Below are 57,671 nucleotides of genomic sequence, written 5' to 3' on the forward strand. Positions count from 1 at the left end.
GCCTTCAAGCTACCATAAATAAGGCGTTTCTTCCATCGCGTTTGGCTCTATCTATGCCTTCGGCTAGACTGAAATATCACTTCTTGTTTGCTAAAAATCGTCTACCGCAGGTCAAGAACGCCCAATTAAGTAGTGAGCAACGCTGCCACCCACCTAAACCATTGTGCCGTAAACACTTAAACCGATTCAAACCGAAAGTGCCAAGCGTTGCGAATCTGCTTGAATTGCTTGTTATGTCACGAAACTATATTGGTCACATAGCCATCCATATACCCGCGCCCTCTGCAAATAGTTCAACCGTACCTGCCGGACCGGAACACCTAAATTTATGAACACGACCATGATCATTTTTATAGTTAACATAAACGATTGAATCGTTACTTCCGGTGTACTTCAGCCTATTTCTATCGTAAAGAGTGATACTGTGAATTTTATCGATACAAGAACCCGAAGAGACAACACCTTTCGGAATAGTTGTCTTTGACACGCTCGATTCAGAGTTACTTTCTTTATTGGCCAATAAAAAAAGCAACACGATGAATGCACCAGCCCATATAAGCTTGCTTTGTGCTTTTGGGGTTCCCTTACTCTCGTTACTAAGATTTTTATTTGACAACTTTTACTCCTCCGTAAGTGACATAACATTTTATTAGTGCGCATGCGCGTTTACCTCGTTGGACCAGTGAAAACGCGCACAGTTAACTATCTGTATGTAATGAACTTATCAGCATTCTGCCGCTTTTCATATAAGTAATCCATCAGGAAAAACGCGCATGCGCGTTTCCCAAACCTATTATCTAACCAATAGGTTTTATAATCACATGATTTTAATCATATTTATTTATATTGGAATGTGGAAACGCGCACGAAGTTGGGATAAAAATCGTCATGATTTCAATATGACTGTATGCCTGTCCAGCTTTTAAGCATTGCAACATTTGAGTGAAATGGATGAAAATTTCTAGGCGAGAAAGTCTGCTTGTAACTACTCCGCAAACTAGGTGCTAACTCACTTTGGGGCAAAACTGAGTTAGCTTTCTACTCGCCACTCACACCAAATGCAGTCAAATCGAAGAGAGAAAATAACCTAGTGTAGATGCAGCTGCGGACGTTGATGGCAGGGATGCCATCGTCGAGCCTCCAAGGATGGATTCACGGCGTGGAGCAGAAGTATCTACACATAAGCCTGCTGCAAGCAATTAACTACTTTGAAGATAAGATTTCAAACACACTTTCCAAAAAGATTTAGCCGAACGCTACTATCGCTAATCCCAAAAATGCCAAGCCTTCATTCCAAGGCCAGCACACTTTGGGGCAAAAACACGTTAGCTTTTAACTCTGAATTCACACCAAATGAAGCTAAATCGAAGAGGCGTTAGAGGTCGGTGTAAGCGCGGTTTTGGCCCTTGGCGGCATGGCCAAAAATGTTCCTTACATTTTTTGGCATTCCCTCCATCCATGGAGGTCAGATGCCGCCGTGGAGCGTATAGGGATGGCGCACAACGATATCCCTATCTAAAAGCCAGTTCGGCAATCCCTGTCTCTCGTTCATGAGCACGAAGCTATGCTTCACTCACCGAGCCAAAAGAGCGCTTACACATAAAGCCTGCGGCAGGCAATTAACAACCATGAAGGTGACCTTCAAACACACCTCACCAATACTCACTCAGCCCAACGCTAAAACCCCAAACCTAGTGTAGACCTGCGACATAAATTAGCAGTCTACTCGGCGTCATGATCCCAAATATTGGGAATTACCTTGCTGGTATACCCAGAAATAAATGGCTTTTTCTGCCCAGTATGAAGGTCATACACATGGCGTTTTAGCGCACCGATGTTGGCGCCGTAGACGTGAATGCTGATCGACACACTATCCTTAAGGGCATTAGAAACCTTGTGAATATCGCCAATGCGCGGTGATACGAGATCAACGCCGCCCGTGGGCAAGTGATGTGAACCAATTGCACGCAAGCGAGCGGTTGCAGGGTCTAGTTCAAACTCCTCACAGCGCTCGGCGCCGCGCATAACCCCAACCATGCCCCATACGGTATGATCATGCACTGGGGTCGTCTGCCCCGGCGCCCATACAAAACTCACCACAGAAAAACGCTCCCGCGGATCGCAATAAAGTAAATACTGTTGATACCTGTCCACACTCGGCTGGGCAAACGCTTCGGGCAACCAATCATCATGACGGATAAGTGCTGACAGTAGGTTTTTTCCATCAGCCAAAATACGCACCTCATCATTGCCGGCGTGTTCGATTAAATGGCTAAATGACTGAATAAAATCCCGTAATCTGGCATTGCTTTCCATTACGCCCCCCCTAATAAACATGCTCATCAATTAAGCTATCTGGCTGTTCATTGTTGAACTATAACGCTTAAAAACAATAGATAACTCTATATAACTATGGATATGGCCATAGCCGGGTCAGCTAAATGAAAAAGGAACCCGAGAGTTCCTTTTGTACTAAATCTATATTTAGTCGATCAATGCTGAAATTAAAAATGTACTACACCGGCTTTTTTTCATCTTTATTTGGGTCGATAAGCACTTGAGTAAAGCTAGTGGTTACCCACCTAGCGTCCTTATATACCTGCACATACGTCGTTAACACATTTTCACGCTTTTGAGTGATAGTACGACTACCGCCCTCTTGGGCAACGTCCGGCACTTGATTAATGTTCTTGGTGCGTATTGCGCAATTAGTAGAAGTTAACTCCAGAGTAAGTGCTTGGTTTACATCAAAATCAGGGTCAATCTGTAGAATGCTGTCGGTTTGCAAGGTTAATGCATCATCATAGGTTACTTTAAAGACAGTCTTACACTGAGTGCTAGTGTTCGCAAATACTGACGAACTGACTAGCAGAGTGAGCAGCGCAGCGATATATTTTTTGTTCATTTACAGTCCTTTGCTTGTTGCATTTATGATTCAACATGGTTACATAATCGTTTTTTTACAAAATAAATCAACCATACAGATTACGATCCTTAATAAAATCAGCTATAAGAACTAGCGCTGAATGGTTGAAGTTATCTGCTTTAGTCGCAAATAAAGCTCCATTCATCCTAATGGATACTCTTCTATAGAGGGCTTTCCATACGTAAACAGGCGCTCCTCATCGCTACCGACTCGCCCAACCAACTGAGTGAAGGACTGAATGAAGCCGCGTAATCTGGCACTGTTTGTCATCACCAATATCCTCCTGCGGGCACGTAAACCGGTGTTGCCCTTGTCAAGCTTAATGGTAAAAATGTATCACCATGTATCATTTCTCCAATTAATCACTGGAGTTGATTCACTCAGTTACATAGAATCGACACCTCCAGTAAAAATACAGTAATTGACAGAATGAAGTATCAACACATTTTATTGGCGTTAAGTGCGCTCGTACTCACCCAGTGCACCTCACTCGATAGCAAACAGTGTCAGCACGCCGATTGGTTTTCTCTTGGACATCAAGACGGTAACAATGGAGGCTATGCCAATAAAATCAATGACTATGCCGAGGATTGTGCCGAATTTGGCATCAGGGTCGATCACGCACAGTGGCGTGAAGGCTACCTCACAGGCCTACAAAATTACTGTCAGCCCGAAAATGGCTACCTCGTTGGCTTAGCCGGAGAAGGCTATGCGGGTGTCTGCTCCAGCAACGCTTTTGTTGAACAATACAATGCCGGTTACCAGCAGCACCAGCTCAACCAACGAGCCGATAATATCCGCATGCGCTTACAGCATATCGATTATGAGATCCGCGATTTGGATCAGAAGTTGACAGCCAGTATCGATAAAGCCGCGACTCTAGAAAAGAAAAAACAACTGCTGAATGAAAAAGACCGGTTAGTCAACGAGCTTAGATACCTTCACAATGGGCATGATGTCATTTTCAAATGGCAACTCTAACAATCACTCCTTTTGTTAAATAACCCATTTCCATTCGCAGCTACTTGGGCTTTCAATTCTGAGCGCATTGGCTTACTAGGTAGCTCACTGTTAAGTTAAGTCAATGCAACAACAAAGACGGGCCTGAAGGCGCTCGATCCGCGCAGTATAGTGCCGTCATATATCACAACACCGCCCACCGTAACCCACCATGCGTCGATAAAGTTGCTGTGTCGGCTATCACATCGGTGGCTTTATGCCGGGTGAGTGACAGGCTTTTACAATGAAGCTGTAACCATAAGGCATACTATTATCTAAAGCAATTTCAACCACTTCATAATCATTAAGCTCTACGACTTTACTGTTTTCAGATTTTTCACAACGTGAGTAACTATTGGCTTCAAAGTTATAGGCAAAAAGGGCAATCAAACGCTTGCTGCGCTCGAAGTAGCCTTTGGTATCGATAAAAGAAAACACGGCATTAGCAATTTCGGTATCGCCTTCATCCCCACCATCCCCCCTAACCGATGGCTGTCCATCGAGTGCTTTAGGCTCTGTATGCTGCTCTATCTGCTCGGATAATTGCTCAATGACTTGCTCTTGTTGTTCTTTAGGCTTGACCGATAATGGCTGGCTTTGCGAAAAGCTGCTCGAAATATCATCGACAATGTCGGTCGCCGCCTTACCGTCCACAAACGCAAAAATATTGATCATCACGACACTGGAAAGCACAAAGCGTAATAAGGCCGTTAACAAGGGAGAATAACTTTGCGTAATGAACTTGATGCGGTCAGATCCAAAAGGCTTAATCAACAATAGAAAGATAATATACAAAGGCAAAAATAATTGCAGGGCCAGCAAGGTGACAAGGGTGATTCCGAGCGCCCATGGCGGTAAATAAATTAAGGTGGCAAAGTTATGGGTATAATTTAATTGGTTTGCCGAAACCATGGTGACTTCATTGACAATGCCGCTGGCGCTGGCAAGTACAAAATTGGCGACGGTTGCGTAGAAGATTAATATCAGTGCTTTACCAGCAAGTGAATGCCAAAGTTGATTAAACTTAGGCCAAAATTCGACGGTTAAGGCAACGATGGTTAACGCCGTACAGAGCCAGCCCGATTGCAGCACAAGCAGACTGGTTAAGGCTAATAAATACAGCTTCTGTGCCGTACTTAAATTAAACCAAATAGCCTGACCTCGTTTAACAATGCCTCTAATACGCTCTTGCCAGCTCATTTGTTGTTGCTTGAGCTGTCTATTGGCACGCCATTTGGCTATTTTTATGTACCTTTGCACATGCATCCTTACGCATTAAGCCGCTTTCAATTAATTAATGGGAGTCATCATGCCAATAGGTAAAGCGCATATTTGGCAATCTCTTCATCTGTATCGAGATCAATCGCATCGACCATTACAAAACAATAACATAAAAGGCTTTGTGTTTGCGTTCAAGCGACAAGAGGGAGTTTACCCCTAAAAAATCCCCATCCTTTCATTCAAACGCCACTCGACTACATTCAACTATCTGTTGATAGAGCCAACGCAAAGCGGGATCATTCATACTCTGACGCTGCCAAACCAGACTGTAGGCGACCTTGCCATAATCGAATGGTAGCGCTTTAGTGACTAACCCTTTGGCCTGTAAAGCGGTATTGGCCCAATGGCGCGAGCAGGTAAACAGCAGTTCACTGTGATGACACATTAACGCCGCACTGCCAAAGTCGGGCACCACTACAGGAGTCGCCCGCTGGCGTGACTGCTGAGCTAACTGCATCTCAAAGAAGGGAATGTTTAAGTCGGCATCGCTTATTCCCACATGACTAAAATCTAAGTAATCGGCCATGGTAATGGTCTCTTGATGAGCCAATGGATGCGCCGGACTCATTAAACATACCATCTGATCATCAATTAAGGTTTCCCACACCAAGTCCTGCTGGGTGATAGGCGGCTGGCTGCGATCATGGGGCAAGATGATGAAATCCAATGTTCCCTGCACTAAACCGTCGAAGCCTATTCCCTCCTTGGCACAGATGGTTAAGCGAATGTTGGGCGCCATCTTCAGCACCTGGGCAGTTAACTTTGCCGCTAACAGTTCAAAGGTGCTTTCACGCATGGCCAATGAGAAACTGCCCTCATACAGGGCAGGATTAAACGCCTCTTGGCTGACCATCTGGTTCATATCATTAATGATTTGATGCACACTCGGCCCAAGTCGACGGGCAACAGGCGTGGCAACCAACTTATTACCATTACGGTAAAACAACTCGTCATCTAAGCTATTGCGCAGTTGGCTTAGGGTCTTACTCACCGTTGACGGGCTAAGGCACAGCCGCCGAGCGCTGTCAGTCACACTCAAGGTGTCCAGCATCACGTGCAACGTGATTAAGTGTTTCATGCTAATACGTGAAAGTTTAGCCAGCTCCATATCTATCTCATCAATTAATAACCGCCTAAGGCAATATAACCCTAAATGCCGACCATGTTGATGGCGATGACGAGATTCACGATCCCACTCACAGTGACGTTTTCCACCATCGACTTTTACCGTATAATCGCCGCTCATCAATCCAAAGGTAGGCCTGCATGTTCCATATCGCCCTTTATGAACCCGAAATCGCCCCTAACACAGGCAACATCATTCGCTTATGTGCTAATAATGGCTGCCAACTGCACTTAATTGAGCCACTTGGATTTGATTTAGAAGAGAAAAAGCTGCGCCGCGCGGGTTTAGACTACAGCGACTTAACCCGGGTGACTCGCCACAAAGACTTTGCCCATTTTCTCGAGGCGATGGCAGGTAAGCGCATAATGGCGTGCACCACAAAAGGCAGCCGCCCACACAGCGAACTGAGTTTTGAGAAAGATGACGTGTTGTTATTTGGCCCTGAGACCCGCGGCTTACCGATGGAGATCATCGAATCCATACCGACCACACAACGCCTAAAAATCCCCATGACAGGTAGCAGTCGCAGCTTAAATCTGTCTAATGCGGTAGCGATCATCAGCTATGAAGCCTGGCGTCAAATTGGCTACGAAGGCGCGCTTTAACTCTTGAGCGCCTATAAGCAGCGCTAATCGCCAATCATAAAAAAGCCCCTGTAATTTAAGGTTACTGGGGCTGGTTATTTAACAGCAAGGTCTGCACTGCTAGGATGTAGACTTACTGGGCAAATCCAACGGCATCAATTTCAACCTGCTTAACCTCGCCATATTGCGCCGCAACATCGGCAATCTTGCTGGCATTACCAATTAACACATATTGCAGCTTATCCTGCGGAAAGTAACGACTGATTAAGCGCTGGCTTTCGGCAATGGTCAGGCCATCGACCTTGGCTTGAAACTCGTTGATATAACTGTCGTCGAAACCGTACAAATACATGTCGGACAACAGAGCAGCCAATTGACCACTGGTCTCAAATTTAGGCGGAAACTGCCCTTTAACATAGGCTTTGGCCGAGTCTAAGGTGGCCTGATCTATCCCTTTCTGCCACAATCTCGCGTAGGTCTTTAAGGCCAAATCGATGGCATCTTTGGTGGTTTCACTCTTGGTAAAGGTGCTAATTTTAAACACCCCGCCCTGAGAATAAGCGGTAAAACCTGAGCGAGCACCATAGGTTAGGCCGGCATTAACCCTTAATTCATCATTTAACCATGAGGTAAAGCGACCGCCCAATATGGTATTCACCACTTGTAAGCCAACCAAATCAGGATTATCCCGCGTGACCCCTTTGCCACCTATCAAGAAGGTAGTTTCAATGGCATCGCCCTTATTCACCAGCAAGACGTTACTCTGGTCTAACGCCGGCTGTCCTTGGGCTAAAACGGGCATTTGAATCGCTTCACCATTTTGCCAATCGCTAAACAAGCTGGCTAGCTTGGCTTTCATAACTGCTGGGGAAAAGTCTCCCACCACAGTGATGGCGGCGTTGCGTGGTTGGTAATAGCTTTTATGAAACGCTCGGAGCTGAGAGATAGTAAGCTGCTCCAGCGAGGTACGCGTCCCAGAAGTGGGATTACCATAAGGGTGCTGGCCAAATATTAACTTATCGAAATAGCGACCAATCACATTGCGAGGGCTCTCTTTCGCTTGCGCTAACGCAGCCATTTCACGCTGACGCAACTTATCAAACTCCTCGGCAGAAAAATCAGGCATCACCAATAGGTCTCGCACCAATGGCAACATCTTATCGCTATCTTTCGCCATAAAGTCGGCGCCAATATAGGTGCCCTCTTTGCCTGCGCTGGCCCCAATTGACGCCCCGAGGAAATCGACCATCTGTTCGATGTCGGCTTTTGACTGACCATTAGCGCCAAGCAGTAAAGACTGCGCCGTCATCAGCGCCACACCAGAAGTTGTATCGTTAACTGCGCCTGCACGCACCACGGCATTAACGGTAATTAAGGGAACCTCCGTCTGCGGCATTAAATAAACAGTTAAGCCATTATCGAGTTGATAACGCTCATAAGCGGGCATCTTAAAGCTGGCACTGTCAGACACAGGCGCTTGAGTCGTCGCACAACCAGACAAGCCTAGCGTGGTCGCCAGCAGCGCAGTCAGCGCTAAGGTCGACAACTTGGCTGGCATTTGGCTCATAAATTGCTTCATTGGTCACTCTCCTCTGTGGCCGCCAATACGGCAACGGTGCGGTTGGCACGACGTAAATAGGTTTGCGCTACACGTTGAATATCATCAGGGGTGACCTTGTTGTAGGACTCGGGCGCGTTAAATAACTGAGCATAATTGCCAAAATAAAGCTCATAGGTACCTAAGGTATTGGCTTTACCATTGATGGTTTCCATCGAGCGATAGAAGTCCATCAATTTGATATTTTTAACCTTGTCTAATTCGTGCTGGCTGACGCCTTCACGCGCAACGCGGTTAATTTCGCTTATCATGCTTTTTTCTAGTTCGGTAGCGGTGATCCCTGGATTTGCCACCCCCATGACGTAAAACAAGTTAGGGTCAAAACTCATCGGCATATAGGTTTCGACTTCTATCGCCACCTGCTGCTCAACCAAGCCTTGATAGAGGCGCGAGCTATTGCCTGAGGTCAAAATAGAGGACAAGAGATCCAGCGCATAGTAATCGGCGTGGGTCGTGGCGGGCACATGATACCCCAGCATCACGTTAGGCGTACTGACCGAGGCCTTGTGCACATAGACGCGGCGCTCACCTTTTTGCAGCGGCTCCACGGTTTTCACTTCGCGCGGCGGCGCTTGGGCTGGAATTGGCGCAAAGTACTTATTGGCTAAGGCTTTCACTTCATTGAGCTTCACATCACCCGCAATCACCACCACCGCATTATTAGGTGCATAGTAGGTCTTATGGTATTGCACTAAATCGTCTAGGGTCCAGGCGGCGATATCCGATTCATGGCCTATCACAGACCAACTGTAAGGGTGGGCTCTAAACGCGACGCCCTTAAGCTCTTCTTGTATGGTGCGCCAGTTGGAGTTTTCTAGCCCTGTGGTGCGCTCGGAGGTCACCACGCCGCGCTCACTTTCTACCATTTCGGCATTAATATCCAGATGCGCAATGCGATCGGCTTCGAGGTCAAAAATGGTCTCTAGCGCGCTGGCAGGAAACCAGTCGGTATACACAGTGACGTTTTCTGTGGTGTAAGCATTATTGGCTCCCCCCGCGGCTTCCATGGTTCTATCAAACATCTTAGGACCATATTTTTTTGAGCCGTTAAACATCATATGTTCGAAAAAGTGAGAAATTCCGGTAATGCCGGGGACTTCATTACGCGAGCCGACTTTCCAAAATAGGTACATGTTGGCATTGGGGATAGAAGCATCTTCCAACACCATGATCTTCATGCCGTTATCGAGTGTAAAGCTTTGTATATCATCGACTTGTGTCGCCTGTGCGGCCGCAGCAGTACATAACACTGCTATCGACACCCCCAGCGCGATAATTGTTCGCATCATCAGTGGTTCCCTCGTTGCGCAACTAAAACATCCAAATTTTACCAATCCCTCAATAGACTAAGGTATCGGCACCGAACTGACTATTAGCGGTGAAACGCCGATTAAGATCAAGTGCATAGGGAATAAACTGCACAACTTAATTGTAACTTATTGCTTTTTTGCTACTCTAATTAGCCAGAACTACTGCTTTTACCGCACGTAACATGGAGTTTAATCGTGTCACCTACCGCAGATGTTAACTTTGCCTACCTCAATCGCCTGAGCTGTAACACTGAGGTGCAGTTGCAACTATTAACACCGATACAACAGATAAGATTGCGCACTCGCTTGATTGGTATCGATCCCCATAATGGAGTGATCTTAGCGCTTGGGTATGACAAACAGTGGCAAGCGGCGAAGTTACTCATCACCCAAGGACAAAATGTGGTGGTGCGTATTATCAACAGCGAAGACCCTGAGGCCAATATTTTGGCCTTTAGAAGCCAAATAAAGGCAGTGCTAAGCAGCTCAGGACGATGGTTAGTGGTTAAATACCCAAATCAATTGCAAAGCGTTACCTTGCGCCAACATGCTCGCATTCCCATCTTTGTGGAAGCATCGCTACATAATCCAAGTCAAGATAGCTACGATGCTCTCCCCATTTCTAGCGGTTTTTTACAGGATATTTCAGTTAAAGGCGGTGGCTATATTGGTATAGGAGTCAATTCCTTAACTTTAGAACAGCGCTGTTACCTGCAAGTAAAGACCAAGCAAGAACAGCCGTTACAGGCTGTACCTATTATCATTAAAAATATTCAAACTCCTAGCGATGACAGTGCCGAATATCAATATGGTTTTACCATCGAGGATAACGATGCAAAGGTGAAATCATTTTTACAACAAGTCATATTAAGCCACCTTTTTCAAGAGCCTAGCTCTTAGCTAGTACCATTTTGGTAAAAAAAACCACATCGTTGTCAATCACCTCTAACTGCCACTGCAACTGCCGAGCAATCCACTCAAAGGTGGCAATGCTGTAAAAACGGATATGGGTCAAATCGTTCTTATAGTGCCAGCGGGCAAACTCCTCGGCGCCCAAGACTCGTTTAGTCATGATAGCCAGTACCCCATTAGGTTTGAGTAAGGCGTCTAATTGCTGCAGCAATGCCGCACTGTCGGCGACATGCTCAATCACCTCGGTCATGGTAATAAAGTCATATTGGCGCGCTAACAGCTCAGGATGATTAAAGTAATACAGGTCATAATTTGCCATAGTGATACCTGCATCGTCAGCCATCACACTGATGGTTGGCCCTGGGCCACAACCAAAATCCAACCCTTGCATTGTAGGTGTCAGCCGCGGCAATAGCGGGCTCCAAGTACGGCTTAAAAAACGGCGATAGCCCAAATCGTCACTATTATTTTGATGATTATCGTAAAACGCTTTCTCGTCGGCGGCGCTGAGCAGGTACTGGTCTGGCACAGTGACCAGCTGGCACACAGCGCAGATAACATAGGCGCGTTGCTTATCTTGATGAAATTCAGTTAAAGATGGGCTCTTACATAAAGGACAACAACTCACGGTATTTCCTATTTCAATGATCCACGTTAAGGGCCGCATACTCGGTATGCTCATTCGCCCTAAGGTTGCGGGATTTTACGCGTTTTTGCCGCCGCTTCGGCCGCTTCACGTAAATATTTTTGTTCGCGGGTTTCGCGCTGATTAAATTCGGCTTGCGCCTTAGCCCTTTGTTCTGCTTGCCATTCGCCTGCTTCTTGACGCTGCAATACTTCTTGCTGGCGCTGCTCTGTCTCGCTCGCCGCTTGGCGCGCCTTGGCTAACTGCTCTTGCTCAGTCTGCCGCGATAGCGCCTCGGCCGTTGCGGTTTTGTCACTCAAGCTAAGATCCTCCTTGGCCATTACGGCGCCGCTGCACAGCAAACAACAGCTGATCAATATCGATGTCATGCGATGTTGTGTACGAAGCATCATTTTTCCTCAAATCCTATGTGTGATAAACGATGAATATCAATGCGATAAATTGCCAAGCGCAGCCTAAAAACGATAGTCACTCGCTTAATATCAGCTCCCTTGTAGCCAAGAATAAACCGCTGACTTAACGTGTCGATATTACATGCTGCTTGCCCGGGATGGTAGCGGCTTATTATTGGAATAGAGTCTGTTACCCGCTGGCGCCCTTAACGCGAGCCATGGCAACTTGTCGGTTTTATTGATCGGATTGCTCAAACCCAGTAAGCGCTCAACGCCGCCACTCGTTTGGTAAAGGTCGTTAGATAAATAAGCCTAGGGGAAAATTAAGAGAGGGGAGGAAAATAAGCCTAGAGCGCAAGATAATGGTAAGTCATATGGTGCTGAAAACCCGGTTTGGGCTTGTCACGTCGCCAGAAACCGGTAGCCGAGTCAGTCACTGCCTCCCTGCATGGACAGTGACTGACACAGCGACCAAACCACTTGCACACAAGTGATGGCATCATTAAACAGCAGTTCCAGCCCGATTATCGTGACCCAGTACTAAATTGTTAGTGCGGCCACGGCGATAGATCACACATTTTTAGGTCAATTAGTCATTTTGACCATAACGTGCCCTAACTGCCACAGGCATGGCATTGAGGCGTTGCTCAACTAATGCCGCCAAGGCATCATTAAGAGGTGATACATCGGCATTAGGCGACACCGCCTTTATAGCCAGTGCAGCCGCCTCTAAGGTCGACAAGCTGTCGTCACGCTTAGCTTTTCTAATCGTGTAATGGGAAGGGGCATCAAGCTCCAGATGCAGCGCTGGGTATTGCTGTAACCAAGGGTTGAGCTGCAATAGTTTATACGCCTTACGCCAGGTACCATCGAGCAGTAACAGCACCGCATCGGATGCCACTCTCTGCTGAGTAATGCTTTGGCTATGCTCTGAGGGATAGAGTAAATATATCGGTTTATCCACACTGTCGAGATAGGCCTTGAGCGATGCAAAATCACTTGGTGTTTCTCCCACCTCGACACGCAGCGAATCCAACACGGCTTTCATTAACTTGACGCTATTTTTAGCATGTTTAACTTCGCCGGGATCTTGCAGCACAATGAGTTCAAGCGACGTCGACATGGGCCTAATATGGGCGCACAGGCAGGCATTTAACGGGTATTGGCATTGTTCACACAGGACTCGACTCACAACAGGCTCTATTTCGATAATCACACTGACGTTAAGTTTACCAAACCACGCCCCTCAGCGCGCCTATATTGAACCGTTAGTGGATACCCCTTGGGAGAATATTGATAAAAAAAAGCCTGCGCTTAAGGTCACTCCACGCAGGCAAAAGGGTTAGGTTGTCATTATCCGCGAGGGGCTATCTGCCAGCGGCAGCCTTTGGCATCAAAGGCATAGACATAAATAAATTAATGAGCATGTTGCTCTTGGTGGCAGTTGTCGAACCGGCTCATCGTCATCATGGTCAACAATACGATAGCCAATCCTCCCGTCACCACTATCACAGCATAGGGCGCCGTTAAATCAGTTTGCTGAATGAGACCGGCAATGAGCGAGGCACCACTCATCTGAATAAACCCCAGCATCGCCGCGGCAGTACCGGCACGCTCACCAAAAGCCGACAGCGCCATACTCGTCGCAGGGCCAAGCAATAAAGCAAAACCAATACACAAGATCATCATGGGCAACATAAAGCCAAACGCCGCAGGCAAGCCCGTCTGTGGTCCCCATAACTGCATCGCCAACTCCAACACTGCAGCTGCCAATAAAGCCAGTAACGCTAGGATAACGGTGGGGCGATTACCTAAACGGCTAATCACCATTGGAGCGGCAAAACAGGCAATAATATTGACCACGGCATTGAGAGCAAACAAACCACTAAAAGTCAGCTCTGACACACCCAAACGCTCGATAAGCCATACCGGAGAGTATGATACATAACACAAAATAGCGGCCATACCAGCCATACAGGCGACGGCATAAAATAGGAAGTGAGGCTCACGCAATATCGGCTTGTAGCGAGCCCAGCGATACAGTGGCCCAGTGGTTACCGTACTGGCCGGGCGAGTTTCAGGCAGGCGATAACCCACAATCACCATCATCAACAAACCATACAAGGCCATAAAGATAAAGGTTGAACGCCAGCCAAACTGCAATGCCAGTAATCCGCCTAGGGTCGGAGCTAAGGCAGGGATCACGCAAATAACACCATTGATATAGCTATAATAACGCGCCCCTTCTTTAGGGGTAAAACTATCGCGGATCGCACTAAAGACCACAATAGAGGTTGAACAGGCGGCTAAGCCTTGCAGCACACGAGCCAGTTGCAACCAATGGAACTCCATCGCCACCACAGCCATAAAGCTACTGACGATATAGAGCAAAATACCGCCCATAGCAACTGGGCGACGGCCGTAACGGTCTGCTAATGGACCTATCAGGATCTGCCCGACCCCCATGGCAAATAAAAACAGCACTAAGGTCGATTGCACCTGACTAGCCGATACGGCAAATTCTGCCGCCATGGTTGGCATCGAAGGCAGATAGATGTCGATGGCCAGTGGGCTGAGCACCACCATCATCATTAAAATAGGTAACAAATTACGACGCATGAGGTTTCTTTAATCTCTGTAAGTTAATCGGAAGTGTGCTAGACGGGCATTTTAAATCAGTGCTGTTATGAATAGAAATGGTATAATTTCAAAAGCTAATTTCCTTTAAGGAATATCTAATGAATCTCGACAATTTGGCTCGTATCGATCTTAACTTACTGGTGATACTGCAAGTCTTACTCGAAGAACGCAGCGTGACTCGCGCTGCCATTCGGTTACACGTCAGCCAATCGGCATTGAGTAAGAGCTTAAACCGCCTGCGAGACACCTTGGACGATCCGCTATTTATTCGTACCGCACACGGCTTAAGACCCACCGCCCATGCCATGCACCTTGGGCAACAACTGCCCACCATGTTGCAGGGGCTTTATCAGTTGACTCAGCCGCCCAATTTCGAGCCTGCTAGCAGTAACCGCCAATTTTCTTTTGCCATGGTGGAAAGCGCCTACGAAACCCTGATCCCCTACTTTATTGGTCCGTTACTTTATAATGCACCTAACTTGCGCCTAGACTCTTACCTCTGGCTAGAAAAGTCACTGCCTGCATTACAGCAAGGACAGATAGACTTTGGCATCACTGGCCGCGACCTCAGCCCGCAATCGGATCTGATTATCGAGCGCCTACCCGAAGGCATTGCCCACCAAACCCTATTTAAGGATCATCAGGTCTGCCTCGTACGGCATGGGCACCCGATCCTCGCACTCGTCAACAGTGATGCATGGAGCCTAGCCGTCTACTTAGAGATGTCTCATGTACAGGTGCGTTGCGAGGGCAATGAGTGGTGGGCACTCGACTATTTTTTGGCTAATCTGGGCCACCGCCGTCACTTAAGCACAACGGTGCCAGACTTTTATGGTGCCGCCAGTGTTTGCGCCCATAGCGATCTTATTTTTACCCTGCCCTCTAGCTTTGCTAGCCACGCACAGAAACTCTACCCCTTAGTGGAATTACCCTTGCCTCTGGAATTTTCGCCTTTAGCCTACGTCTTACTCTGGCATGAACGTAATAATGAGGATCCTGGACACAAATGGATACGAGAAACCATTTGCAAAAGCGTAGCGCAGGCCTTTAATCAAGCCGATGCAAATGATTCAGCACACATTAAGCCTAATGAGCTTATCATCTGATATTGCAGAGTCTGCCGAGACACTCGCTGCCAGCTCGCACTAAGATTAAGCTAATTTAACGTGATCTCTGCCGCCTAAATAGGCAGAATCAAGCCTAAGCAAATTCAGGAGAAACTATGATTTATCATCAATTTCAGCAAAATCCTTTGCAACATAGGTTCACTGGCACCAAAGGGTGGTTGGCATTTGCTATCGGTTTAGTTGTGATGACATTGGTCTTGCTAGCGCTGCCCTTTATCATCTTAACCGCGGCGGTGAGTTTGGTTGTGTTAAGCGTTTTTGGGCGTTTATTTTTAAAGCGCCAACTGGCTAAGTTTCGCCAATATTCGCCAGCGCAAGATGAGATGCCTCATCAAGCTCAGCGCCGCCATACCCAAGCGGAATACTTTGAACAACAGGCGCCGTTTTCCGCTAAGCGCGCCCCTCGCCAAGGCCGAACCTTCGACCATGATCCTAATGAGTAAGTCTGTACTAGCTGAGGCCATTGGCCTCAGCTAGATGGCATAGATGCACTCAATCAGTATTTAATAGCACCAAAACTTACCTGCAAACTCACCTCTAAGCTCAAGCTATCCAAGCCAATTTATGCCCCAGCAGCCCATTAGCCTAAACGTGTTAAATCGGCTCAGATAATAGCTCTTTAGCCCGCTCTAGCGCCGAGACCTCGGCCTGATTATCAGTGACCGCCAGCACATTGTCGATTTGCGCCACCAATGAGCGCCATAACGGTGCGATAACCGCCAGCTCTTGTTCATTTGCACGGGCGCGCGCCATGTTAAGCAGTGCCGCCGAGCCGACCACATCAATACGCCCCAAAATGCCATCGGCTAAGGCGATACTCAGTTCAATCATCGCCGGAACACTGTGGCCATATTTAACCACTTGACGCAGATAACGTTCGGCCACGCTATAGTCATCACCGAGGGCATTGTCGCTATTAAGCATCTGCTGGGCTCGATTCAACATGGCGTCGAGCTGGCCTTGCTCTGCCGCTTCGGCCATCCAATGCTGACTGGCTAATGCGTCGGGCTCACACCCCTCACCTCGGGCTAACATTAAGGCTAAATGATACTGCGCATGGGGAAACCCAGCGTTAGCAGCTGTCGAAATGTAATGATAGGCTTGGCTATAGTCGCCTTGCTGATAATAGAGCACCCCAAGATTGGCCATCGCTTCAGAATGCTCTAATGCCGCAGCCGCCTGCAGATAGTGCAAGGCATCACTATGGCTGACCTCAATATGCTCGCCTCCCACCAAATAGAAATACCCCAATAAGGCCATGGCATTGGCGACACCCGCTTTAGCTGCACCGATGATCGCAGTTTCACCAGCGCTGACATCTGGCTCGCCGTTATAACCGTGCAACAGGCTAACCCCATATTCATATAAGGCGTCAATATGATGAGGCGCTGCCTGTGCAAACCAATAGGCTGCTTGCTTAAAGCTGTCTGCGCTGCGCAGGTGCTGCGCCTTAGGCTCGTCATCTTGCTCTTCTAGGGCTTGCTCTTGCTCACGCTGCATCAGGGCACGGGTTTTTAACGACATCCCCACCAAGTACTGAGCCTGATGGTCGTTTTCCATGATCGCCCGATAACATAAGTCGCGACCGGCAATCGAATCGAACGGTTCAAACTGATACTCAGGTGCTGGCCGTTGGTGTATCAAGGGAAACAGCTCAACCACTAACCTGAGTAAGCGTTCAATTGCCCGCTGCGCCAACTCTTGCAGCGCCTCGGCGGTTAAATGGTATTTTTCCGGATGAGCCCCTCGATTACCATCACCGCGCAGCCGATGCAGGCTTCGAGTGATACGCACATTGATCACTCGATGGCGATTCAGGGTCTCAATATGATCGTAAAGGTTAGGGCTATCAAAAATAATCTGCTGCGACTGGGCTAACTGATCCGTCAATTTATGAGTAAAACTGCGGATATGCAGCAAGGCTTGGGTAGGCACATCACGTACGTAACTCTTGGCGATACGATAATCTTCGCCAAGCACTTGAGAAAATTCGCTCACGAGTTCGATATCGGTCAGCACGGCATACACTCCGTAAAACTTACAAAAAAGGGCCTATTAGGCCCTTATATAAACATTCGCTACACCTGCTCATCGATGCTAGGGCGCGACACCATGTATAAGCGAAACAGCGCAACGTTAACAAATAACCCAAAAAACGCCACGCTTACCTCGACAATCAGCATCAGCGGAAAGCCAACAGCTGAGGCGAGTTGCGACAAGGTGCCACCCAGCAGAGATAATGGAATATAAAGCATTAATACCAGTAACGTTTTAAAGGCGATAGCAGAGCTAAACTTGAAACTGCCTTTAATCGCTTCGAGCGGTGTTAATCGCTCGACCACCACCATGAAGTTAACATAGGCGAGTCGAGCAAACACATAGATGCTCAGGGTCAAGCCTATCAGCCACAAGGGGCCAAAGGCGGCAAACAACATCACTGGAGCTAAAATCAGTAACCCAGACATCACACCCGCCAGCAATAACCCAGGCACAAAATTTAAACTGGTTTTTAAAATCAAGGCATTAGATGGTTCATGGCCATTGGATCTCACTTCCATAAACAGGGTTAACGATGCAATCAACACCGAAAAGACCAATAGCAACACCATCATAGCGACCATATGAGATGCACCAAACTGAGGGTTCTCTAAATCGGCACTGTTGATCTCCATTCCCAGCCATAATTGAATACTCACCTGAATAAACAAAATGGGGACGGTTAAAATAGCTAACTGACTAATATGATTGCGAAAGAAGTTATATGCTTCGGTCAAAATCGCTGATAATGACATAGGTCGTTCCAATAGATAATGATAAACCAACTAATAAGTCGCACAGGATACCGAAATTTCCTATCTAATGCACAGCAGATGTCTAAAAATAACGACGAAATCTTGCCCGACTTAAGCTAATATTAGCGCCACATTAAATTGATTCACCATAGGATGGTAAGTGATGAAGTCACTCAAGATGGTTCCACTACTGCTCAGTACTCTCGCTTTCAACGGCGCAGCTCACGCGGGCTGGCTCGATAATTTAAGTAACAAGACTGAACCCCAAGTAACGGCGCCGCAGACCCAAAATAACGATCTGGTTAGCACTGTCATGTCACAGCTCGGGCTCAACCAAAACCAAGCAGAAGGCGGACTCGGCAGCCTACTCTCCTTGGCACAATCTACTCTAGGTGACGAGAGTTTTGCACCGATTGCAGCGGCGATTCCGGGAGCGGATATGTTACTTGGCGCCGCGCCTCAAGCCGATAACGGCTCGGGCATGTCGGGCTTATTATCACAGGCTGGCGATCTGGGAGCATCGTTGCAGGGTGGCGCACAGGTTTATGATGCCTTTGAAAAGTTAGGCATTTCTAAACAGCTGGCCATGCCGATGGTGGATATTGTTAAAAGTTATTTAGACACCAATGCCGGTGCAGGTACCAGCGATCTGCTGCTGCAAGGGCTCGGTGCAATCCTGTAGTCACAGCTTCCACGCCCAAGCCTAGCTTTGTTATTATGGTGAACTCTTCACTATTATCGGGTTCTAACCGATATCGAGGCAGTAAAAGAGAATCATGATGATAGCAAAGCTAAAACAGTTGCTCGCTTCTGAGCGCCAAGCGATATCACCACAAGAAAAAGCCAAGCATCTTAACCTTGCAGCGGTCAGTTTACTGCTGGAGGTGGTTTATGCCGACGAAACCCTGAGTGATGAAGAGCTGCATCTGTTACCCAGCCTGCTCACCACCACGCTGTCGTTAGCGCCAGGCGAGGTTGATGAGCTGATTGCAACGGCGCAGGCAAATCATAAAGATGCCACCTCATTGTATGAATTCACCACAGAGATTAACCAGCAGTTCAGCTTAGCGGAAAAGCAGCAGCTGATCTTAGCCATGTGGAAGCTGGCCTATGCCGATGGTCACCTGTGCCGTTATGAAGATCAGATAGTGCGCCGCACTGCAGACTTGCTACATCTTAAACACAGTGAGCTTATCCAGATGCGCAATGCGGCAATAAACCAACTGCCATAACGCACAGGCACCAATGGCAGCGCGGGCAATCATTGTCCTTTGCTTGGCATAGGTGCCTTAGGCTCAACGTAAATGAGTCAACATAAATAGTGGCGTTTCGACTGCCCTGCGTCGTTAACAAGCGTATTTTTATGGCACTATGACTTATTTAAGCTGAGGGCTAACTTGCGTGCCTGATGGCTTTTTTGCCACCACAATAAAGGCGCCACCAACAATACTAAGCCTGTGGCATACCACATGTTATTGCCTAGCGCCTGCATCATCAGCAAACAAAACAATATCCCCATCAGAGCCAGTGGCAGGTAACGTTTACTCAGCAGTTTGACCGCCGCCATCATAGAAACCAGATAAATAATCACAAATACGCCGTTGGTCCAGGCAATCAGGTGTTCCAGCTCTTGCCCCGAAAGATAGGTCAGTACAATCACTAGCGCCATGGTCAACAATACCGCTATCAGTGCGCGCACTGGCACTCTGTGGCTATTTAACTGCATAAAATAACGTGGTAACACCCCTTCACAGCTAAAGCTCCAGATCAACCTAGACACACTGGCGGTATACACATTAACGGTCGATAACCCACCGGCAATACCTAGTATACCAATCACTTGTGCGCCATAGCCTCCCAGTAATTGATCAAATGCTGCCACCATAGCTAGGCCATCAGTGGGCGGCGCAAACAGTAACAACGCCGTACACGCCACATAGACCAAGCCAACCAAGACGGTACCGATAATCATCGCCGCCATCATATCTTGCTTAGGATCTTTAAAGTCATTGGCGAGATGCGTCATGGCTTCGATACCCAAAAAACTCCAAAACGCGATACCGGCGGCCGCCATCACCAGGCTCATATCGCCGCCCGCTTGATGGGCCGCCAACTCAAATTCGCCAAGGTGGCTGCCACCGGCGCCAAACATCACCACCACCACGGTCACAATGGCCAGCGTTAGTGCAAACTGCAACTTAGCCGAGACCTGGATCCCCCTAAGGTTCAAGACCAAAAGCAACAAGAGTAACCCCAGCTCAGTGAACACTTGCTGCCAGCCAGACAGGGCCACCAACTCATTAACAAACTGAAATGTCATTAACACCGCCGCCGGTGCCCCTAAAGGGATCACCAACAAAAAAATCAAACCTATGGTGCGCCCTGCAGTGCGGCCAAAGGCCTTTTCAATAAAGTAAGCCGGCCCCGCCGCATGAGGAAAGATGCCGGCTAATCGGCCAAAGACCAGTGATACCGGAATAATGGCTAAGGTCAGTAATATCCACGCAAGTATGGCGCCCGTGCCCGCGGTATCAATCGTCATCTGCGGTAAAATAAATACCCCGGTACCCAGCAAAGTGGTGGCCATTAAACCTGCTCCCTGCCAACGCCCTATGCTGCCTTGAATATGAGTCATCTTGTTATCTGTAAAGGTGGTTAATGCCCATTAGTATAGACTTGTGTGACGCAACAAACTGTCATAGCATTGCGTCGATGTTCCTATGGCGACCGCCATTTTGACGTCATTTTACCTTTTTACCGACAAATCGTCGCCGCCGCATGAGAGACACTCGATGGATAAATTTGATAAAGCAATCATCAGCGCATTACGCCAAGATGCACGCCAGAGCGTGTCACATATTGCCGACAAAGTCAGCCTGTCGCGCAGTGCCGTATCTGAACGTATCAAAAAGCTGGAGCAAAGCGGTATTATTCGCGGTTATCAAGTCTTACTCAGTGAGTCGCAAAAAGAGGGGGTATCGGCTTATTTTGAGATCCAGCATCAATGCCGTAAGAGTGCCGATGTGGTGCATGTGTTTCAGTCGATACCCGAAGTAGTCACATGCCGTGGGATCACTGGCGACATGGATCTGCTAGTGTATGTGCAGGCCAGTTCGATGAAACGCTTACATGAAATTCGCGAACATATCGATGCCCAAAGCAACATCATTAAAATTAAAACTCACGTGGTGATGAGTGAATGGATAGACAACCGCGCCCAGTAACTATATCGAGTCGTCCCACTAGCCAATAGCCCTGTGGCGTGTGACTAATGGGACTGACAAGCCTTATCAGTGATGGCAGCGCATACAACTGTCTGTCACTGGCGTGGAGGCGTGCACCTTATGGCAATCACTGCACATCATCAAATAGGAATGTGACTGATGATAAGGGCCATCAAGGGTATCGACACTGCCGTGACACTCAATACAAGCGCGGTTTTCAACCTCATTGTTAATCGATGGTTCGCCATTTTCATGGCACGTTTCACAATCGCCATTGAGCATATGAGTATCGACCACCGATTGCGCCTGCACCATTAAAGTGAGGCACAGCAGTAGCGCTCCTAATCCCAATTTGTACATCGCAACCTCCGACGGCTAAGCCACCGTCATCTGGCCGGTGTAAAGAATGAAGTTGCGCAACAACAATACGCCCGTCAAACTACACATGGCCGTGACCGCCACATAAGAAAACTTACGCTTAGCCGAGGCTTTCATGAAGAGGTTAAAGGCCAGCGGCAGACTCAAGCCTACAAACACAATACCGCCCCAGAATACCCAGCCCCAGAAGCCTTCACCTATCGCCCTAAAGGCGGCTATCTTGCTGGCACCACCACTCAATATCAATCCGACAAAGAAGGTAAAAATTAACACCATTTCCACCAAAATAATCGGGATCTCAATATTGTGGATAAAGTGCACTTCTTTGCCATCTGGACTGCCCTTCATCAGCACGCCACCAAGCAGGGTGCCTGCCGCACCAGAGGAGAGGCCAGAGAACAGAAACAGTAAGGGCAATACCGGATTATTAAGCATGGGATAGGTGGTTAACGCCGACAGCAAGAAGCCGGTATAGGCACCCAAGGCCACCGCCGAAATCGCCAAGATACCAGTAATACTAGCTTCGGCACTCACCAGCCACTTTAATAAGCGTTGCACACGTGGCCAGCGCTGCTCACAAAACGCGAGCAACGGCTTTTTAAACACACATGCTAACCAGGCAAATAACATCGCTTGGTAAAACATCAACACCGCCACCCCAACCGACATCACAGAGGTAGGGTTGTAAAACACCAATATCTTCCAAAAATCAAACGGTTTGGTAAGATCGATCACCAAAATGCCCAAGCCGGCAAACACACTCAATGGCGCGATAATACATGCCGCTTGCACGAAAGGAGATCGATAAGCATCATCGCCTAAGCGGAACTGTTTTAGCAAAATCGCAAAAAACACCGCGCCGGCAGACACTCCAGCTAAAAACAGGTAGATCGCAATCGGCCAATGCCACACAAGGCCGTCAAAATGGAATGGACTCATAACCTTACCTCGCCGTCTTGTGAGCCAATACGAAATAACTTAGGACGTGTCCCAAGCTCGGTCTTAGTGCGATAGTTGGGCGTATGCTTTAGCACCTGCACTACTTGTGAATCGGGATCTTGCAGATCGCCAAAAGTCAGCGCTTGGGTTGGACAGGCACTGACACAAGCCGGTAACTTGCCCTCTTTTAAGCGCGTCTCCTTACAAAAATCACACTTGTCGGCCGCCTTAGTAACTGGGTTGATAAAACGCACTTGATAGGGGCAAGCTGCGATACAGTATTGGCAGCCAACACATTTCCACGCATCGACACTGACAATGCCCGTCGCCTCATCTTTGTACGCGGCACCTGTGGGGCAAACCTTAACGCAAGGGGTATCTTCACAGTGCTGGCAAGAGTGGCGGGTAAATCTAAAATATTGCTCCGGGTACTCACCATAGGGGCCTTTACGCTCAATGCGCAGCCGGGTTACCCCTTCGGGCACATTGTTAACCTCGCGGCATGCCACGCTGCAAGCATCGCAGCCGATGCATTTGGTTTCGTCATGGATCAGGGCATATTTTTTAGTAGTTTGTTGCGCCTCCCCTAACGGGCCCTGCGCCACAGTGTAACCAGAAGCCCCCACCACTAAGGCGCAAGCGGATTTCAAAAACAAACGTCTAGAGTTTTTCATCATCACTCTCCTTAGGGGTAATACCATGACACTTGCCACATAAGGCGCTGCGCTCCTCAGTCGCCAAGGTCATCATAGGATCCGAATCGCTGTGCAACTGATGGCAGTTGGCACATCCCACCTTGTTTGAATGCACGGCATGGGTCCAATCGGCTTGATAAAGAACATCGTGCTCATGGCACTGCGAGCAACTGTCCACCTGAGCGGTCACTTTTGTGTTCGAATCGGCACTAAAACCGACGATCAATGATGGCTGGCGAGGATGCTTACCCTTTTCGCCATGACAACTTTGGCAGGTTAACGCTAACGCATCATTACCGTGCACTCCTGCCATTAAACCGTTACGTTTATGGCACTTAACACATTTATCTTGATTGATTTGCAAACGATTCACTTCGGCTTTCACAGGCATAATATTCAGCAACAAGAGAGCTGATATCGACACCGCGCAAAACGCTATTTTGCTGAATAGGGACATAATGAGTCCTCACGAGATGAGAGTGATAATTGAATTAACAACTGAAAAATAGGTGCTGAAGCCGTCGCCCCAGCACGCTAGACACTATGCCGCCATCGATAATGAGCGGGTTAAGAGAGCTTCATCACAAGGCACATCGGTATCTAGATGAAGCACTTTAATGCCCACTTGGGCTAGCGAGTGTTCAATAAACGCATTTTTCTCAGGAGAGTTATGCTCAGGATCGGTAATAACCAACTTCACCGCTGACGATTCTGGATCCACTAATACATAATCTAAATGACAGGCTCTTAAATATTCATGCGCCTGCTCATCCTTATTATTATCAATATCCAAAATACTGTCTAAACAGGTACCATAAAGCACACTGTATTTACTTTTAAATGCGCTACTCAATTTAGATAAAAAGACTTGAGCCTTGGCACTCACGGTACTTCCTTTAAACTTAAATACTTTCCCCTCGGATTTCTCATCAGATTTAAAAAATTTAATACAGGTCATTGCAAATGTCACGATTACAAATGGAACAACCACAAATAAAACAAAGTAAATAAAGGCATAACTAAAAACTACTGAAGCATTCATAATTACCTCCAACATTCTAACAATTATTATTTTTTAACGCATGGCCATTATTTATAAACAAGAAAATCTAAACCTTGATTTAGATCACACAAGAAAAACTAACAATACTTATTTCAAGCAATTACAATCACCATCATAAAATCCTATTTTAAAATATAGAAACAAGAAAATCAGAAAATATATAAGCTAAATATAAGATATAGATAACCGGATAATGCAACATGCATAAAACTGATGTGAAATAGTATAAAAAGATTAATGAATACCTAAGATATAAATAAAAACAATTAAAAATACCAAGAAATTAAATATAAGAATAACTTAGTTTCATAATATGCATAACCCATTAAGTGACATAACAATCATTTAGCAAAAATAGTTAATAGATTTAGACAAATGACAAATAAACTTCCTTATGATGTTGGAAGGAACACTTACGTTTAAGGGGTATATCAAATGAGAGATATAATATTCAGCGACCTGGATCTACTGTGTCTAAATATTTTTGTACACCTATATGAAAATCAATCAGCGACCTTTGTATCTCAAAAGCTCAACATACCAGCCCCAAAAATAAGTCGCAGTTTAAAGCATGCACGCGAAATATTTGGCAATGAGCTTTTTATTAGAAAAAGATATGGATTAATCCCAAACGAATACGCCAGCAAAATCTATCCTGTCGCAAAAGAAATTGTAGAGTGCTCCAAAGCCTTACAGTCGTTTAAAAATGAAAGTGTAGAATGCAATAACTTACATTTTAATATTGCCATTCCTACACCGCTATACCGTAACTTATCTAAAGGGATCCTAAATAATATTAGAGATGCTGGTAAGCAAATATCGGTTTCATCGAAATCTTGGACCCCAAAAACACTGGATGAGATTAGCAAAGGCAAAGTAGATATCGGCTTGTGTTACAGCAAAAATAACACTGAACTCCATGCTGTAAGTAATATCTGTACCATAGCTTTATCGCCATTAAATAGACTGTTGCTTATCGCTAACGAGCATCATGATATTTACCATCAAGAGATCACCTTGGAAACGATTGCCAAGCACCCTTTTGCCAACCCAAATATCGGTGGAATCAAAAATGCGGTTTCGCCTTTTCAAGAATATTGCAATATTACCGGACTAACACTGCACAGCGACGTTGAAGCCAAAAATATCAACTTTTTGTTCGATTACCTCAGAAATAGCCAAGCGTTAACACTGTTACCATTTAACGAGAAATCAGAGATCACTGAAAATATTGATGGCTTACATTCATGCGAATTATCTCAATTTGAAACCAACCGAATTTATAGCCGGATAGCGCCACCTATGCTGACACTGGTTTACAACAGCTGCGACAATGGTCAACCACTACAATGGATGATCAACAGCATTATCGACAGCTACCATCAATCCAGTAGCCAAGCACTGCCTTCGATAGCCGAGCTTAGCCTTGCTCAGTCTCCAGCAGCTGTTGGTGGCAGTTCTGATGGAGTTTAGTCACTTTATCTTGCAAATTGGCCAACAGATGAGAAGTGAATAACTTATCGTTGCCATGATGAAATTGCAGGTAATAGTGGTAAGGCACAAACCGATTTGAATCACGACATTCACGATTAAAAAATTCAGACACATCAATCATGGCAAGCTCAGGACGCTGGCGAACAAACTGCGGCGCAAGCGCCGAGGCAATCCAACAAATATCATCGCAATGAACCACATGATCCAGTGCCACATTAAGACTCGATGTTTTTAAGCTAACCGCCAGATTAACTCCTAACTTTTGTGCAAGATCCTCGAGCCAATGGCGTTTACCGCCAATCAATGAATAATTGATAAACACAAAGCGGTGGCTAAATAACATAGGAAGCGACAAGGTTTCACTAAAAATAGGATGATGCTTTTTGGCAATAATATAGCGATATTTGACCTCGCCTAAATCGACACTTTCAATCGATTGATGCAGATCCACATTAATCCCCACGCCATAATCAATTTTGCCTTGGGCGATAAGACTAGGCGTATTGTCGCTCCACTGTTGCATATTAATCGTGACATTACGCCCTAATAACTGACACACCTCTTGCACCGCTTCGGTTAATAAGCCAGCTTGATGCTCTTGCGCAGCGATAGTCAATTCACTCTGTTGGGGTTGCCTGTGATGTATGACAATACTCATCTCATCATAGGCTGCTACTATCGCCTTAGCTAAGGGATAAAGCTTTTCGGCCATGGCATTAGGCTGTAAACCATATTGTTGGCGTACAAATAGTTCATCCTTTACCCATTCGCGCAGACAACTCAAGGCACGACTCACCTTAGGTTGAGTGGTATTGAGTTGCTCTGCGACCACAGAGCCATTTTGATATTCAAATAAACCGATTAATACCCTCAGCGTAAAATAGTCTAGTTTAGAAAGTTCCTTTTTATTCACTATGTTAACCCTAGCCATCATTTCCGTATTGAGCCAGATTAGCATAGTAATACCTAGCGAACTTTTGACCATATCAAACATTGCAGGATTAACAGTATGAAAACACGATTGTGGGGGGCAGCTCATAAAACAAGCGCACAACTGATGATTAAATCACCAGTAACGCTGCAAAAAAGACACATGCAAAACAATTTAATCTCAATACCAACAAAATGTATCAATAAAAATGTCACCCTCATGACCATAATAAACTAAGCCAACCTTGCTCAAAATGTGATATCGCGAGCTAAGCCTTACTCCTAATCCTTAAATCGCGTTACACTAACCTCAATCGAAACCTTAAAAACTTCATCGTGATCAATGGATAAAACAGCCGAGCTCAACTTATTGTGGGGATCGATACTCCTCGAAGAATTAGCACGCCTAGGTGTGCAACATGTTTGCATGGCGCCGGGGTCTCGCTCTACGCCGCTCACCTTAGCTGCGGCAAAGCAGACTAAACTGAAGCAGCATCTGCATTTCGATGAACGCGGGTTAGCCTTTATGGCGCTGGGGTTAGCCAAGGCTAGTCGCGCTCCTGTGGCCATCATTACCACTTCGGGCACGGCTGTGGCTAATCTTTATCCCGCCATCGTTGAGGCCTGGCTCACCCATGTGCCACTCATCGTATTATCGGGCGATAGACCACCCGAATTACTTGACTGCGGCGCGAACCAAGCCATTGTTCAACCCGCTATTTTTGGTCATTACGCTCAGCAGGTAAACCTGCCCACGCCAGATCTACAGATCCGCCCTGAGGCGCTGCTAACCACTATTGATAACGCCATTGCCAACCAGACTCAACCGGTACATATCAATTGCATGTACCGCGAGCCACTTTACCCTGGCACCATGAGCGCCGATTTTACTCACTATCTGAGTACGCTGGGTAATTGGCAACATACTTCGCAGCCCTTTAGCCAATACGCTAAGGCGCAGCTGCACAGCACGCCCAGTAGCGATGCCTTAGCGCGCTTTGTCCATGGTAAAGGCGTCATTGTGGTGGGCACCTTAGCGCCCCATGAGCAGCCCGAATTAATTATCGAGCTGGCGCACAAGTTGGGCTGGCCGATCCTCACCGATGCCCAATCTCAACTGAGACAACATGGCGCAGCCATAGGCAATATCGACCAACTGCTGCTGCAACCTAAGGCTAAATCGCTGTTACAACAGGCTGAAAAAGTACTGATGTTTGGCGGGCGCCTACTGTCAAAACGCTTAATTAACTACTTGGCCGAACAGAAATGGAAGAGCTATTGGCAAGTACTGCCCCATCAGCAGCGGTTAGATCCCAGCCATACGCCAAAACAGATTTGGCTCTGCCCAGTTAACGTCTTTAGCCAATTGGCTTGGCCACGCTCGTCACAGGCCAACTGGGCGGTGCAATTAATCGAATTAAATCAACGCTTGGATAGCCTATTCGCGCAGCAGATAGATCAAGGGGAATTTGGCGAAGCTCAGGTGGTACGCGCCATTGCGATGCAAACCGATAAGCAACTGTTTATTGGTAATAGTTTGCCGGTGCGCTTGTACGATATGTTTGCCCCTACCACGGCCACCATGGCAAGTATTTACACTAACCGCGGCGCATCGGGTATCGACGGTTTATTAGCGACCGCCTGCGGCATTGCGGCCCATAAAAAACAACCGACCACCTTAATTATTGGCGACTTATCGCAACTGCACGATTTAAATTCATTCGCCATTGCCGCTAATCATAACGGCCCACTGGTGATCGTGATCCTCAATAATGATGGCGGCAATATCTTTAATTTATTGCCAGTGCCCGACGAAAAGCTGCGCAGCGAATATTACCGCCTGGCCCATGGCTTAGAGTTTGGTTACGCCGCGGCCATGTTTGGCTTAGCCTACAACCAAGTTGACGACATCAACGCCTTTAATGAGGTCTATCAAGAGGCGATTAACCATCAGGGCACTTCGGTGATTGAGGTCAACGTGGCTCAAGATCAAGCCAGCTCACAGATAGCGCAGATCGCTGCATGGATAAAGCAAAGCTAATGCTCGCCTCGCGCTGTTATGGCCAGCCCACGAATCCCTGTTTGGTATTACTGCATGGGCTGTTGGGCGATAAACAGGACTGGCAAGACTTGATGCCGCGTCTGAGCCAGCATTTTTACTGTGTCTGTATCGATCTGCCTAGCCATGGCGATAGCCCGAGCCTAGCGCTGCCTTCGCCGGGCTTTATGCAGGTTGCCAGCCTGATCCGCCGTACACTCACAGCGCTCAATATCGAGACCTTTCACTTGCTAGGTTACTCCCTTGGTGGGCGCATCGCCCTGCATCTGGCGCAGCTCATGGCGCAGCAGATCTTAAGTGTCAACTTGGAGTCGTGCCACCCCGGGCTGACCAGCCAGGCGCTACGCGAGCAGCGCTTGCACTGTGATAAACAGTGGCATGAGCGCATGCTACAGATGTCGCTAAGCGAGTTTCTTAACTTGTGGTACCGCCAAGCCGTCTTTAGCGATCTTAGTGATAGCGAGCGCGCGCAGCTCATCCAACGTCGCAGCCGCAATAAGTTGGCCGCGCTGCAACAGATTTACCTGCCGACCTCACTCGGCTTACAGCAAGATCTGTCCTGCTTACCCCATCAACTTGGCGTGCCTTGGCATTATTATGTCGGTGGCCAAGATGATAAATTTTCGGCATTAGCCACTGCATGGCAACAACGCGCACCCCTGTACCTACATCGCTTTGAGCATGGCGGCCACAATATTCACCTAAGTTGCTGTGAGGCCTTTTGCACCACCTTAATTGAGCAACTCACCACGCCAGATACCTAGGCAGCCCAGTGAGATGGCACCGCACTTGAAATCGGGCCAATAGCACAATAAGCTGAGCACGCATTTATTTGCCAATAAAGCGCCTTTGCCCCCAAAAGGATCGTACATGAGACTGTTAACCCTTAACCTGTATCGCTACCATATTCCACTCGAAACCCTATTACCTGTGGGTAATCAACGTATCGATAGCCGCGAAGGCCTAGTGTTACAGGCCAGCACAGCGCTGGGCTGCGAGGCTATTGAAATTGCGCCGCTGTCGGGTGTCGATATCGACGGCCAACCCTTAACGGGCTTTAGCCAAGAGCGACTCGAGCAGGTGATTGACGCGCTCGTTGCCGCCATGCCATCGCTACCGGGGCAACCGCTTGATGCCCTGCTTGACCTTGCCGAGCACACGACCATGGCCTCACTCGCCTATGGCTTAAGCCTGTTACATGCCAAGTTGTCGGGGCAACTCCCTAGCCTGTTGGCGCAACGAGCTTTGCCTCGCACAGTGCCGCTTATCTACCGTCATCAAGATGAGCCCATAGCCGAGGTTGGCCAGCGAGTCGCGCAACTCGACCGTCAGGTGTATGCGGTCAAGGTGAAGGTGGGGCAAACCTCAATGATGGAGGAGATCCAATTAATTCATCAAATTTTGGCGATCAGGCCTGATCTCAAGCTGCGTCTCGATGCTAATCGCTGCTTTGAACTGCAAGATGCCATCGACTTTTTAGCTTGCCTACCCTTAGAAGCGATTGAATATATTGAAGAGCCATGCCGCGATCCCAACCACAATCCACTGTTATTCAATGCATTAGGGATCCTCTATGCCCTCGATGAGAGCCTTAACGATCCGCGTTATCAATTCACCATGCAGGCGGGCCTTAGCGCCTTAGTGATTAAGCCTATGTTGCTGGGCACCCTAAGCCGCTTACAGACGATCATCGACACCGCCCACCAGCACGGCGTGCGAGTGATCATCAGTTCGAGCTTAGAGGCGAGCTTAGGCATCAATGCACTGCGCTGCATTAGCCAAGCATGCACTCCAGATGAAGTGCCCGGGCTAGACACCTTGCGTGCCTTTAGCTGCGATTTACTCGAGCCCAGTGATAAGGCGCGCTGCCTCAATCTCGACGACTTAACCTTGCTTTACAGCGTATAGGAGCTCAGATGCCCCAAGTTCATTCGCCACTGCATCTTGCCGCCAAACACTATCCACAGCAGGCGGCACTCTATTATTGGGCGCAAAACCAGTATCACAGCATCAATTATCAGGCTCTCAGTCAGGCGGTTTGCGCCTGCGCACAGCAACTCACCCAACAAGGAGTAAGGCTTGGCGATCGCCTCGGCTGTATCGATAATAACTCGCTAGAACTGGTTATCTTATATTGGGCTTGTGTTGACACTGGCGTGATATTTTGCCCCTTATCACCTCGTTTCCCTGCACAGCAAATCGCCAGTTTGAGCATGCAATATGGCCTGCGCCATAGTTGGGCTCAAGCTGCCTATCAGCATCTACTGCCAAGCGCGGGATTAGTCGTGAACTTTAGCGCCCGCGCAGCCACGGCTCCTCAGCCTATCGACCATCTGCGGCCCTGCAACGTTATTCTCACCTCAGGCAGCAGTGGCCAGCCTAAGGCGGCGGTGCATTGTTTGGCCAATCATATTGCCAGCGCACAGGGCGCTCGCGAGGTGATCCCTATCGCTCAGGGTGATAACTGGTTACTCTCTTTGCCGCTATTTCATATCGGTGGACTCGCCATCGTCAATCGCTGCGCCTTGGCTGGTGCCGCCATCACGCTGCCGACAGCCGAGCTCAGCTTGGCTGAACAATTACAGCAACAGCCCCTGACTCACCTGTCACTGGTCGCCACCCAACTGGTGCGGCTGCTACAGCAAGATAAACAGGCACTACGCCACGTCAAAGCCCTGCTACTGGGAGGCGGCGCTATCGCCCCCTCGTTACTGCAACAACTGGCACCGCTAGCCATTAACGCCTACACCAGCTATGGCATGACCGAGATGGCATCGCAAATTACCACCGGGCTCGCCACCAGCAAAGGCAGTAGCGGTAAGTTATTAAATGGGCGCGAGTTAACTATTATTGATCACAAGATCTTGGTTAAGGGAGACACCCTGTTTTTAGGCTATCTAACCCATGATGGCGGTAACAATTTATGGCGCCCGCTCGATGATCAAGGCTGGTTCGATACCCAAGATTTGGGCCATTGGGATAAGGATGGCGATCTGGTGATCAGCGGCCGCGCCGACAACATGTTTGTCTGTGGCGGTGAAAATGTGCAACCCGAAGAGATTGAAGCCGCCCTTAAGCGCCACCCTGACATCATTGACGCGATTGTATTTCCGCTGCCTGACAGTGAATTTGGCTTCCTGCCAGCGGCCATTATCAAGGGCAGCATTAGCGATGTCGCCCCGCTGGATGATTTTGTGCGCCAGTATATTGCCAGCTTTAAACGCCCGCGCCGTTATTACCCTTGGCCTGATATCGCCAGCACCAGTTTAAAGGTGCCACGTAAGCAGCTTATTGAGGCGGCGCTGGCTCGGCAGGCTCGGCTTTAACGGCCCGACATTTCCGGCTCAGGCGTTTACCGTTTAGCCAGCCACCTGTACCACATTGATGTCACACTCTGCCTAAAATCTGCTTAAGCACTGCCCACCAAGGCTTGTTGCCCCACAATGCTAGGCGCATAATACGCACTATGTGATAAGGCGAATCTCGGTGGGGAGTGACTCACGATAAACGCTATTAAATTTAGCCATAAGCGGTGACACTTCCTGTGGCTTAACTGGCACCTAACTATTCACTTAACCATGCCACTTAGCGACGACACTAAAGAGACACTAAACTGACTACACTATGACACTACTACGCTCTATTGGTCAGCAGTGGACTAAGTCTACCTTGGCCCATCGCCTCAGTTTAAGTTTGCTGCAATCGATTAACGTGCAGCAACTGTTTGGTGGCGCCACCTCATTAAAAACGGTCACCCATACTCTGGCCGCATTGGTTTTTACCCAAGGCCAACCTGTGTGGTTGCCGCCGATGGAAGATGCCACAGAGCACCCCTTGCCGCCTGAGTTAGCCCTGCACTGTTTATTCGAAGCCAGCCGCTTGCTGTTTGTCAAAGAGTTAGAGCAGGGTCAACTGAGCCAAGCCGAACATCTGATCCTCGCCATCGCCAATCAGTGGAGTGTCGAGCTGCAAAAAAGTCCTGCCGAACAGGCCCACAAGCCTAGCGAGCCACGCGATGAGCCCGTTGAGCATCACCTATTAGGCGCAAGTGAGCTCAGCGATAATGGCAAGCAGCTATGCCACTTATTGCAAACTATTCACACTCAGTTAGAGCAGGCGCGCAGCCAACAGCGTCAGGTGAGCCGCAATATGGGCCGCAACCCCAGCTAAATAATAAGCCCGCTCTCTTATCGAGAGCGGGCTTATTTGTCTGACCTTATATCACGCTCGACGACGAGCGCGTTAACTCACTCGTGAGCCAAGGCGGGCGTTTTCACAGGCTTTATCGCCACAGATGCTTAACGATACCCATGCTTAACGATATAAGCGGGTCTCTTTCGGCAGTAGTTGAAAATCTTGTTGTAACTGCCCCAAGAAGTCGCTGCCAAGCAAGGCTAAGCCACGATAAAAATCTGTGGTGGCGTACTCATAAGCGAGAGCGAAACAACGCGGCGCCCACGGCAACAGGTGTTGCTGCAGTAACACTTGGGTAAAACGCACCAGTGCATCATTTTCAGGCTCTTGGCTTAGGCGACCAAAGGTTTGATCCAGCACCGCAAAAAACAGACCGATATGATCTAAAGGCTGTGGAAAATCCACCTTAACCTCTACCCCATGCGCACGATAAAACGCCATTAGCGCCATGGTCGATTTGTCGTTGAGCAACTGCTCCTCGCCCAAATAGACCGACCCTTGCGGCACGGCATTAGGCTCACCCGGACCAAAAAATAGCTGGCCATAATCCAGTTTAAGGTCAACCAGTTGTACTTCGTCACTCGGGTCTGACTGCCCAGCCACCCAGCGCTGTAAATACTCTCCGAGCAAGGCTCGCCCTTGGGTATTTTGCTGGCGCTGCGCAAATACCGGCCAGCTAGCAGCAACATCACACTCTGCTAATCCTTGCACCAATTCGGCATCGGGATAGCGAATTAAACAATGATGCAAGATGCGCGCTAACCCTTGATATGCCTCTAAATCGATTGCGGCTAAAGGCGCTTTACTGACAGACTCTACTTTTGAAGACATGATTTACCTTACAAGCTAAGCGGGCTTAAATTGCCCGCCGCTTAAATACCACTTAAAGACTAAAATGTAACACTTAAACCTCTGATGGATTTAAGATGCTACCTTCACCGCTGCCTGCTGGACGACCGTTAACATTGGCCTTGATGATCAGGTTAGGTGATGTAATTGAGGGTGATGGCAGTGGCGCAATATGCCCGTCACCTTCACCATATTTAGCGCGTAAATTCTCCATAGTATCAAAGTCTAACGCACGCAGCGGGCAAGACTCAACACACACGGGCTTACGGCCTTCGGCAATGCGCTCAAAGCAGCCATCACACTTAGTCATCACTTTACGCTCACGGTCGATCTGCGGCGCATCATATGGACAAGCCCGAGCACAGCTTTCACAACCGATACAGATATCTTGTGCAACGTGAACCAAACCGTCTTCACGGCGCTTATGCATGGCACCGGTTGGGCACGCCTTAACGCATACTGGCTCAGAGCAATGGTTACAGCCGATCGACATGTAGTAAGCAAAGACATTTTGCTCGAAACAGCCGTTGTTGCCGACAGTCCAATCGCCGCCGCCGTATTCATAAACACGACGCCAAGTGACGCCATTTAACGCAGGTAAGCTATTGTCTTGTGGATTACTGTTATTACGAATGTTATTGCTTTGACGGTCTTTGCAAGAGACGTGACAGGCTTTACAGCCAGTACATTTAGTGCTGTCTACATAAAAACCGTATTGAGTTGATTCAGTCATAATTCACTACTCTCTTAAATCTTTTTAATGGCAACACGGATGGTGTGCTGTGGGTTACCTTTAGCAACAGGGCTTGGCTGATAGCGAGTCAGCGAGTTAATTGCGCCGCCTTCGTCTAGCGTATGGCCTGTGCTACCGACAGTGTTACCTGGGCTATACCAAGCGCCTTGACCCAGAGCAAATACCCCTGGTGCCACACGTGGAGTCACGCGCACCTTCACGGCAATCGAACCACGCTGGTTGTACATCTCAATCTTGTCGCCCGAGCTTAAGCCGTGCAGAGCAGCGTCCATGGGGTTAACCCATACCGCATCCTCTACCGCTTCGCGCAGCCAAGGCACGTTGTGATAGCTTGAGTGTGTCCGCCCCTTAGTATGGTAACCCGCTAACTGGATTGGATAATCCACCTTAGTGTCTTCATCTTCATAACCATCCCAGGTTACTGTGTACTGCGGGATAGGCGTGATGGTGTCACCTTTGATGCCACTCGGATTTTGCGCACTGTTCTCTTGAGTCCAGTTAGCCGCGCGCCATGCCAGCTCGGCAGAGTAGATCTCAATTTTGCCACTTGGCGTAGTTAGCGCTTGACCATCCTTAATGTAACTTTGCATAGCCACGTGGTTGTCGTTCATGTTTTTACGGAAGAAGCCAATCGCTTGGGCCTCTTTGTAAGTGGCTGGAAATGCTGGAACCACACCTAAGTTTCTGCTGCTATCTTTGGTTTTTTGATACAGCTCTTCAAGCCACTGGGCTTCCGTTTTACCCTCGGTAAACTCGGCTTCACAGCCCATATACTTGGCAATTAACGCTGCCGCTTCATACATAGACTTACAATCCCACATAGGATCGATAGCCGACTTCATGGCGGTGATATAACCCAAGGCACCTGATGCATAAGAGTCGTTCACCAGATCGTTTGACTCTAACCAGCTGGTATCAGGCAGGATGATGTCGGCAAATTTAGCGCCCGGCGTCATCCAACAATCACAGCTAACAATCAGCTCAACCCCGTTTTCTTCATCACGTAAGATGTCGGCGGTATTATTGATCTCGGCGTGCTGGTTCAGTAGCGAGCTGTCTGAAGCAGAGATGATCACCTTGATGTTAGTGCCAAGCGGAGTATCCAAGTCGTCGGTACCACGAATACCGTGGGTCCGCGCCGTCATGGTTTTGCCGTTGTGAATCGCCTCGCTCCACGTAAAGAAGGAGATGCTTTCTTTCACAGGATTTGAGCCCGCAGGAATGCCCGCGCGGTACATACCGCTCATGTATGGCAACTCACCGTTAGAGGCCCCCAAGTTACCCAATTTGCCGGTTAATACCGATAGCATGTAAAGCGCGCGCATGCTCTGCTCACCGTTAGCTTGACGGTTAACCCCAGCGCCAACCACGATATAGGGGCGCTGCGATGCCATTAAGTCATCGGCAATTTGCTTGATTTGCGCTTCGGGAATACCGGTGATCTTTTCTGCCCACTCAGGCGTTTTCAACGGTTCGCCAGCATAAATGCCTGCACTTAAGATGTAGTCACGGTAGTTGTCGTCAGGGTTCATCACCTGAGCGTACTCTTGCTCTTTTTTATCGCTACTGGCGGCAAATATCGCTTGTTGCGCCGCAATCGAAGCGGCGTCATAACCGACGGTAAACTGATTGATAAAGTCGAGTGAATTCGCATCGACCCAACCTGTGCTTATCATCTGGTATGCAATCGCTTCGGCCAGTGCAGCATCGGTACCGGGGCGAATGGGTAACCACTTCGACTCTTTGCCTAGCATGGAGTCGGTATAACGCGGGTCAATCATCACCACTTTTAGGCCGTTCGATTTTTGCAGGGCTTTTAAGTAATCGTAACCCTCGCCCGAACCAGACTGACGGATTTCGCTTGGGTTGTAGGCGATACCTAATAGGAAGTCACTGTTTGACAAGGTCACAGTGGAAGACCCACTGGTGCTGCCGGTACCAAAAGTGTGCTTCGCAGCTTCCATCTGCTGCGCCCAAGAGTAGTTACCATAGGCATTTAGGCAGCCACCGTTTAAGTTGAATAAACGGTTAAAACAGGCATTGGAGGCAAAACCATAGTAAGCCCCCGAACCGTAACTACGGAAAATGGCTTTGTTACCATGCTCGGCAATCACCGAGGTTAATTTGGTACCAATCGTCTTGGCAGCTTCATCCCAGGTGATAGGCACAAATTTACCTTCACCACGCTTGCCCACACGCTTCATTGGGGTTTTTAAACGGTCAACCGCATAGGTACGTTGACGCAGTGAACGGCCACGTGCACAGGCGCGTACTTGATAGATGTCGTCACCATCAGTAATGTCATGATCGGTTTCAACGCGGGTGATCACACCATCGCGACTGAAAACTTTAACAGGGCAGTTTGAACCACAGTTAACCAAGCATGAAGACCAAGTGATTTGCTCATCACCTACAGGTGGCGTTGGTGGGACCACATTGGCATCATCAGAGCTGGAATTACAGCCAGTAACGGTTGCTGCGCAGCCCAGTGCAGCGCTCATTTTTAAGAAACTTCTACGTTCCATAATCTTGTTTTCCTCAAACTTATTTAATAACTGAATCAACTCACTTCAACTTGTAGCTGAAGGTCAACATCAGTTGATGGGCGTTATAGTTGTGGTTCAGGTCACCCAAGGTGATTAAACCTGCAATGCTATCGGGGGTGACCGAAGCGCTGTCGGTATCGAAATAACGTTCGTACTGGTAAGCCAGCTTTAATGCCATTTGTGGCGATAACAGGTATTGCCCATATAAGCTCACACTGTGGTTATAGGAGTAATACGCACCATAGTTGTCGCTGCTATAGCCATTGACGCCTGTGTTGCTGTCAGAGTTAGCAAATAGGTAATCGACACCTAAGGTTAATCTGTCTTGCATCAAACCTGAGTAGGTCGCACCTAGACCCAAGTTGATGAATTCATCCTGAATTTCGGCTTGCCAGACAGAGGCTTGATCGCCACTTTGGTCTGAATCAATCCACTGCTGGCCAGCAAAGGCGTACACGGCGAGCGGTTGAGTGACTTGAGCATGCACATTAACGTCATAACCATAATCTTGTGCTTGAGTCAGGCCGATGTCGGTCGCGTTGTAATCATCATTGGCATAGTAAGTACTTGCATCGAAGGTGAGCCAGGTGAGCGGTGTGTAACTGGCTCTGGCGTTGACTTCACTGCGCTGACGGTCGGCAAGATGATACTTGCGCATCAGCGACTCACTCTCTTCGCTGGTCAATTCATTGGCTTGATAATCGCTGCCGCCGCGATCGCTATAGCTCACACCAAAATCAAGGATCAGCTTGTCGATAGCGCGAATGTTTAACTTGCTCCACAACTCGTTATCACGGGTCTCTTCGCGTTCTCCGTAGCTGCGCTCAACCTGTTTATAGTTGTAACCCGCTTGCAGGCGATAGCCGCTAGCAATGCGATAACTGGCATCGGTTTTCAGCGTTTGGCGATCGATATCCATAGGGGTATTTTGCTTAAACGCCCCCGATACTGGGTTGTATTCATACTGGGCAAAATCAAATACCGATGAACGATTATCACGCTTGCTGTAATCGTAACTGGCGCCCAAACGTAAGCGATTATTCAATCGGGTGGTCGCAGCCAAGTGAGTATTGAGGGTATCGACTTGGCCATCCCAGTTTTGGATGGGGTTGCCACTCATCTGCACTAAATCTTGATCTTGGATCATACGACCCGTCACCACACGGCCACTAAAGACACTCGATGCCAAGCGGTACTGGCCCGATAACGCCACTTGGTGGGCTTGGTTATCTGGGGTGGCGCTATACACATCGGGGGCATAAGGCAAACTAAGGTCGCCAAGATTATTGCCGTAACGTGAACCGTGATAGCTCAGCTCTGACAACCAGTTACTGCCATCAAGCACCACGCCAGCACTGAATTTATCTGTGGTTTCATCGACGGCGTTCGCAAAATTGATAGGACTTGGGCTGGTTAAACTAGCGCTGCGATGCCCGGTTTTCTCTTCATGGTTATAGCGGGCATAACTGCTTAGCCCTAATCCCAATACAGAGGCAAAGTCATACTCAAAGCCGATGCCGCTGCGCTGTCTTTGCAGCTCAAGATCCAGTATTCGAGTCTGCTCGCTTGGGGTCAGCATGCCGTTGTTTTGCCAAAGATTGGTGGCTGCATTGCTGCCATGATTGGTGGTGATCGTTTGATAATCTAGGTCAAATTTATATTGCCCAGGCTTGCCCGCTTGCATCTGGATAAAGCCGTTATCCATACCGAGCTGGTGCGCCTGTACATTGGCGCGGTACCCACTGCCTTGATAGGCCACATCACTGTTAACACCAGCGACAGCGCCATCGGTATCGGTGCCAAGCTGGTTGATGGCATGGTTGTCATCGGCATCGATAGCACCCACGCTCACGCCAACGCTACCACTGTGACCTTGAGGCTCGACGCAACGTTTACACTGATAACTGGCTTGGTTGATGGCGCTGGTATTGGCATGTTGAATACCAAAATCAGCCGCCAAGGCGCTAGTGCCCGAGCAAAGCAAAGCCAGAGTGATCAGGTTTAATGAAAAAGGGTTAATTGAACGCATAATACTCACTCCAAAGCTTAACGGGCAAAGTTGCTGCCAGCAGGATGGTTAGAACCATGGATCTTGCTGTGACAGTTGAGGCAACTTTTACCAGCACTAAATGCATCTAGACCTGCCTGAGAGCTAACGCGACTGGCATGACCATCGTCGGCGTGACATTGCTGGCACAACTGAGGGGCTCGAGACTTAAGTAAGTTTTCGTTGACACTGCCATGGGGCGAATGACAGCTTGAGCAGTCCTCCATCACTGGCGCATGTTCCCATAGGAATGGGCCGCGTTTATCAGCATGACACTCGGCACAAGTTTCATTCAGGCTTGGCTTGATTAATGCGCTTTCAGTCATTGAGCCATGGGGGCTGTGACAGTCAATACAGGTCATCTGATCCCATTTCATTGGGTGTGATGAACGCTTATGCATATCGGCTTTGGCGCGGGTATGGCACGAAGTACAGGTATCGTTGACCGTGAGACGATCTAATGCTGGGTCTTTAGCACCGTGGACATTATGACAGTCACTGCACGCGACCTCTTCAAGGTTATGGGTACTGTTATGCCATGCCATCTGCTTAGGATCGTTATGACAGCCCTGACACACACTGTTTTGGCTAGCTGCAGACAACTTGCTATCGGGACCAAAGCCAATCATCGGCTCTTTGCCGCCACGATTATGTGTACCTATGGGGCCATGGCATGCTTCACATTGCAAACCAGCCATAGGCGACTTGCTGTTGCTCATGTTGCCATGAACACCATCAAAGATAGCCATCACTTTGGTGTTCTTTTTATGACACATCAGACAGGAGTCAGCCCCTTTAGTGGAGTACTTCCCGGCAGAAAATTTATCTACCAACCTTGCTTCAAGCTGTTCACTCGATAAATTATCCCAAGGAGTAGCCTGGACACTCGATACCAGACCCAATATTGAAATAACCCCAACAGTGAATGCGGTGATTATTTTTTTCATATTTATATAACCCTACCCTAAATTAACCATCAGCTAATTTTTATGGCGCTATCGTTATTGCAAAGAGAGCTAATATAGTTAAAGCCAAGTGGTAAATGTAAATTGTTAAAAATTACAATTTAAAAATGCTGATAAACTCTAAAAAAGGTTAGTTGTGTGATCCAAAACACCGAGTAATCGAGAATAAATCTTATTAGCAATCAAGGATAAGTAAGAGATAAATCACTTATAAAACATGTCCATATTGAAAATGGCATAGAGATGTGAAAATTATTTTGATACTGAATGGTTAGTCTTAAGTTACGAATATTAAGATGCACTATATATGTGTGTTTGATCTAGGTCTAACTTTGAAAATAATCTCTATTACAATTGAACTATTTTAAATCGATATCGAACATTTAATGACACCATTAAAATAGAAATAATCACTACTATCCTCATTAAATAAAGCGGATGCCATATTATCAACACATGACCTTCAGCTAATTTAAATGAGATAGCACCTAGAAACTTAACCCTATAAGTAATTGACACCTAAATAATGAATAACTAAACAAACAACGTTAATCAATAAAGTCAGCTAGTACTTTACATCAATGGGCTCTTGATTGATGGGTGGTAGTGAGCAGATCTCAGATGTAAAGTGAAGATAGCCAAGACGTCTCCTCGCAAACATGACCTCGAGTCATGTGATGGGCATCAGACCGTTACTCACCTTAGGCTCAACATTGAGGCATAAAAAAACCTGCCAAATGGCAGGTTTTTTATATTGGATACAGCTTACATTTCCATGCGCGCTTTAAGCTTGTTCATGGCGTTTTTCTCAAGTTGTCTGATACGCTCTGCAGACACTTGATAGGTCGCTGCAAGCTCTTGTAACGTGGTTTTTTGGTCGTCTAACCAACGAGCCTGTAAAATGTGCTGGCTACGCTCATCAAGGGTTTTGATGGCCGCCAACAGGCGTGTTTGGTTATCGGCTTCTAAATTATCATTCTCAACCTGTGAGGCTAAATCTGAAGAGTGATCTTCAAGATAATGCACAGGTGAATAATCTTGCTCGTCGTCGTTATCACTTGCAAGATCGAATGCTGGGTCTTGTGCCGCCATACGTGATTCCATTTCGGTCACATCGGCTTTAGATACCCCCAGATTTTCGGCGACCATAGTCACCTCTTCATCACTAAACCAACCAAGACGCTTTTTAGCTTTACGTAGATTGAAGAACAATTTACGTTGTGCCTTTGTGGTTGCGACCTTAACGATACGCCAATTTTTAAGCACATATTCATGGATTTCAGCTTTAATCCAATGCACTGCAAACGAGACAAGACGCACACCCACATCAGGGTCAAAGCGCTTAACCGCTTTCATCAAACCAATGTTACCCTCTTGAATTAAGTCTGCTTGTGGCAAACCATATCCAGAGTAACCTTTGGCCACATGAATAACGAAACGAAGATGAGACATAATCAATTGCTTTGCCGCTTGAAGGTCACCCGTCTCTTGCAGACGCTTGGCTAACTCATACTCCTCCTGTGGCTCTAACATGCTAATGTTATGCGCAGACTGAATATAAGCCTCTAAGCTGCCGCTGCTTTGCGGAACCATTAGTGACATTGATTGCGTTTGACTTGTCATTAACGCTCTCCTACTTCTTATCTTGCAAAAATTTAACGCTATAAATGCTTTTATGACGCTTGAATACCTATTGCAGGTTGCCGCCTCTGGATAGCTCTAATGAAATGTAAGCTGTGACGCAGAGGCAAGCTGACGAACTATTCACTATCTGACAGTATATGTCAATACCACCGCTTAACGTGGGCTAATTTCACCCGAAACTATAGACAGTTCAAGTGAAATTTAGTTCATAAAACGCTTGTTATGCGCCGATAAATCTTAAGTCGGTTCGATAGCGCGCAGATGCTGTCTTACCGACAGATAGGAACCTAACCAGCCTAGGAAAGACGCCAATAATACCAGTTGGCCTAACTCGGTAAGCGTCAGCGATTGCATCGTTAATGTACTGCCATACAGCCCGAGTAAATCGGCCAGTGCACCATCGAGATACCACACCAACAGATTGATAATGATCCACGCTAAGATGCCACCGATAACACCAAACCAGATGCCTGTGTATAAAAAGGGCCGCTGGATAAAGCTCTCTGTGGCACCGACTAATTTCATCACTTCGATTTCGGTGCGGCGATTCATAATGGCCAAACGTATGGTATTGCCAATGACTAACACCACCGCTAAGACTAATAATAGTGCAATAGCCAATACCGTGCGCTCAAGCAATCTCACGACCGCTTGTAAGCGTTCTAGCCACTCAATATCGAGCCGCCCAAAACTCACCTCAGGCTCTAACTCCAGCTTTTTTAATAAGGCGCGTGCACCATTGGGGCTGGCATGCTTGATATCTGGGGTTACCGTTACCACAGCTGGCAGCGGATTATCATCAAGATAAGCTATCGCCTCACCAAAACCAGATAGCCGCTGAAACTCCTCCAGTGCTTGATCGCGATTAATATAGTTGACCGCACTGACTTCAGGATAGGCACCTATACGAGTGATTAAGCTTTGAATAGAGCGCTCGCTACGTCCCTCATCGATAAAGAGTGAGATCTCGGCGGCGCTGTTCCACGATTGGGTAATGGTCTCGGCATTTTTAACCAGCACTTGTAACGCCGCGGGTAAGCTTAAACTCACCCCCAGTACCGCCATAGTCATTAACGACGAGAGGGGATTACGCCACAATTCACCCATGCTGCCCATGGCGTGCTGAATGTGACGGATAAAAAACATCACGATGCGCCCCGTAAAGGGAAGTTTGCTGCGGACTAATTGAGGTTGCTTATCCATATTTGATTGTCCGTTTATCCGTGAAAGACTTGAGACGGCGCCAGCTCATCACCGCCAATCACTCGCCCCTGTTTCAGGGTTAAAGTACGGTACTTCATGCGGGCAATAAGACCAAGGTCGTGGGTCGCGATTAACACTGTGGTCCCCGAATCATTAAAGGTTTCGAACAGACGCAAAATATCCATCGATAACTTAGGGTCTAAATTACCAGTAGGCTCATCGGCTAATAACAAGGGCGGCTTATTAACAATCGCACGGGCAATCCCCACACGTTGCTGCTCCCCTCCCGACAGCATAATAGGATAGTGACGCTCTTTGCCGTAAAGGCCCACCATATCTAAGGCTGCCAATACCCGCTTTTTAATTTCATGCAGGGCAAAGCCTTCAATCACCAGCGGCAAGGCGATGTTGTCAAACACACTGCGATCCATCAACAAGTGATGATTTTGAAAGATCATGCCGATATCACGACGCAAGTAAGGCACATCTTTAGGCCTAACTTTGGCGATATCGTGGCCATTAATGGCCACTCTACCGCCATTGGCGCGCTCGATCACACTGATCAACTTGAGCAAAGTGCTTTTACCGGCACCCGAGTGTCCGGTTAAAAACGCCATTTCTCCACGCTTTAAATGAAAACTCACATCGGTGAGTGCCTTTTGTCCACCTGGATAAATTTTGCTAACTTGCTCAAATCGAATCATAGTTACCCAATTATTGATGCCGCCCATCATTGACGGCGATACGTTATCTTATACCAAGCCAATCAACGCGTAATTTATTAATGCAACATTTTGCAGACATAAATCACTTTCGCTTAGAGGCGCGGTGGCGGTTATGATGACTCTTCGCTTTCTTGGCTAAACAGGGCATCGACAAAATCTTTAGCATCGAACGTACGTAAATCGTCGATCTGTTCACCCACACCAATGTGACGGATAGGAATACCAAATTTGTCGGCAATAGCGAAAATAACACCACCTTTTGCTGTGCCATCTAGCTTACTAATGGTAATACCCGTGACACCAACGGCTTCTTTAAACAACTGAGCCTGACTGATCGCATTTTGGCCCGTGCTAGCATCTAGGGTCAGCATCACCTCATGAGGTGCTGATTCATCTAATTTTTTCATCACCCGCACGACTTTTTTCAGCTCATCCATCAGGTGGGCTTTATTTTGCAGTCGACCTGCGGTATCGGCAATCAACACGTCGACATTACGGGCGCGAGCCGCCTGTAAGGCATCAAACAATACCGAGGCACTATCGGCCCCTGTGTGCTGGGCGATCACCGGAATATTATTACGTTGGCCCCACACTTGCAGTTGCTCAACGGCGGCGGCGCGGAAGGTATCGCCAGCGGCTAGCATTACCGATTTGCCCTGTTTCTGATATTGTTTTGCCAACTTACCAATAGTGGTGGTTTTACCCACACCATTAACGCCAACCATTAAAATAACAAACGGGCCATCGGGGTTTTCTGGCACTAAAGGTACGCTCACAGGTTCGAGCGTTTTCTGCATCTCTTCGCGCATCAACTCATACAGGGCTTCGCCATCTTTAAGTTGCTTACGGCTCGCTTGCTCGGTGAGGCTAGAGATTAAGCGCGTAGTGGTTTCTACTCCGACATCGGCAATCAATAGCTGCTCTTCAAGCTCTTCAAACAACTCGTCATCGATCTTTTTGCCTTTGAACAGGCCGACAAACCCACTACCGATATTTTCACTGGTGCGCTTCAAACCACGCTTAAGGCGGGCAAAAAAGCCCTCTTTAGTCGGTTTTTGTTGCGGCTCAGGCTGTTGCTCAGAGGCATTATTGGCAAGTTCTGCCTGCTCCGCTGCAATACGCTCGGCTTCGATACGGTCAAGTTCAGCCTGCTCCGCTGCAATACGCGCAGCTTCGATACGAGCAAGTTCAGCCTGCTCCGCTGCAATACGCTCGGCTTCGATACGCTCAAGTTCTGCCTGCTCCGCTGCAATACGCGCAGCTTCGATACGGTCAAGTTCTGCCTGCTCCGCTGCAATACGCTCGGCTTCGATACGGTCAAGTTCTGCCTGCTCTGCGGCAAGGCGCTCGGCTTGGATACGGTCAAGTTCAGCCTGCTCCGCGGCAAGGCGATCGGCCTCTACGCGAGCAAGTTCTGCTTGCTCCGCTGCAATACGCTCGGCTTGGATACGGTCAAGTTCAGCCTGCTCCGCTGCAAGGCGCTCGGCTTCGATACGCTCAAGTTCTGCCTGCTCCGCTGCAATACGCTCGGCTTCGATACGGTCAAGTTCGGCCTGCTCCGCTGCAATACGCGCAGCTTCGATACGGTCAAGTTCTGCTTGCTCTACTGCAAGGCGCTCGGCCTCTATGCGCGCAAGTTCTGCCTGCTCCGCTGCAATACGCGCAGCTTCGATACGGTCAAGTTCTGCTTGCTCCGCTGCAAGGCGCTCGGCTTCGATACGGTCAAGTTCAGCCTGCTCTGCTGCAAAGCGCTCGGCCTCTATGCGAGCAAGTTCTGCCTGCTCTGCTGCAAGACGCTCAAGCTCAGCCTGCTCCGCTTCGGGCGCTGTCGTCTCTGTTTCAACTTGAGATGTTACTTCTGCTTCGGGTGCCGCGACATCCTCTTTCGATTTGTCTTTACGGAACCAAGAAAAAAAACCTTTTTTTGCCATGGGTAATACCAGTACTCAACTAACTGCTTTAAAATTCGGTATGAAGTCGTTTTGTGCTCGTTATTATAACCAGATAGCGAGTCCAAATACGCAGCAAAGTGCGGCATTTTTAGCTAATGTCGGCGGCTTTTCACCATTTTTAACTGCTTTGCGTTAAAATGGCGACTTCAATTTAGCGTCACAGTCTATCACTTTCTCCGGTGAGGCCAAATCATCGCTAAAGGTATCCGTAAATTGACAGGTATAAGATGGCTAAAAATAAACCCTTAAGTGGGCAAGTACGCATTATTGCAGGCCAATGGCGCTCACGACGTTTACCCATTCATGATCTTGAGGGATTGCGCCCCACGACAGACAGGGTACGAGAAACCTTATTTAACTGGTTATCGGGCGATATTGCTGGCGCTCGGGTACTCGACTGCTTTGGTGGTAGCGGCGCACTGTGCTTAGAGTCGCTATCGCGTTACGCCGCCTTTGCTAAAGTGTTTGAACTGCAAACGAGTGCCGCCAAACAATTACAGCAAAATTTGCTGACCCTTAAATGTGATTGCGCCGAAGTCGTGCAGGGCGATACGCTGGCGCTACTACAGCAAACGCCAAGCCAGGGGTTTGATATTATTTTTATCGATCCGCCATTTCGCAAAGGGTTAGCGCAGCAGGCGATTGCGCTGCTCAGTGAGCACCAATGGCTGAATAATAATGCGCAAATTTATGTCGAAACCGAAAGCGAGTTAAGCTCACTCACTGTGCCTAGCGACTGGGTGCAGCTGAAAGAAAAAAAAGCCGGACAAGTGATCTACCGTCTGTACCAGTATCAGCCTGAGATGGACGACGCATAATGAAAATCTTGATCTTAGTGGGTAAAGCCATCACTTTATGCGCCTGGTTACTGATGCTGTATAACCTGTTTATTCCCATCGGTGACGACATAAGTCAACTACTGTCACTGCTGTTACTGCTGACTGTGGTGATGCACTGTGTGCAGTTACTGATTTTTCATCGCCTGTTTAACCCCTTACTGTCGCTGGGCAAAGCCGACTATGGCGCCGTGTTACTGTTTGGCGTGTTTAGCCTATTAGACTATCGTCAACGCGTGCTGGCCAACATGGTTAATCCTTAAGGCTGACCCATTAACGATCAAAAAAAGCACCCAAAGGTGCTTTTTTATTGAGCCATGAGCACTAGATCCCTGGGATGCGCCCTTGGAAGCTAATCGGATAATAACCTTGGCTGTCACGCTTACCTAAGAAACTTAGCGCCTGCTTGAGATCTTCAGGTTGTGCGGGCGTCTCTTTTATCTTGGCGCTAAGTGCAATCAACTTATTGTCTTTAAGTAACGCATTCCCTGTAAGCCCAAGCGCATTCATGGTCTCATCGGTGGCTAATTGAATATTGCCATCGACACAGCTTAGGCCCAGCTCAATATTGCCTAGCGGATATTTGCCAAACTGGTTATTCACCTGCAACTGCTGCACAAACAACTTGCCGTTAAGCTGCTCACACCAAGGTAAGCCTTGCTCCAGCTGCTGCACGATTACACTAAAGTGACCATCCACTTCGGCTCGAAACGGTAGACGCGTCTTGCCAATAAGAAAAGCGCTTGGCGCTTCAAAACGCAGCCCTTGGGCATTGATCCCAGACATAGACAGAGACACTTGGCCTTTACCGTTAACCGCCGTCGCCCGGCTGCCAATGGCAAAATCGATATTGGCCCTGCCCGACAACAGCCCCCACGGGCTCAATTGCCATTGCACCGACTCGAGTTGGCGCTGTTGCAACGCCACTAAATTGGCCTTGCCCGACCAAATGGTGCCCGACACCCCACTGACACTGATCCCTTGGGGCAACGGCGCCAGCTGCAAGGCCACACTGGCCGGAAACAGCGCCAGCATAAAGCCACAATATAAGACCACACCTATGATTACCTTTTTCACTACACTCACTACAACACCTTAAAACCTTGTTTACTGGGATAATTGGATGCGGCGCACTTTAACCAGACCTGGCGTATCCGCTTGGGCCAAATCGATGCTGTCCAGTGATAACCCTTGCTGTTGTACCAGATCGCTCAAATAGCTTAGCAAGCTGTTAAATGGCACTTCGTCCATCCACACCTGGATTTTTTGCCCTTGTGGTTGCATCCGCGTGATTGCCAAGCCGTAACGTTTGGCGGTCTGAGTCACTGTGGCACTTAAACTACTCGAATAAGCTTTCTTACCGCCAGCATTCTGTAGTGCCACTATCTTATTGGCAGTCTGTTTTACATAAGTTAACGTGGCTTGCTGAGCTTGTAATGCCCGCTCGGCATCCTGCTCAGCCTCACTTATTGGCGTCCAAACTCCCCAATAAAGCACGCCTAGCATCAAGACCACACCACAGGTGGCAACCAACTGCTGCTCACGTAAAATTAACCCGTTCCACCACGTTTTAAGGTTCTCCATCTTACTTACTCCTTAGGGTTAACGTGCTGGTGACTTCATCTTCACCGCTGTTCATCGCACCAGAGTCGACCTTAAATTGCTTGGCTACTAGGGTTTTAAACTCTTCAATTTGCGCATAACTCTTGGCGGATATTTGCATGCGTAACTCATTGCGACCACTGTCGAAACGCAAGCTAGTGGGCTTTAATTGCGGCACTTTTGCAAATGCCGCCGATAGACCATCGAGCATAGTAAAGAAGGCGGTGCCATCTCCCGAACCTTGTAGGCTACGTAATTTACTGTCCATCTGCGAGCGAATATTAACCACCCGCGAGCTGCCGACCACTTGGTTGAATATCGCGCTACTTTGCGCTTGTAACTGCTCACGCTCGACGTTCATCTGATGAATGGAGAGCCCTTTATTCACTAAGGCCAACACTAAGGCGATGACGATCACTATGGCACTATTACGCCACAGCAACAGGTGTTTACCGTACTCGCGTTTAGGGGTGTAACTGCCTGACAGTAAATTGAGCGGCGCATGTAAAATACCTTTAGCAAGCACTAGCATCGGCAGATCCAGCGGTTGAGGCTGTACCTGGGCGCCATCGATACTCAGCTCACTATAGCCAGCCACAGTGAGCGGGCTGCTCGCCGTGGTTTCGCCAGCAGCTTTGGCAACAAATTGAGGCAGCGTGGCATTAAACCAAGTGGCATCCAGACAGGCACCATGACCAGCGCCGGTACGCAGCAGATAATCGGAACCAAATTGCATGGCCGCCCACTGACACTCTTGCAGCGGCAAGGCTAAACAATCGGGCACAATTTGGCGCGCTTTAATACCCGCCTCGCTTAACCAAGATAACCAATTTTGCATCTGCTCATGGGCAACAACCGCAACACTGAGGGACTCGCCATCACGCGGGCCGGTGACAAAATGCAGTTTATCGACATTTTCGGCCAAGTTTTCTTCTAGCATAAAGGGCAAGGCTTTAATCGCCTGGCGCTGGCCTTTCTCTGGTAAGCGCACCGAGGTGAGCGTGATCGCCGAAGCGGGCACTAAGATATCGACCGGACGGTTACCCGCTCGTTCAGTTAGGGTCGACAAGGCATGGGCGTCGGGCAAGTCACCCGAGGCGATGATCTCTTGCTCTTGCTCGGACCATACCAGCCAATTACAGCGCTGCTCTTGGCTTCTTCCTAAGCGGATAAATAATCGTTCACTCAATGTCTTTCTCCACAAGTTTCATTAAGTTGCGCAAAAAATAAACTTGTATTATCTCAATCGCATTCATTATGGGTATTAGGTTAGTTGACCGCCGAGGGCTTACGCCCCTGCAAGGCTATTATTGTTGACCACCATATTGGCGCGTCAACACAGCTAACTGATTATTTCCGGCCACTTGCAACACGCTTTCCATACGAAAAGTCGCACTGTCGACTTTGGCGCCAGCTTGCAGTAAAAAATACTGACTCTTTAGGCTAAAACTGGACGCTAAGTTCTCTTCACCGCGCAAGCTAGTAATTGAGCTGTTCGCCCAAAAGTCTTCGATACTGTCATAGCCATCACTTGGGCGCTGATTAATAATACTTTCGGCCTCACCAACGCTAATTTTATTGTCGAACATGCCCGCTAATAACGCCGCATGCTCCAGCTCAATGGTATTAACATTCAATACCTGTCTATCGTAACCCGGGATAGCACACACATAGGGTGCCAGCTTAAGGTACACCTCTTGACTCACCCCTATGACCGCGCGTAGTTCGCTGCGATGACTCATCAAGGTATTCGCAGCGCGGTAAGGCACGGTGCGCGCTTCATAATCGGCATCTTCGGCGCCAAATGGACTGGCGACGCTATCCTCGTCAATATAATCTTTCACCGTATGCGCCAAGCGCTCGGCGGCAAAATCATCCATGCCTAAGGCTACTAATAATCCTTTAAACTGCTGGGCGGGCAATGGCAATTTGGGTTGACCATTCTCAACTTCTTTAGTCTGCATCGATAACGCATTGACGTTAAAACAGGCCTGCATATCGCTAATACGCCCGGCGATCTCTCCTTGCTCCACTGGCAATACCACATCTGCTTGCGCCCAATACTGCTGCCTGTGGATCTTGCCTTCGTCGGCATCGTCTAAATCTTGTTTTAGCACCTTTTTGGCTAACTCTTCGGCCGAAAGTGCGTACCAATAAGCCTGATCATATTGGGCTAAATTTATGGTACGCCGCACCATTATCTGGCTACGGCCATTAATATTGGTGGCGATAATGGCGATCATCGCCACAATCAACAACACCACGATCAGGGCAACTCCGCGCTGTTTTTGCGCCAGTCTATTCACCCTTACAGCCCTCGATTCGGATCGTTATTATTATCATTTTCATCGGCATTATTGTCGTTATCGTTGGCGCCGTTATCGTTACCCTTATTACTGTCGTTATCGTCAGCATCATTACTATTGCTGAGCTGCGCGCCTAGCGGCAGTAAAAACTTACGCTGTATTTTACCCAGCCCCTCCACTTCAACTTCCATGGCGATGGCCTTGGGCAGAGACGTGGCATCAATTTTTCGCTGCCAACTGTCTCCGACAAAGAAGGAGTATTCCACCGATAACACCTTGTCCATCACTAAAGTTTTAATGGGCTCTGCGCCAAATTCAGGCTCTGGATAGGGGAAATACCAGCGCTCTAGTTGATTGTCTTGTACCACATAAGCCACCGACTGTAGGCTACCTCTGGGTAACAGGCCATCTGGGTTGAGCCAACCGATGCGATAAAACACTATCGCTTCTGACTCTGAGTCAAATAAGTCGCTGCCAGTTTGTATCACAGTGCTACCCCGTCCGCCTTCGAGCAACCTTGGGGTGCGTGCCACTATCTGGCCAAAATCACGCTCGAGAGCGCCAAATCCTTGCTGTAAGGATTTCAACTTAGTGGCAAACTCCTCGGTGGCAATATCATTTTTCATCACGGTATTAAGCACAGAGTTAGCCGCCAAGCCCAACATGGCAAAAATGCCTATGGCTACCAGCATCTCTAACAGGGTAAAACCCTGAGTGAATTTATGATGCTTTAAGGACATAACTGCTCACCTGGGCGATGGTGCGAGTGTAGCGCTCATCGTCACTGACACTGATGCGGATCAGTCGAAAGTTATCATCGGTGGTTTTAACCACCTCTTTGCGCCAATACCAGGTCTTGTCGGCCAGTTCGACTTGGCCCTCTTTTTTGCCTAAATCGGTGGCGCCGGCCACTAGTCTGGCGTCGACCATCTGGTTGCTCGCGACCCACTGCGCCAGAGTACGTTCTTCTAAAATGGGCATGTTGGCGATCTGCTCGCCTAGGCTCTTGGTGATCGACACCGCAGCAACGGCAAACACCGCCAAGGCCACAATCACCTCTAGCAATGTCATCCCTTGCTGATTAATTCTCATGCTTGTACCCAGCAGTGCGCGTTAAATGACAAGATAGCAATATTGAGCGCAAAGTGGGGCAATCAATTATCGAGTTCATTGTTTCTTCCCAAGCTTAATCGCCCTAATGCATCGCCCACAACCACAGTTTCTAACTCATTTCCCATGGCATCTTTACTGATAAACGCCAACTCGAAGGCGCTCATTTCACCACTGGGGAACAGCATCACCTGCGGCTCTGGATGCTTTTTTTTATCCTCGGCGGAAGGCTCAATAAGCGGCTCATCGAACCATGAGTCCTGCTCTTCATCTTCTTGAGACAGGGGTAAACCATCGAGTATCAGGTCAAGCTGTATCCCCTGTTGCATCTCGCGCGCCGCCAGCAAGCGGTCTTGCTGTAGCGGATGCCACTTACCCTCGTCATAAACCACAAACTCATAACGGTCTTTTTCGATAACGATACCGATAAAATGACCACTAAGCACCGTTTCATCGAGCACTAACTCGGTTGACGCCATAAATTGCCGCGCCACTCGATCGAGCGCCTGCTGCTGGTCGGTGCCGCCCATGGTTAAGGTCACTGCGGAGGCCGCGAGCCCCATCAGTAACACCACCAGCAACACTTCCATCAGGGTGAACCCGCGTTGGCGCAAGAGGCTCATCACTCTTCGCTCGGCTTATTGGAAATCTTGTAGATTCCAGCTACCGACATCATCTTCGGTCCCTGGTTGTCCATCTGGGCCGGCACTGAAGATATCGATTTTGCCTTGTTCACCCGGGCTCAATAACAGGTATTCATTGCGCCATGGATCTTGTGGCAAACGCTTAACATAACCCCCTTCACGGTAATTGCGTGGCTCTGGCGAAATGGTTGGCTTTTGGATTAAGGCTTCTAATCCCTGCTCTGTTGTGGGGTAGATGCTGTTATCCAAACGGTACATATCCAGTGCATTTTCCAGCGCCACAATATCCGAAACCGCTTTTTGCAGATCGGCCTTATCTTTGTTACCCATTAAGTTAGGTACCACCATAGAGGCAAGGATCCCCAAAATTACGATAACCACCATCACTTCGAGTAGGGTAAAGCCTTTGTGCTTGTTTCTTACTTGCATTAATAGATCCTCTATAAAAAATGCCTAACAGTAAAAGGTTAGGCTGTCGCGCTAGGGAGATGCTTGGGGCATCAACCACTAATCATGTTGTTAAGTTCTAATATCGGTTGCAAAATCGCCAGCACGATAAACAGCACCACGGCTGCCATGCTGACCACCAATAAGGGTTCAAATACCCCCAAGGCAATATTCACGTTCGACTCGAATTCACGGTCTTGGTTATCGGCAGCGCGTTCGAGCATCTGTTCGAGCTGGCCACTTTTTTCGCCAGAGGTGATCATATAGAGCATCATAGGCGGAAAAAGTTTAGTGTTAGTCAGCGCCGTGCCTAAACTAGTGCCTTCGCGCACCCGAGCGGTGGCCTCTTCTACTTCGGCTCTAACCCTAACGTTCATCAACACTTCACTGGCGATGCGCATCGCATCGAGCAGAGGTACAGAGCTGGCCGTTAAAATGCTTAAAGTACGTGCAAATCGCGCCGTATTGAGCCCCTTGCTGACACGGCCGATCACCGGCATTTTCAGCAGGGCACTATCGAAGGCCATACGATTGGCCGCGCTTTTTAACAGTTGTTTGGCACCAAAGGTTAACACCACAACGACCCCGACCACTAATAAGCCATAATCACGGATAAAGTCAGATGAGGCGATCAATAATTGCGTGGTCCATGGCAACTCTTGCCCCATGTGCTCAAATTGTCCCACCACCTGAGGCACTACGGCCGCAAGCAAGATAGCAATGACACTAATGGCCACCACTGTCAGCACAAGGGGATAGATCATCGCTTGAGTCATTTTACTTTTTAGCTGCTGACGGCGCTCGGTGTAATCGGCCAAGCGGTTAAGCACCACTTCGAGGTGACCTGACTTTTCACCCGATGCCACCATGGCGCGATAAAGATCATCAAAAATATGCGGAAATTCGGCCATGGAGTCGGCCAGACTATAGCCTTCGACAACCCTTGAGCGCACCGCCATCACCATGCTGGCGAGGCGATCTTTTTCACACTGCTGACCAACGGCCTTTAACGCCTCTTCCACAGGTAAGCCGGCGGCAACTAAGGTCGCAATTTGGCGAGTGATCAGGGCTAACTCAGCGACCGAAATACCACGCTTAAAGCTAAAGCCTTGGCCCTTGGCCTTGGCTTCCTTGTCGACCACAGGGGTGATCTCCAGCGGCATTAAGCGCAGCTCGCGTAGCTGACCTCGGGCGTGACGGGCGGTATCGGCTTCGACCACCCCTTTTTGCTGTTTGCCTTGGGCATTTAACGCCTTGTACTCGTATGCTGGCATGACTTACTCCTCGCGAGTGACGCGCAGCACTTCTTCTAAGGTCGTGATGCCGCTAAGCACTTTACTCATGCCATCGTGACGGATACTGGGTATCGATTGGCGAATATATTTTTCAATCGCTAGCTCGCCACGGCCACTATGGATAAGTTCACGAATTTTATCATCCACCAACAGGAGTTCATGGATCCCCGTACGGCCTCGATAACCATTATGGCCACAAGCGGCGCAACCATTGGCACGATAGATGGTGCGTGGGTCGTCGACGCTAATACCCAGCAGTTCGCGCTCACGCTGATCGGGCACATGCTCAACCTTGCACTTAGGACACAAGGTGCGGATCAATCGCTGCGCTAACACCCCAAGCAGACTCGAAGAGACTAAGAAAGGCTCGACGCCCATATCTTGCAAACGCGTAATGGCGCCCGATGCGGTATTGGTATGCAAAGTGGAGATCACCATGTGACCAGTCAACGAGGCTTGCACGGCAATTTGAGCGGTTTCAAGGTCACGGATCTCACCTATCATCACCACATCAGGATCTTGACGCAAAATGGCGCGCAGACCGCGGGCGAAGGTCATATCCACCTTAGTATTCACCTGCGTTTGGCCTATGCCAGCGAGTTCATATTCGATGGGGTCTTCGACCGTTAAGATATTGGTATCGATGGAGTTAATTTCGGTCAAGCCGGCATACAGGGTGGTACTCTTACCCGAACCAGTCGGGCCCGTGACCAAGATAATGCCATGAGGCTTACGGATAAGCTCATCGAATTGATGCCGGATAGCATCTGTCATGCCGAGTTGTTTAAGGTCGAGGTTGCCGGCGTTTTTATCCAGCAAACGCATCACCACACGCTCACCATGGCTCGATGGCATAGTCGACACCCGCACATCCACCGCACGACCCGCAATACGCAGCGAGATACGGCCATCTTGCGGCACCCGCTTCTCGGCAATGTCTAAACGCGCCATCACCTTGATACGTGATACCAGCAGTGACGACAGCTTGCGATTGGGCTTAAGCACCTCTTTGAGTACACCATCGACGCGAAAACGCACCACCAGTTGCTTCTCGTAGGTTTCGATATGGATATCGGACGCTTCCTCTTTAATCGCTTCCGATAACAGAGCGTTGATCAGTTTAATGATCGGCGCATCATCGTCCCCTTCGAGTAGATCTTCGGTTTGCGGTAACTCTTCGGCAAGGGTAAACAGATCCATCTCGTTGCCAATATCTTCCATCAGCTGCTGCGCCTCTGATGAGTTGGCTTGATAGACCTGAGTTAACTTAGCCTCAAAAACATTAGCCGCTAACGTCGCTAGCCCTAACTCTTGGCCCGCATAACGTCGCACCTCTAACATCGCCTCAAGCGGCGTGCTCTCGGTATGGTACAGGGTTAAACGTTGATCATCGTCTTTGGCTAATAGCAGTTGAAAACGATGCGCAAACGCAAATGGCAGACGCTCGCGGCTGTTTGAGTGAAACACCTCATCGGATTCGGCCTCAGAGACCAACCCAAGCTCACTCGATACTTGGGCTAGTTCATCATGTTGAGTGGCTTGCAGATCACTCATCGTCTGCGTCTTGCTGTTTGTTATCAGAAATCTGTTTAAGCGCAGGATCAGTTTCACGCATTTGCGTTTCTAACCCTTTACGGTCTTTATAACGCTGCAGCACATCATTCACCTCTGGTGGCAGATAATCTTCTTGATTCCACTCTTCGAGCACTGGCACATCGGTATTTGGCATTAAGTTAACACCTCGCTCTTGCTGCTCAAGCTGCAAGGCGCGGAAGTAGTTATATTTACGTCCCGCAATGCCTTCCATGGTGATGCCGTCACGGATAATGGTCGGCTTAATAAATACCATCAGGTTTTTCTTTTTCTTACCGCTCGATGATGACTTAAACAGATGACCTATGATGGGGATATCCCCAAGGAAAGGCACCTTCTGTACACTCTCTTGTACTTCTTCGTTAATTAAGCCCCCTAACACCACTATTTGACCCGAATCGGCCATCACAGTGGTGGTTAAACGACGCGTGGCAAAGGTGACATCGACACCAGTTTTACCGTTGATGCCAGAGACTTCCTGCTCAATGGTCAACTTGACCGTGCTACCTTCGTTAATTTGTGGCACTACTTTAAGCTTGACCCCCACCTCTTTACGTTCAACCGTTTGGAAGGGATTACTGTTACCGTTAGTAGAGTTCTGGCTGCCCGTTAAAATCGGCACTTCATCACCGACAATAAACGACGCTTCTTGGTTATCTAAGGTGGTAATAGAGGGCGTCGCCAGTACATTAGACTTGGTGTCGCTCGATACCGCTTGGATAAGCGCGCCAAAGTCACCCATGGCGACACCCCACGCCATACCGTTAACCTTACCTAGCGCCTGCGCTAACAAGGTGATATCCCCTTTTGAGCTAGGGTTTTGCCCGATAACATCACCCGTATTAGGGTTGGTGATAAAGGTGCCCTCTTGTTCTTGCGCCTGCCAAATCCCGGCGCCAATTTCCCCTATAGTGGGGCCCAAGTTATTAAATTGAGTACCGCCGCCGGCTTCGGTTGCCCACTGAATACCAAAACCAACATCATCACCTTCGGCCACTTCAACAATAATGGCTTCCACCAATACTTGAGCACGGCGAATATCCAGCTGATTTATCACGCTCTCAATGGTGCGCATCTGGTCGGGCTCGGCGCTGAGTACCAAAGCGTTAGTGTCGGTATGGGCCATGATATTAATTTCATTGCGACGCTTGCTCCGCCCACCTTGTGGCTGCGCTCCACCATCTTGTGCGCTGGCCAGCTTTTCGGCAAAACCGGTGAGCACTTCGACTAAGTCTTCCGCCTTGGCATAACGCAGATAACGTACCTTGGTATTACCTGTGGTGGCTTGCTCGGCATCAAGTTTTTTGATGAGGCTCACTACACGCTGGCGACTCTTTTCATCACCACTGACCAGCACGGCGTTAGTACGCTCATCGGCAACCACTTTTGGGGCTTGTCCCGGCAGTTGTGACTGGTTGGCGGTCGAGCGGTAAAGAGTGTCGATAATCCGTACCATCTCGCCCGCCGAGGCATATTCGAGCGCCACCACTTGCACTTCGGTGTCGCCTTGTTTATCGACGCGGCGCACAATCTCAACCAGTTTATTGACCACTGCTGCGCGGCCCGAGATCATCAATACGTTAGAAGGGTCATAATTTACCACGTTACCGCCGCCGGCATTGTCGTTGAGCTGGCGCAGCAGGGGCGCTAGTTGCTTCGCTTCGGTGTTATACAGGGCCACAATGCGAGTGACCATCTCATCACCTAGTCCGGGTCTATCATCATCGGCAACGCGAATGGCCGAGGTTTTAGCATCTTTATCTTTAATGACTTTGATGATGTTATTGTCCATCTCAACGACGGCATAACCATAGACCTGCAACA

56 protein-coding genes (1 of these 56 running past the window's edge) are annotated in these 57,671 nt (G+C 48.4%); 16 read left to right on the forward strand and 40 right to left on the reverse strand.

Annotation, left to right across the window (positions count from 1 at the left end; translation table 11 throughout):
- Window positions 1-253: 253 nt before the first annotated feature.
- The 3 genes from DVO77_RS13595 to DVO77_RS13605 form a co-directional block, all read right to left on the reverse strand.
- The gene (locus tag DVO77_RS13595) at window positions 254-616 is read right to left on the reverse strand and encodes a hypothetical protein (RefSeq protein ID WP_119978712.1); all 363 of its coding nucleotides are present in this window, start codon (window positions 614-616) and stop codon (window positions 254-256) included.
- Between the two features lie 1,106 nt (window positions 617-1,722).
- Entirely contained in the window at window positions 1,723-2,316 is a 594-nt protein-coding gene (locus tag DVO77_RS13600) for a cysteine dioxygenase family protein (protein ID WP_119978713.1), read from the reverse strand.
- A 199-nt stretch (window positions 2,317-2,515) separates the two neighbouring features.
- A complete protein-coding gene (locus DVO77_RS13605; RefSeq protein ID WP_119978714.1) occupies window positions 2,516-2,905 on the reverse strand; it encodes a hypothetical protein in 390 nt (129 codons plus the stop codon).
- A gap of 450 nt (window positions 2,906-3,355) precedes the next feature.
- Here DVO77_RS13605 and DVO77_RS13610 point away from each other — a divergent pair, with 450 nt between their 5' ends.
- Window positions 3,356-3,907 (forward strand): DUF2799 domain-containing protein, encoded by a 552-nt coding sequence (locus DVO77_RS13610; RefSeq protein WP_119978715.1) that lies wholly within the window; start codon window positions 3,356-3,358, stop codon window positions 3,905-3,907.
- 219 nt (window positions 3,908-4,126) lie between these two features.
- Here DVO77_RS13610 and DVO77_RS13615 read toward each other — a convergent pair whose 3' ends face one another.
- On the reverse strand, window positions 4,127-5,125 hold the full coding sequence (locus DVO77_RS13615) for a hypothetical protein (RefSeq protein WP_249038180.1): 999 nt from the start codon (window positions 5,123-5,125) through the stop codon (window positions 4,127-4,129).
- 256 nt (window positions 5,126-5,381) lie between these two features.
- The gene (locus DVO77_RS13620; RefSeq protein ID WP_119978790.1) at window positions 5,382-6,314 is read right to left on the reverse strand and encodes a LysR family transcriptional regulator; all 933 of its coding nucleotides are present in this window, start codon (window positions 6,312-6,314) and stop codon (window positions 5,382-5,384) included.
- A 158-nt stretch (window positions 6,315-6,472) separates the two neighbouring features.
- On the opposite strand from DVO77_RS13620, the gene trmL reads away from it, so the two are divergent.
- A complete protein-coding gene (gene trmL / locus DVO77_RS13625; RefSeq protein ID WP_119978716.1) occupies window positions 6,473-6,937 on the forward strand; it encodes a tRNA (uridine(34)/cytosine(34)/5-carboxymethylaminomethyluridine(34)-2'-O)-methyltransferase TrmL in 465 nt (154 codons plus the stop codon).
- Between the two features lie 112 nt (window positions 6,938-7,049).
- Here trmL and DVO77_RS13630 read toward each other — a convergent pair whose 3' ends face one another.
- Together DVO77_RS13630 and DVO77_RS13635 are read right to left on the reverse strand one after the other, a co-directional pair.
- Complete coding sequence (locus tag DVO77_RS13630) at window positions 7,050-8,495, reverse strand: M16 family metallopeptidase (protein WP_119978717.1); 1,446 nt, start codon at window positions 8,493-8,495, stop codon at window positions 7,050-7,052.
- On the reverse strand, window positions 8,492-9,823 hold the full coding sequence (locus DVO77_RS13635) for a M16 family metallopeptidase (RefSeq protein WP_119978718.1): 1,332 nt from the start codon (window positions 9,821-9,823) through the stop codon (window positions 8,492-8,494). Before DVO77_RS13635 ends, DVO77_RS13630 begins: the two co-directional genes overlap by 4 nt.
- Window positions 9,824-10,039: 216 nt before the next feature.
- Between DVO77_RS13635 and DVO77_RS13640 the strand changes: the two genes are divergently transcribed.
- Complete coding sequence (locus tag DVO77_RS13640) at window positions 10,040-10,744, forward strand: flagellar brake domain-containing protein (protein WP_162924194.1); 705 nt, start codon at window positions 10,040-10,042, stop codon at window positions 10,742-10,744.
- Here DVO77_RS13640 and DVO77_RS13645 read toward each other — a convergent pair.
- The 4 genes from DVO77_RS13645 to DVO77_RS13660 form a co-directional block, all read right to left on the reverse strand.
- Window positions 10,734-11,384, reverse strand: a complete 651-nt coding sequence (locus DVO77_RS13645) for a class I SAM-dependent methyltransferase (RefSeq protein WP_119978720.1) — start codon at window positions 11,382-11,384, stop codon at window positions 10,734-10,736. The two genes, DVO77_RS13640 and DVO77_RS13645, sit on opposite strands and share 11 nt — an antisense overlap.
- Before the next feature lie 59 nt (window positions 11,385-11,443).
- Window positions 11,444-11,794 (reverse strand): hypothetical protein, encoded by a 351-nt coding sequence (locus DVO77_RS13650; RefSeq protein ID WP_249038181.1) that lies wholly within the window; start codon window positions 11,792-11,794, stop codon window positions 11,444-11,446.
- A gap of 589 nt (window positions 11,795-12,383) precedes the next feature.
- On the reverse strand, window positions 12,384-12,986 hold the full coding sequence (locus tag DVO77_RS13655) for a tRNA-uridine aminocarboxypropyltransferase (RefSeq protein WP_119978721.1): 603 nt from the start codon (window positions 12,984-12,986) through the stop codon (window positions 12,384-12,386).
- A gap of 224 nt (window positions 12,987-13,210) precedes the next feature.
- Window positions 13,211-14,413, reverse strand: coding sequence for a multidrug effflux MFS transporter (locus DVO77_RS13660; protein ID WP_119978722.1), 1,203 nt, complete (start codon window positions 14,411-14,413; stop codon window positions 13,211-13,213).
- A gap of 119 nt (window positions 14,414-14,532) precedes the next feature.
- On the opposite strand from DVO77_RS13660, the gene DVO77_RS13665 reads away from it, so the two are divergent.
- Together DVO77_RS13665 and DVO77_RS13670 are read left to right on the forward strand one after the other, a co-directional pair.
- Window positions 14,533-15,540, forward strand: coding sequence for a LysR substrate-binding domain-containing protein (locus tag DVO77_RS13665; RefSeq protein WP_110458278.1), 1,008 nt, complete (start codon window positions 14,533-14,535; stop codon window positions 15,538-15,540).
- A gap of 116 nt (window positions 15,541-15,656) precedes the next feature.
- Entirely contained in the window at window positions 15,657-16,004 is a 348-nt protein-coding gene (locus tag DVO77_RS13670) for a hypothetical protein (RefSeq protein ID WP_110458279.1), read from the forward strand.
- A 151-nt stretch (window positions 16,005-16,155) separates the two neighbouring features.
- On the opposite strand, the gene DVO77_RS13675 is transcribed toward DVO77_RS13670, so the two are convergent.
- Together DVO77_RS13675 and DVO77_RS13680 are read right to left on the reverse strand one after the other, a co-directional pair.
- Window positions 16,156-17,580, reverse strand: a complete 1,425-nt coding sequence (locus tag DVO77_RS13675; protein WP_119978723.1) for a tetratricopeptide repeat protein — start codon at window positions 17,578-17,580, stop codon at window positions 16,156-16,158.
- A gap of 59 nt (window positions 17,581-17,639) precedes the next feature.
- Entirely contained in the window at window positions 17,640-18,353 is a 714-nt protein-coding gene (locus tag DVO77_RS13680) for a hypothetical protein (RefSeq protein WP_110458281.1), read from the reverse strand.
- Window positions 18,354-18,516: 163 nt separating this feature from the next.
- On the opposite strand from DVO77_RS13680, the gene DVO77_RS13685 reads away from it, so the two are divergent.
- Together DVO77_RS13685 and DVO77_RS13690 are read left to right on the forward strand one after the other, a co-directional pair.
- Window positions 18,517-19,035, forward strand: coding sequence for a DUF2780 domain-containing protein (locus tag DVO77_RS13685; RefSeq protein WP_119978724.1), 519 nt, complete (start codon window positions 18,517-18,519; stop codon window positions 19,033-19,035).
- 97 nt (window positions 19,036-19,132) lie between these two features.
- Complete coding sequence (locus tag DVO77_RS13690) at window positions 19,133-19,585, forward strand: tellurite resistance TerB family protein (RefSeq protein WP_119978725.1); 453 nt, start codon at window positions 19,133-19,135, stop codon at window positions 19,583-19,585.
- 137 nt (window positions 19,586-19,722) lie between these two features.
- Here DVO77_RS13690 and yjeH read toward each other — a convergent pair whose 3' ends face one another.
- Window positions 19,723-20,988 carry an L-methionine/branched-chain amino acid transporter gene (yjeH, locus tag DVO77_RS13695; protein WP_119978726.1) on the reverse strand — a complete coding sequence of 422 codons (1,266 nt, stop codon included), beginning with the start codon at window positions 20,986-20,988 and terminating at the stop codon, window positions 19,723-19,725.
- Window positions 20,989-21,145: 157 nt separating this feature from the next.
- On the opposite strand from yjeH, the gene DVO77_RS13700 reads away from it, so the two are divergent.
- Entirely contained in the window at window positions 21,146-21,577 is a 432-nt protein-coding gene (locus DVO77_RS13700; RefSeq protein ID WP_110458285.1) for an Lrp/AsnC family transcriptional regulator, read from the forward strand.
- Window positions 21,578-21,643: 66 nt separating this feature from the next.
- Here DVO77_RS13700 and DVO77_RS13705 read toward each other — a convergent pair whose 3' ends face one another.
- The 5 genes from DVO77_RS13705 to DVO77_RS13725 form a co-directional block, all read right to left on the reverse strand.
- Window positions 21,644-21,937 carry a cytochrome c3 family protein gene (locus DVO77_RS13705; protein ID WP_110458286.1) on the reverse strand — a complete coding sequence of 98 codons (294 nt, stop codon included), beginning with the start codon at window positions 21,935-21,937 and terminating at the stop codon, window positions 21,644-21,646.
- Window positions 21,938-21,952: 15 nt separating this feature from the next.
- Window positions 21,953-22,894 (reverse strand): cytochrome c nitrite reductase subunit NrfD, encoded by a 942-nt coding sequence (nrfD, locus tag DVO77_RS13710; protein ID WP_110458287.1) that lies wholly within the window; start codon window positions 22,892-22,894, stop codon window positions 21,953-21,955.
- Window positions 22,891-23,568: a 4Fe-4S dicluster domain-containing protein gene (locus DVO77_RS13715; protein WP_119978727.1), complete on the reverse strand. Its 678-nt coding sequence runs from the start codon at window positions 23,566-23,568 to the stop codon at window positions 22,891-22,893. Before DVO77_RS13715 ends, nrfD begins: the two co-directional genes overlap by 4 nt.
- Entirely contained in the window at window positions 23,555-24,046 is a 492-nt protein-coding gene (locus tag DVO77_RS13720) for a cytochrome c3 family protein (RefSeq protein WP_119978728.1), read from the reverse strand. The genes DVO77_RS13715 and DVO77_RS13720 overlap by 14 nt, the downstream gene beginning before the upstream one ends.
- A gap of 84 nt (window positions 24,047-24,130) precedes the next feature.
- Window positions 24,131-24,631: a DUF2726 domain-containing protein gene (locus tag DVO77_RS13725; protein WP_119978729.1), complete on the reverse strand. Its 501-nt coding sequence runs from the start codon at window positions 24,629-24,631 to the stop codon at window positions 24,131-24,133.
- A 456-nt stretch (window positions 24,632-25,087) separates the two neighbouring features.
- On the opposite strand from DVO77_RS13725, the gene DVO77_RS13730 reads away from it, so the two are divergent.
- A complete protein-coding gene (locus DVO77_RS13730) occupies window positions 25,088-26,125 on the forward strand; it encodes a LysR family transcriptional regulator (RefSeq protein ID WP_119978730.1) in 1,038 nt (345 codons plus the stop codon).
- Here the strand turns inward: DVO77_RS13730 and DVO77_RS13735 are convergent.
- Window positions 26,073-27,059 carry a LysR family transcriptional regulator gene (locus DVO77_RS13735; RefSeq protein WP_162924195.1) on the reverse strand — a complete coding sequence of 329 codons (987 nt, stop codon included), beginning with the start codon at window positions 27,057-27,059 and terminating at the stop codon, window positions 26,073-26,075. The two genes, DVO77_RS13730 and DVO77_RS13735, sit on opposite strands and share 53 nt — an antisense overlap.
- A 360-nt stretch (window positions 27,060-27,419) precedes the next feature.
- On the opposite strand from DVO77_RS13735, the gene menD reads away from it, so the two are divergent.
- From menD to DVO77_RS13760, 5 genes are all read left to right on the forward strand, one after another.
- Window positions 27,420-29,117, forward strand: a complete 1,698-nt coding sequence (gene menD / locus DVO77_RS13740) for a 2-succinyl-5-enolpyruvyl-6-hydroxy-3-cyclohexene-1-carboxylic-acid synthase (protein ID WP_119978732.1) — start codon at window positions 27,420-27,422, stop codon at window positions 29,115-29,117.
- On the forward strand, window positions 29,099-29,899 hold the full coding sequence (menH, locus tag DVO77_RS13745) for a 2-succinyl-6-hydroxy-2,4-cyclohexadiene-1-carboxylate synthase (protein WP_249038182.1): 801 nt from the start codon (window positions 29,099-29,101) through the stop codon (window positions 29,897-29,899). The genes menD and menH overlap by 19 nt, the downstream gene beginning before the upstream one ends.
- Window positions 29,900-30,005: 106 nt before the next feature.
- A complete protein-coding gene (gene menC, locus DVO77_RS13750; protein ID WP_119978733.1) occupies window positions 30,006-31,043 on the forward strand; it encodes an o-succinylbenzoate synthase in 1,038 nt (345 codons plus the stop codon).
- 8 nt (window positions 31,044-31,051) lie between these two features.
- Entirely contained in the window at window positions 31,052-32,461 is a 1,410-nt protein-coding gene (gene menE, locus DVO77_RS13755; protein WP_119978734.1) for an o-succinylbenzoate--CoA ligase, read from the forward strand.
- 298 nt (window positions 32,462-32,759) lie between these two features.
- Window positions 32,760-33,305, forward strand: coding sequence for a hypothetical protein (locus DVO77_RS13760; protein ID WP_119978735.1), 546 nt, complete (start codon window positions 32,760-32,762; stop codon window positions 33,303-33,305).
- Window positions 33,306-33,449: 144 nt separating this feature from the next.
- Here the strand turns inward: DVO77_RS13760 and DVO77_RS13765 are convergent, their stop codons facing one another.
- The 9 genes from DVO77_RS13765 to ftsY form a co-directional block, all read right to left on the reverse strand.
- A complete protein-coding gene (locus DVO77_RS13765) occupies window positions 33,450-34,160 on the reverse strand; it encodes a TorD/DmsD family molecular chaperone (RefSeq protein ID WP_110458297.1) in 711 nt (236 codons plus the stop codon).
- 73 nt (window positions 34,161-34,233) lie between these two features.
- Window positions 34,234-34,911 (reverse strand): DMSO/selenate family reductase complex B subunit, encoded by a 678-nt coding sequence (locus tag DVO77_RS13770; protein ID WP_119978736.1) that lies wholly within the window; start codon window positions 34,909-34,911, stop codon window positions 34,234-34,236.
- Between the two features lie 14 nt (window positions 34,912-34,925).
- Window positions 34,926-37,457 carry a DMSO/selenate family reductase complex A subunit gene (locus DVO77_RS13775; protein ID WP_119978737.1) on the reverse strand — a complete coding sequence of 844 codons (2,532 nt, stop codon included), beginning with the start codon at window positions 37,455-37,457 and terminating at the stop codon, window positions 34,926-34,928.
- 40 nt (window positions 37,458-37,497) lie between these two features.
- Window positions 37,498-39,507 carry an MtrB/PioB family decaheme-associated outer membrane protein gene (locus tag DVO77_RS13780; RefSeq protein ID WP_119978738.1) on the reverse strand — a complete coding sequence of 670 codons (2,010 nt, stop codon included), beginning with the start codon at window positions 39,505-39,507 and terminating at the stop codon, window positions 37,498-37,500.
- A gap of 17 nt (window positions 39,508-39,524) precedes the next feature.
- Window positions 39,525-40,472: a DmsE family decaheme c-type cytochrome gene (locus DVO77_RS13785; protein WP_119978739.1), complete on the reverse strand. Its 948-nt coding sequence runs from the start codon at window positions 40,470-40,472 to the stop codon at window positions 39,525-39,527.
- 783 nt (window positions 40,473-41,255) lie between these two features.
- The gene (gene rpoH / locus DVO77_RS13790) at window positions 41,256-42,113 is read right to left on the reverse strand and encodes an RNA polymerase sigma factor RpoH (protein WP_110458302.1); all 858 of its coding nucleotides are present in this window, start codon (window positions 42,111-42,113) and stop codon (window positions 41,256-41,258) included.
- Window positions 42,114-42,371: 258 nt separating this feature from the next.
- Window positions 42,372-43,337: a permease-like cell division protein FtsX gene (gene ftsX / locus DVO77_RS13795; RefSeq protein ID WP_110458303.1), complete on the reverse strand. Its 966-nt coding sequence runs from the start codon at window positions 43,335-43,337 to the stop codon at window positions 42,372-42,374.
- Between the two features lie 14 nt (window positions 43,338-43,351).
- Entirely contained in the window at window positions 43,352-44,041 is a 690-nt protein-coding gene (gene ftsE, locus DVO77_RS13800) for a cell division ATP-binding protein FtsE (protein ID WP_110458462.1), read from the reverse strand.
- 131 nt (window positions 44,042-44,172) lie between these two features.
- Window positions 44,173-45,993: a signal recognition particle-docking protein FtsY gene (gene ftsY, locus DVO77_RS13805; protein WP_119978740.1), complete on the reverse strand. Its 1,821-nt coding sequence runs from the start codon at window positions 45,991-45,993 to the stop codon at window positions 44,173-44,175.
- Between the two features lie 248 nt (window positions 45,994-46,241).
- On the opposite strand from ftsY, the gene rsmD reads away from it, so the two are divergent.
- Both rsmD and DVO77_RS13815 read left to right on the forward strand, forming a co-directional pair.
- Window positions 46,242-46,832 carry a 16S rRNA (guanine(966)-N(2))-methyltransferase RsmD gene (rsmD, locus tag DVO77_RS13810; RefSeq protein WP_119978741.1) on the forward strand — a complete coding sequence of 197 codons (591 nt, stop codon included), beginning with the start codon at window positions 46,242-46,244 and terminating at the stop codon, window positions 46,830-46,832.
- Entirely contained in the window at window positions 46,832-47,113 is a 282-nt protein-coding gene (locus tag DVO77_RS13815) for a DUF1145 domain-containing protein (RefSeq protein WP_119978742.1), read from the forward strand. The genes rsmD and DVO77_RS13815 overlap by 1 nt, the downstream gene beginning before the upstream one ends.
- Before the next feature lie 61 nt (window positions 47,114-47,174).
- Here the strand turns inward: DVO77_RS13815 and DVO77_RS13820 are convergent, their stop codons facing one another.
- The 11 genes from DVO77_RS13820 to gspD form a co-directional block, all read right to left on the reverse strand.
- Window positions 47,175-47,936: a type II secretion system protein N gene (locus DVO77_RS13820; RefSeq protein ID WP_119978743.1), complete on the reverse strand. Its 762-nt coding sequence runs from the start codon at window positions 47,934-47,936 to the stop codon at window positions 47,175-47,177.
- 21 nt (window positions 47,937-47,957) lie between these two features.
- Window positions 47,958-48,434 (reverse strand): type II secretion system protein M, encoded by a 477-nt coding sequence (locus tag DVO77_RS13825; RefSeq protein WP_119978744.1) that lies wholly within the window; start codon window positions 48,432-48,434, stop codon window positions 47,958-47,960.
- Window position 48,435: 1 nt separating this feature from the next.
- Window positions 48,436-49,641, reverse strand: a complete 1,206-nt coding sequence (gspL, locus tag DVO77_RS13830; RefSeq protein ID WP_119978745.1) for a type II secretion system protein GspL — start codon at window positions 49,639-49,641, stop codon at window positions 48,436-48,438.
- A 118-nt stretch (window positions 49,642-49,759) separates the two neighbouring features.
- Window positions 49,760-50,758, reverse strand: coding sequence for a type II secretion system minor pseudopilin GspK (gene gspK, locus DVO77_RS13835; protein WP_259650875.1), 999 nt, complete (start codon window positions 50,756-50,758; stop codon window positions 49,760-49,762).
- A gap of 2 nt (window positions 50,759-50,760) precedes the next feature.
- A complete protein-coding gene (gene gspJ, locus DVO77_RS13840; protein ID WP_119978746.1) occupies window positions 50,761-51,498 on the reverse strand; it encodes a type II secretion system minor pseudopilin GspJ in 738 nt (245 codons plus the stop codon).
- Complete coding sequence (gene gspI, locus DVO77_RS13845; RefSeq protein WP_110458311.1) at window positions 51,479-51,850, reverse strand: type II secretion system minor pseudopilin GspI; 372 nt, start codon at window positions 51,848-51,850, stop codon at window positions 51,479-51,481. The genes gspJ and gspI overlap by 20 nt, the downstream gene beginning before the upstream one ends.
- A 62-nt stretch (window positions 51,851-51,912) precedes the next feature.
- Window positions 51,913-52,491: a type II secretion system minor pseudopilin GspH gene (gspH, locus tag DVO77_RS13850; RefSeq protein WP_119978747.1), complete on the reverse strand. Its 579-nt coding sequence runs from the start codon at window positions 52,489-52,491 to the stop codon at window positions 51,913-51,915.
- Between the two features lie 15 nt (window positions 52,492-52,506).
- Window positions 52,507-52,941 carry a type II secretion system major pseudopilin GspG gene (gene gspG / locus DVO77_RS13855; RefSeq protein WP_110458313.1) on the reverse strand — a complete coding sequence of 145 codons (435 nt, stop codon included), beginning with the start codon at window positions 52,939-52,941 and terminating at the stop codon, window positions 52,507-52,509.
- 71 nt (window positions 52,942-53,012) lie between these two features.
- Window positions 53,013-54,233 (reverse strand): type II secretion system inner membrane protein GspF, encoded by a 1,221-nt coding sequence (gene gspF / locus DVO77_RS13860; protein ID WP_119978748.1) that lies wholly within the window; start codon window positions 54,231-54,233, stop codon window positions 53,013-53,015.
- Between the two features lie 3 nt (window positions 54,234-54,236).
- Window positions 54,237-55,808 (reverse strand): type II secretion system ATPase GspE, encoded by a 1,572-nt coding sequence (gspE, locus tag DVO77_RS13865; protein WP_110458315.1) that lies wholly within the window; start codon window positions 55,806-55,808, stop codon window positions 54,237-54,239.
- On the reverse strand, window positions 55,801-57,671 hold the 3' portion of the coding sequence (gene gspD / locus DVO77_RS13870) for a type II secretion system secretin GspD (protein WP_110458316.1). 253 nt of this gene lie beyond the right edge of the window; only the last 1,871 of its 2,124 coding nucleotides appear in the window; the start codon falls outside the window, past its right edge; it ends in the stop codon at window positions 55,801-55,803. The genes gspE and gspD overlap by 8 nt, the downstream gene beginning before the upstream one ends.

Source organism: Shewanella algidipiscicola (genome assembly GCF_003605125.1).
Classification (GTDB): Bacteria; Pseudomonadota; Gammaproteobacteria; order Enterobacterales; family Shewanellaceae; genus Shewanella; species Shewanella algidipiscicola.

Coding starts and splice junctions, on each gene's coding strand:
- DVO77_RS13600 (WP_119978713.1), bottom strand. CDS start 2,316: ATGGAAAGCAATGCCAGATTACGGGATTTTATTCAGTCATTTAGCCAT.
- DVO77_RS13605 (WP_119978714.1), bottom strand. CDS start 2,905: ATGAACAAAAAATATATCGCTGCGCTGCTCACTCTGCTAGTCAGTTCG.
- DVO77_RS13610 (WP_119978715.1), top strand. CDS start 3,356: ATGAAGTATCAACACATTTTATTGGCGTTAAGTGCGCTCGTACTCACC.
- DVO77_RS13615 (WP_249038180.1), bottom strand. CDS start 5,125: ATGAGCTGGCAAGAGCGTATTAGAGGCATTGTTAAACGAGGTCAGGCT.
- DVO77_RS13620 (WP_119978790.1), bottom strand. CDS start 6,314: ATGGAGCTGGCTAAACTTTCACGTATTAGCATGAAACACTTAATCACG.
- trmL (WP_119978716.1), top strand. CDS start 6,473: ATGTTCCATATCGCCCTTTATGAACCCGAAATCGCCCCTAACACAGGC.
- DVO77_RS13630 (WP_119978717.1), bottom strand. CDS start 8,495: ATGAAGCAATTTATGAGCCAAATGCCAGCCAAGTTGTCGACCTTAGCG.
- DVO77_RS13635 (WP_119978718.1), bottom strand. CDS start 9,823: ATGATGCGAACAATTATCGCGCTGGGGGTGTCGATAGCAGTGTTATGT.
- DVO77_RS13650 (WP_249038181.1), bottom strand. CDS start 11,794: ATGATGCTTCGTACACAACATCGCATGACATCGATATTGATCAGCTGT.
- DVO77_RS13660 (WP_119978722.1), bottom strand. CDS start 14,413: ATGCGTCGTAATTTGTTACCTATTTTAATGATGATGGTGGTGCTCAGC.
- DVO77_RS13665 (WP_110458278.1), top strand. CDS start 14,533: ATGAATCTCGACAATTTGGCTCGTATCGATCTTAACTTACTGGTGATA.
- DVO77_RS13670 (WP_110458279.1), top strand. CDS start 15,657: ATGATTTATCATCAATTTCAGCAAAATCCTTTGCAACATAGGTTCACT.
- DVO77_RS13680 (WP_110458281.1), bottom strand. CDS start 18,353: ATGTCATTATCAGCGATTTTGACCGAAGCATATAACTTCTTTCGCAAT.
- DVO77_RS13685 (WP_119978724.1), top strand. CDS start 18,517: ATGAAGTCACTCAAGATGGTTCCACTACTGCTCAGTACTCTCGCTTTC.
- DVO77_RS13690 (WP_119978725.1), top strand. CDS start 19,133: ATGATAGCAAAGCTAAAACAGTTGCTCGCTTCTGAGCGCCAAGCGATA.
- yjeH (WP_119978726.1), bottom strand. CDS start 20,988: ATGACTCATATTCAAGGCAGCATAGGGCGTTGGCAGGGAGCAGGTTTA.
- DVO77_RS13700 (WP_110458285.1), top strand. CDS start 21,146: ATGGATAAATTTGATAAAGCAATCATCAGCGCATTACGCCAAGATGCA.
- DVO77_RS13705 (WP_110458286.1), bottom strand. CDS start 21,937: ATGTACAAATTGGGATTAGGAGCGCTACTGCTGTGCCTCACTTTAATG.
- nrfD (WP_110458287.1), bottom strand. CDS start 22,894: ATGAGTCCATTCCATTTTGACGGCCTTGTGTGGCATTGGCCGATTGCG.
- DVO77_RS13715 (WP_119978727.1), bottom strand. CDS start 23,568: ATGAAAAACTCTAGACGTTTGTTTTTGAAATCCGCTTGCGCCTTAGTG.
- DVO77_RS13720 (WP_119978728.1), bottom strand. CDS start 24,046: ATGTCCCTATTCAGCAAAATAGCGTTTTGCGCGGTGTCGATATCAGCT.
- DVO77_RS13725 (WP_119978729.1), bottom strand. CDS start 24,631: ATGAATGCTTCAGTAGTTTTTAGTTATGCCTTTATTTACTTTGTTTTA.
- DVO77_RS13730 (WP_119978730.1), top strand. CDS start 25,088: ATGAGAGATATAATATTCAGCGACCTGGATCTACTGTGTCTAAATATT.
- menD (WP_119978732.1), top strand. CDS start 27,420: ATGGATAAAACAGCCGAGCTCAACTTATTGTGGGGATCGATACTCCTC.
- menH (WP_249038182.1), top strand. CDS start 29,099: ATGGATAAAGCAAAGCTAATGCTCGCCTCGCGCTGTTATGGCCAGCCC.
- menC (WP_119978733.1), top strand. CDS start 30,006: ATGAGACTGTTAACCCTTAACCTGTATCGCTACCATATTCCACTCGAA.
- menE (WP_119978734.1), top strand. CDS start 31,052: ATGCCCCAAGTTCATTCGCCACTGCATCTTGCCGCCAAACACTATCCA.
- DVO77_RS13760 (WP_119978735.1), top strand. CDS start 32,760: ATGACACTACTACGCTCTATTGGTCAGCAGTGGACTAAGTCTACCTTG.
- DVO77_RS13765 (WP_110458297.1), bottom strand. CDS start 34,160: ATGTCTTCAAAAGTAGAGTCTGTCAGTAAAGCGCCTTTAGCCGCAATC.
- DVO77_RS13770 (WP_119978736.1), bottom strand. CDS start 34,911: ATGACTGAATCAACTCAATACGGTTTTTATGTAGACAGCACTAAATGT.
- DVO77_RS13775 (WP_119978737.1), bottom strand. CDS start 37,457: ATGGAACGTAGAAGTTTCTTAAAAATGAGCGCTGCACTGGGCTGCGCA.
- DVO77_RS13780 (WP_119978738.1), bottom strand. CDS start 39,507: ATGCGTTCAATTAACCCTTTTTCATTAAACCTGATCACTCTGGCTTTG.
- DVO77_RS13785 (WP_119978739.1), bottom strand. CDS start 40,472: ATGAAAAAAATAATCACCGCATTCACTGTTGGGGTTATTTCAATATTG.
- rpoH (WP_110458302.1), bottom strand. CDS start 42,113: ATGACAAGTCAAACGCAATCAATGTCACTAATGGTTCCGCAAAGCAGC.
- ftsX (WP_110458303.1), bottom strand. CDS start 43,337: ATGGATAAGCAACCTCAATTAGTCCGCAGCAAACTTCCCTTTACGGGG.
- ftsE (WP_110458462.1), bottom strand. CDS start 44,041: ATGATTCGATTTGAGCAAGTTAGCAAAATTTATCCAGGTGGACAAAAG.
- ftsY (WP_119978740.1), bottom strand. CDS start 45,993: ATGGCAAAAAAAGGTTTTTTTTCTTGGTTCCGTAAAGACAAATCGAAA.
- rsmD (WP_119978741.1), top strand. CDS start 46,242: ATGGCTAAAAATAAACCCTTAAGTGGGCAAGTACGCATTATTGCAGGC.
- DVO77_RS13815 (WP_119978742.1), top strand. CDS start 46,832: ATGAAAATCTTGATCTTAGTGGGTAAAGCCATCACTTTATGCGCCTGG.
- DVO77_RS13825 (WP_119978744.1), bottom strand. CDS start 48,434: ATGGAGAACCTTAAAACGTGGTGGAACGGGTTAATTTTACGTGAGCAG.
- gspJ (WP_119978746.1), bottom strand. CDS start 51,498: ATGTCCTTAAAGCATCATAAATTCACTCAGGGTTTTACCCTGTTAGAG.
- gspI (WP_110458311.1), bottom strand. CDS start 51,850: ATGAGAATTAATCAGCAAGGGATGACATTGCTAGAGGTGATTGTGGCC.
- gspH (WP_119978747.1), bottom strand. CDS start 52,491: ATGAGCCTCTTGCGCCAACGCGGGTTCACCCTGATGGAAGTGTTGCTG.
- gspG (WP_110458313.1), bottom strand. CDS start 52,941: ATGCAAGTAAGAAACAAGCACAAAGGCTTTACCCTACTCGAAGTGATG.
- gspF (WP_119978748.1), bottom strand. CDS start 54,233: ATGCCAGCATACGAGTACAAGGCGTTAAATGCCCAAGGCAAACAGCAA.
- gspE (WP_110458315.1), bottom strand. CDS start 55,808: ATGAGTGATCTGCAAGCCACTCAACATGATGAACTAGCCCAAGTATCG.